Here is a 57,671-nt window from a genome sequence, read left to right as displayed (position 1 = left end):
GGATGCGCGCACTTATGCGGACGCCATTCTGAAGCAGGTCACCATTTCCAAGGCGCTGGTATCGAAGCGCGGCGCCAGCCTCGTTGCGAACGCCTCCGATGCTGCCGACAAGCTCGATGCGGTCCTGAAGGGCTCCGGCACGCCCGACCAGAAGGTCGAGGCCATGGGCCCGATCCTGCAGAGCTTCGTGAAGATCGAGGGCGAGATGACCCTCCAATCGGCGAAGAACAGCGACACCGCCGCCGATCGTTTCGTCAGTCTCGACAAGATCATCGACGGCCAGAAGGAGCTTCTGGATCATGTCGACCAGGCGCTCGGCCTCGTCGACCGTCTGACGTTACATGCCTCGCGCATGGAAAATGTCCGCGATGCCGCTTCACGCGATCCGGTGCTTGCGGATCTGAAAGACCTGCAGACGGTTGCAGCCAGAATTTCGGAGCTCGGCCAGACGAACGCCACCATGCGTGACTTTGCGGCTCACATGAAGCCATTGATCGACGGATTGACGAATGGATCGGCCGATCTGCTGCAGACCTCAGCCGACTGGAAGACGACACGTGTTCAGTCCAACGGTATGCTGGCCGACGCGATGACGTCACTTCGCAGCTTCGTCGCTCAGGCGCAGGAGATCGGCAAGGAAGACAGCGAGCGTTCAGCCAATGTCTCGGTCATCGCCATGATCCTCGGCACGCTGCTCGCCATCATCGGTGGCCTGATGCTGGTGGAGACCCTCCGTGGCCCGCTGAAGCGCGTCAGCGAGATCATGACGCGCCTTGCAAGCGGTGATCTGGAAGTGGCGATAGACGGGCGCAATCGCGGTGACGAGATCGGCGACATGGTGCGCTCCGTCAGCGTCTTCCGCGATGCCGCGCTTGAGAACGTCCGCCTGGAGCGGGAGGCGGAAAGCGCCCGTGCGCTCTCTGCGGAGGAGGCGGACCGCCGTGCCGCCGAGCGCGCCCGCATTGAGGCTGAACAGAAGCAGGCGCTCAACGCCCTGGCCGAGGTTCTCGCCAAGCTTGCCGACGGCAATCTGGAAGAGAGCATGCGCGAAGATCTCTCCGCGGACTTCGTGGAAATGGCCTTCACCTACAATCATGCAATCGAAGCGCTGCGCGAGACGCTGACTGACGTTCGCTACACCGCTGAAGAGATCAAGGGCGGCACCGGTAATCTTGCCATGTCGGCGGACGATCTGGCGCGGCGTACAGAGCAACAGGCGGCCGCTCTCGAGGAAAGCTCGCGGGCGCTGCACCGTCTGAGCGACGTCGTGCGTTCGACCGCCGATCGCGCCCGGCAGACCGCGAGCTCCGTCAATGAAACGCAGGCCTATGCGACGCAATCGGGCGAAGTGGTGGCCAAGGCAGTCGGCGCCATGAGCGAAATCAACCGCTCGTCGGAGAAGATCGCCACGATCATCGGCGTCATCGACGAGATTGCCTTCCAGACCAATCTTCTCGCGCTGAATGCCGGCGTCGAGGCAGCCCGCGCCGGCGAGGCGGGCCGCGGCTTTGCCGTGGTGGCACAGGAAGTCCGCGAGCTGGCGCAGCGCTGCGCCAATGCGGCGAAGGAAATCAAGGGTCTGATCTCGGCAAGCTCGACGCAGGTGCAGAATGGCGTTCGCCTGGTCGAGCAGACCGGCGCGGCGCTGACGGAGATCATCAGCCACGTTACCGGGGTCCAGAGGCTCGTGGCCGATATTTCGTCCGCTACAACCGAGCAGTCGACCGGCATCGAGGAAGTGACCCGCGCTGTTTCCGAAGTCGAGTTGATCACCCAGCGCAACGCGGCCATGGTCGAGGAGAACAATGCCGAAATCCACGGCCTGCGCCAGCGCGTCGATATGCTGTCCGAAAAGATCGATCGTTTCCGGACCGGCGATGGCGAGACGGATTACCCAAATTATGATGATGCGGAAGCGCGCTACCGCGCTGCGTAAGGCTGCATCGGTCGAAAGAGCACCAGGAATCAAAAAAAAGCGCCGGGCCAATGGTCCGGCGCTTTTCGATTGACGTTTGTTAGGGCGATCGTTGAATTGCTGGCGAATTATCGACCGAGATGCAGTGTTTCGCCATCGGCGGGGATCAGCAGCCGCGAGGGGGCGATATCGCCAGCGTCTGCCGCTTGGCGAAGGTCATGCCGCGTCACAGTGGCGTGGTCGAGCGCTTCCATGTGGGTTGCGACGATGATCGCCTGAGGTGCCAGGCGGCTGACTTCGAGCGTCTGGTCGGCATCCATCACGATCAAATCCCCGTCCCAGCGTGCGCCGCAGGAATGCGTGATGATGATATCGGGCGAGACCTGCTGGATTGTTTCAGCGACCGGCGGATAGAGCACCGTATCGCCTGCCCAGTAGACAGTGGGTTCGCCGGCAGCCTCGAGCGTGAAGCCGATGACATGGCCCATTTTTTCCACCACCGGCCCGAGGCCATGGCTGCCTTGCCGCGGCGTGATCGTCAGTCCTTGCCATAGGGTGGATTGGGTGAGGGGTGTGACGCTGGTAAAGCCGGACTCCCGGATCTTCTCTTCGTCGCCGGGTTGGCAGAGGATCGGCAGCGATTTCGCGACGCGCTCCTTTGCCACGCCATCGAAATGATCGGTATGCAGGTGCGACACGATCACCAGCTCGACGCCATCAAGGATGTCGTCGATCGAACATGGCAGTTCGGTCATCGGGTTTGGAGAGCGACCCGTGAAGGATGGGAGACTGTGGCGCGGCGCGAAATAGGGATCGATCAGCAGGACATGGCGGCCATAGGTGATCTTCAGCGTCGCATTGCGAATGAGCTCAAGCTGCATGTTGATGTTCTCGATAGGGGTTAGCCGCCGGTAACGCTCATGTGGCGCGCGACTGCCGGTCGATTGTGCGTGCGGTCGATGATGAAATCGTGACCTTTAGGTTTGCGGGTAATCGCTTCGTCGATCGCGGCATGGAGCAGGGCGTCGTCTTCACTGGCGCGGAGCGCCGTGCGCAGGTCGGCCGCGTCATTCTGCCCAAGGCACATATAGAGCGTGCCCGTGCAGGTGAGCCGCACGCGATTACAGCTTTCGCAGAAATTATGGGTCATCGGCGTGATGAAGCCGAGGCGACCGCCTGTTTCGGCGACTTCGACGTAGCGGGCAGGGCCGCCCGTCTTGTAGGGAATCTCGGTCAGCGTGAACTGACGCTCGAGATCGGCGCGTAGCTCGGAGAGCGGCAGATACTGGTCTGTACGATCCTCGTCGATCTCGCCCATGGGCATGGTCTCGATGACGGTCAGGTCCATGCCGCGACCATGCGCGAACCGAAGCAGCCCGGGAATTTCGGTGTCGTTGAAGCCCTTGAGCGCGACGGCGTTCAGCTTGATCTTCAGGCCGGCGTTCTGCGCCGCGTCGATGCCTTCCATGACCTTGGAGAAGTCTCCCCAGCGGGTGATGGCCTGGAATTTGTCGGGATCGAGCGTATCGAGCGAAACGTTGATGCGTCTGACGCCGCTATCGTAAAGCTCGTCGGCATGGCGGGCGAGCTGCGAGCCGTTCGTCGTCAGGGTCAATTCGTCGAGCGTGCCATTCTGCACGCTTTCGCCCAGCTTGCGGACAAGGAACATGATGTTCTTGCGTACCAATGGCTCGCCGCCGGTGAGCCTGATCTTGCGGACGCCCTTGGCGATGAAGGCGGAACAGAGCCGGTCGAGCTCTTCGAGCGTCAAGAGATCTTTCTTGGGCAGGAAGGTCATGTGCTCCGCCATGCAGTAGGTGCAGCGGAAGTCGCAACGGTCTGTGACGGAAACGCGCAAATAGGTGACGGCACGCCCAAAGGGGTCAATCATCGGGCCTGTATCCGCCGCCAGCGGCGATGCGTCGCCTATCATACCAACAATGCTATTCACTCGAACCTCCGTCAGGCTACTAATGTGTGCATAGGCGATTGTTGCGTCAAGGAAAATGCTTTTCAATTAGACTTGCGTATATAGGAGCCGCGGCATAATTCTCGACAAAGCCACTGAAACAGTTGGAATATCGATGAGCGACACCTGGCCGACTGAATTACGAGTTTCGAAGGATCGTCACCGCCTGCTGGTGACATTCGATGACGGCGCGAGTTTCGATTTGCCGGCGGAGATGCTGCGGGTCCTGTCTCCCTCCGCCGAAGTGCAGGGGCACGGGCCGGGACAGAAGGTCACCGTGCCCGGCAAGCGCGATGTCGGCATCATGTCGATGATCCCCACAGGCAACTACGCCGTGCGCATCGGGTTCGACGACATGCACGACACGGGCATTTTCACATGGTCCTATCTGCGCGAACTGGGCGAGAAGGGCCATGAGCTTTTTTCGGCCTACGAGGCCGAATTGAAGGAAAAGGGTCTTAGCCGCGATCCGATCAGAAGGCCGCACTAGAGCCGGATGATTTTAGGTCGAATCGACGTAAAATATGAATCCGCTCTAGAATCAAAGAAGTAGAGCGTGATGTCATCCGAAAACCGCCTACACTTTTCGGCATCACGCTCTAGCACAATCTTCAGCAACGGACGGAGGGGCGCAGGCATGATCCTGGGGGGTAGGGAAAACTGGCTTCGCGCCAAGGGCGGCAAGAACGAGAGCAAGGTCTCCTTCGTCGAGCTGTTTTTCGATCTGGTCTTCGTCTTCTCGATTTCGCAGCTGGCGCATACCCTGGCCGAGCATTTCACGGTGCTGGGCGTGCTGGAAGCCATCATGCTGATTTTCGCGGTGTGGTGGGTATGGGTCTGCACGGCATGGGTCACGAACTGGCTCGATCCGGATCGCATGCCGGTGCGCATCATGCTGTTCACGCTGATGTTCGCGGGCCTCATCCTTTCGGCCGCGATCCCGGAGGCTTTTGGCGAGAAGGCGATTTTCTTTGCCGGCGCCTATGTCTTCATGCAGGTCGGGCGATCGCTCTTTACGGTCTATGCCCTCAGGCACGCCAGCCGCTCCAACTACCGCAATTTCCTTCGCATCAGCAGCTGGTTCATATTCTCGGGCATTTTCTGGATCGCCGGTGCGCTGGTGGAGGGCGAGACGCGGCTCATACTCTGGCTGCTGGCGCTCATCATCGAATATTCGGCTCCAGCGCTGGGGTTTCGGGTGCCCGGCCTCGGTCAGTCGACGACCGCCGACTGGGATGTCTCTGGCGCCCATCTGGCCGAACGTTGTGCCCTTTTCATTATCATCTGCCTCGGCGAGGCGGTTCTCCAGGCGGGCAAGGTCTTTGCCGAACAACCGGTCACGCCTTTGATCGTTGCAGTGTTCATTACCGCCTTCGTCGGCACTGTCGCCCTCTGGTGGATCTACTTTCAGTTCGGTCATGAAAGGGCCGCTCACCGCATCGAACACGACGAGACACCCGGGAGCATGGCGCGGCTGGCGTTCACCTATGCGCATATTGCCATTCTCGCCGGCATCATGCTGAGCGTCGTCGGCGACGAATTCCTGTTCGCCCATCCTCGTGATCCCGCCGATATGCATGCAGCCGCGGCCATCCTTGGCGGCCCGGTCGTGTTCCTGCTCGGAAACCTGTGGTTCAAAGGAGTAACCACCGGCCGGCCGCCATTGTCGCATACGGTGGGTCTCGCCGGCCTGGTGCTTTTGCTCCTTACCTTGCCGATGGTCATGGTCTACCAGCTCGGCATTCTCGCCACGGCCGTGCTGATCGTCGTTGCGATCTGGGAGTTCGCCTCGCTGAGCCGCGTCGTCCCCTCGGCGCGCTCGACCAGCGATCACTGATCGTCAACCAGCTCCAAGGGTTCGCGCTCGTCCTGCATCAGCAGGCCGATGATGCGCTCCATGTGGGCCGTCATGCGTTCGCATTCGTCGATCGGCGCATCCGACATTGTGCGATCGATGAGTGCCGTCTGGATGGTCATCGCTTCTTCCGTCACGCGCCGGCCTTCCTCGGTCAGATACAGGCGCAGCACACGCTTGTCATAGGGGTCGCCGCGCCGCGCGATCAATCCGCGCTTTTCCATCTGCGGCAGCAACATGCTCATGTTGGAGCGGCCGACCAGCAGCTTGCGGGCGAGTTCCTGCTGGGAAATGCCTTCGAAGCGAAAGAGATTGACCAGAATGTCGAGATGCGGCGGCTTGATATCGAGATATGCCAATGCCCGCGCCAGCGATTGCTGCATCAACTGGCAGGCGCGCGCGACGGCAATCCAGCTTCTAAAACGCGGATGGTCCCAAAGAAGGGATTGATTTTTGTTCATCGTTGTACTTTATTGTTCATGGTTGAACATTACTGGATTCCCACTATGCCATCCTTTGCGCTCAAGGTCACCCGGTCGGGTCTGTCCAGCCTCGAACGGCTATCTCCGCGGCTCGCCGGCAAGGCAGCTTTCCGGCTTTTCTGTCTGACGCCGCCGCGTCGGCCGCGCGGCTCAAAAGCCAGGGCAGCGCATGTGGAGGGCAGGGAGCGCCTTCTTGCGGCGGAGCGGATCATGCTGCCGTTTACAGGCGGTCGCGCCATGGCCTATCGTTTCAATGGCGGGGCGAAGGGGTCGCGCAAGCGGTATCTCGTCGTGCATGGCTGGGGCTCCAGCAGCGAATACATGTCCGAATTGACGGCGTTCCTTGCCAGCAGCGGCGCGGAAGTGATTTCGCTCGATCTTCCCGGGCATGGCCGCTCGGATGGACGGTTCCTGAACGTGCGCCTGGCCGTTTCCGCCATCGCAGCCGCCTCGGCGCGCTTTGGCGCCTTCGATGCCGCGATCGGACATTCCTTCGGCGGGGCATCTCTGACGCTGGCGTCTGCGGGCTTTCTGCCTGATGTCGATCCGTTTCGGCCAGGCAGGCTGGTGCTGATTGGCGCGCCGAGTGCCATGGGCTGGCTGTTCAAGGATTTCGGCCGCCTGATGAGGCTCGGCCCAGCGACGCAGGCGGCCCTGGAAGACGAGGTCCGCCGGGTGACGGGCAGGACGCTTGCTTCCTATGACCAGAAGCGCGGCAGGCTCGATCCGAGCCGACCTGTGCTCGTCATTCATGCCGAGGACGACAAGGAGGTGAGTGCCGATCACGCGCGCGCCTATGCCGCCGAGGGATCGCATGTTCGCCTTTTCTGGGCCAACGGCTTCGGCCACCGGCGCATCGTCGGCGCCGCACCGGTGTTTGGCGCGATCGAGGGCTTTCTTGCCGAGGATATCGAGGTGGAAAATCCGCTCGAAAATCATGACGAGACGGTGCTATCGTTTTACCGAACCCCGCTGCGTCGCTCATCATAGCAACCCTTGCGTCGCGCGGGCTTTTGGGCAGACCGCCACAAGGAGGCGCAAGGCAGCATGCATATCGTTGCATCAGTCGAGGAGCTGAAGGGGCTCTATGGGGATGCTGGCGAAGCGTCGATCACCAAGGTGACGAAGGTGTTGACGCCCCTCTATCGCCGGATGATCGAAGCTTCTCCGTTCATGGCGCTGGCGACGGTCGGGCCGGAAGGGCTGGATTGCTCACCGCGCGGTGACCTTGGCGGCGTCGTGCGCGTCGCGGATGAAAAGACGCTGCATCTGCCTGACTGGCGCGGCAATAATCGCATCGATTCTCTCGCCAATATCGTGCGCGATCCGCGTATAGCCTTGATGTTTCTGGTTCCGGGATCGAACACGACGATGCGGCTCAACGGTCAGGCTGTTGTCTGCATCGAGCCCGCCTTGCTGGACAGTTTCGAAATGGATGGCAAGCATCCGCGCTGCGTCGTCGTCATCACGATCGACGAGGTTTATTTCCAGTGCGCGCGAGCGGTGATGCGGGCCGAGCTTTGGAATGTGGAAAGGTTCGTCGATCCGGCAAGCCTGCCGTCGCCGGGCATGATGCTCAAGGCGGCGAAGGGCGATTTCAATCAGGAGGCCTATGATCGCGAGTGGCCGGCGCGGGCGGCCAAGACACTCTGGTAGGCAAGCCGCCGGCATGCCTGGGAAAGCAGCGCCGGCGGTTGGTTGGCTTTGCTTCTAATTCTTGTAGATGAGCCAACTTTTGGTGAAGTCCTTCTGCATGCTTTCCTGATAGATGTTGCTGCAGTTGCGGCCTGAATTCTTGGCGCAGTAAAGCGCGAGATCGGCCTTGTTATACAGTTCGCCTGAATCGGCGGCTTCCGAAGCCATGCAGATGCCGAGCGACAGGGTGATCGGACCGTAGTCGACCCTGGTGCGGGAATTCTTGAATGGCGTCATCTCCAGCGTGCGGCGGATTCGTTCGCACACCGTCGTGACCTCCTCGGCGCTGGTCGCTTCCACAATCAGGGCGAATTCCTCGCCGCCGATACGGGAGACGAAGACATCGCGGCGCACGTTGGCGCGGATGATGGAGGCGACGGTCGCAAGGATCTTGTCGCCGACCGGATGGCCGAAACTGTCGTTGATTCTCTTGAAATGATCGATATCGGCAAGCACGAGCGCCGTCGTCGGCCGGGTCAGCTGATTGTCGAAGATGGAGATCAGCCGGTCTTCGAAGGCGCGGCGGTTGGAAAGCCGGGTCAGGGCATCGGTGTTGGCGATGCGCTTGTATTCGTCCAGCTCCTTGCGGACCAATTCCATTTCCTGGCTGCGCTGCACGACATTCTCGACGGTCTTTTCACCATGAGCCATCGTATCGCCGGTTGCTGCGGCGAGCATATCGATGGCGCTGCGCAGCAGTTCGGCGCTGTTGTGGTTTCTGGAGTTTATGCTTTCGCATGTCTCGCCGAGCAGGCGATTGTAGCTTTGAAGCGTCGTCTGCTCCTGACGCAAGGCGCGCAGGACGGCGTCCAGTTCCGTGGTCAGGCGGGCGTGCGCGTCATCGAGGACACGGCCTGCGTGATGCGGAAAATACTTGGCTCCGATGTCATCCAGCTCCTCCTGGGTGGCACTCTTGCCGAGTGCCGCCAGGTCACGCGTGAGCGCGGGATTGGAGCCGATATAGGCCTCGTAGAAAAGCTCGTAATTGCGCGGAATAGGTGCGACCCCCATGGATCGCATGGCGTAGGTAATCTGCCCTGCCACGTCGGGATTTTGCGCCTTGGGCGCAATCGCCGTACTCATCGGTGAGCTCCGTAACATGTATTGGTTAAATCCCTTTTTTATCTATACAAAGATTCTTTGAGAAAAGATTAAGAGCACGATTATGAGAAATCCTCTGTCATTACATTTTTACTCGAAAGTAATTATAATTGAAGCATAGTTTTACAGAAGGGGCGCCGTTGGCACCCCTTTTTGATATGGCCGGTCGCGCGTGGCGATGCTTACCCTAGATTGAGTTCTTGGAAGAAGTCGTTGCCCTTGTCGTCGATGACGATGAAGGCGGGGAAATCTTCAACCTCGATCTTCCAGACGGCCTCCATGCCAAGTTCAGGGTATTCCAGCACCTCGACCTTCTTGATGCAATCCAGAGCAAGACGGGCTGCCGGCCCGCCGATCGAACCGAGATAGAAGCCGCCATATGTCTTGCAGGCTTCGCGCACGGCACGCGAACGGTTGCCCTTGGCAAGCATGACCATCGAGCCGCCGAACGACTGGAACTGGTCGACATAGCTGTCCATGCGGCCGGCGGTCGTCGGGCCGAAGGAGCCGGAGGCGTAGCCAGCGGGCGTCTTGGCCGGGCCGGCGTAGTAGACCGGATGGTTCTTCAGGTATTCCGGCATGCCTTCGCCCTTTTCGAGACGTTCGCGGATCTTGGCGTGCGCGAGATCGCGCGCGACGATGATCGTGCCGGTCAGCGACAGTCTGGTCTTGACCGGATGCGCGGACAGCTCGGCCAGGATGTCGGCCATCGGCCGGTTGAGGTCGATGCGAACCATGGATTCGGAGAGCTTGGCCTCGTCGATCTCGGGCATGTACTTGGACGGATCGGTCTCGAGCTGTTCGATGAAGATGCCGTCGCGGGTGATCTTGCCCTTGGCCTGACGGTCGGCGGAACAGGAAACACCGAGGCCGATCGGCAGCGAGGCGCCGTGGCGGGGCAGGCGGATGACGCGGACGTCATGGCAGAAATACTTGCCGCCGAACTGCGCGCCGACGCCGAGGCTCTGCGTCAGCTTGTGGATTTCCTTTTCCATTTCGATATCCCGGAAGGCATGGCCGCTTTCGGAGCCTTCCGTGGGAAGACAGTCGAGATACCGCGTCGAGGCGAGCTTGACCGTCTTCAGGGTCATCTCGGCCGAGGTGCCGCCGATGACGATCGCCAGATGATAGGGAGGACAGGCTGCCGTGCCGAGCGTCAGGATCTTCTCTTTCAGGAAGTCCAGCATACGGTCGTGCGTCAGCAGCGATGGCGTGCCCTGATAAAGGAAGGTCTTGTTGGCCGAGCCGCCGCCCTTGGCGACGAAGAGGAATTCGTAGGCGTCGGTGCCTTCCTCATAGATGTCGATCTGCGCTGGCAGATTGTTCTTGGTGTTCTTTTCCTCGAACATCCTGATCGGCGCGAGCTGCGAATAGCGCAGGTTCTTTTTCTCGTAGGCGTCGAGCACGCCCCTGGCCAAGGCGCCGCTGTCGCCGCCTTCGGTCCAGACGCGACGGCCTTTCTTGGCCATGATAATGGCGGTGCCGGTGTCCTGGCACATTGGAAGCACGCCGCCGGCGGCGATATTGGCATTCTTCAGCAGATCATAGGCGACGAAGCGGTCGTTATCGGTTGCCTCCGGGTCTTCGAGGATCGAGGCGAGCTGCTTCAGGTGGCCGGGGCGCAGCAGATGATTGATATCGGCAAAGGCTGTCTCGGCGAGCAGGCGGATGCCTTCCGGATCGACGGTCAGGATTTCCTGGTCCTTGAAGGTGTCGACGGAAACATAATCGCCGGAAATCTTGCGATAGGGGGTCGTGTCGTCGCCGAGGGGAAATAGATCGTCAGCCATGTGGGAAACCTTTCAAGCCGGATGGGCGGGGAAGATGTTTGGAAACGATCTAAATCCGGCTTGAGCCAAAAGCAATCGGGATAGGGTGCTTGCAGATTTCAAGAGGTCCGTTGTCAACGCCGCATAGACAGTCGGTGCTGAAAGTCACGGCTTCCAACAACAGTCCGGAAGGCACATATCTTTTGGAAAGGGCCGGACGAGGTCGTCTCGGCTGTTTTGGGATAGAGATTATGGATATCTCCCACAATCACCACCATCATATATCGCCGGTCGCCGTCGTTGCGGTTCTGGCCGCCGCCGGCCTGTTCGGTCTCGTGCATGGCGGCTACCTGAAAGGCGCCTTCCACAAGGAAATCCTGGCAAAGCTCGATCCTTCGACCATCCTGACGACCACCGACATGGTTCAGCAGGAAAGAAGGGCAATCATGCCCTCGAGCAACGCAGCAAGCCTTCACTGAAGGGCTGGAGCACTTCCGCTTTCTTCGGATCGCGAAAACGCTCCATCCTCTTGTTTTTACGCAATTCCGGACGGAAAACCGCTGCGCACTTTTCCTGGAATTGCTTCAGAGGCAGGCAGATCCGCGGTAGTCGGAAGTGCCTGCCCGGCCTTGAGGTCTTACTTCGGGCCGATCATCGTTTCCGGCCGGACGATGGCATCGTATTCTTCCGAAGTTACCAGCCCGCTCGCCAAAGCTTCTTCCTTCAGCGTCGTACCGTTCTTGTGGGCGGTCTTGGCGATCTTGGCGGCGTTGTCGTAGCCGATCTTCGGCGCCAACGCCGTGACCAGCATCAGCGAGCGTTCCAGACCGGCCTTGATGTTGTCTTCACGCGCCTCGATGCCGACGACGCAATTATCCGTGAAGGAGACGGCGGCATCGCCGAGCAGCTGCACCGACTGCAGGAAGTTGTAGGCCATCATCGGATTGTAGACGTTGAGCTCGAAATGACCCTGGCTGCCGGCAAAGGTGAGGGCCGCATTGTTGCCGAAGATGTGAATGCAGACCTGCGTCAGCGCTTCGCACTGCGTCGGGTTGACCTTGCCGGGCATGATCGACGAGCCGGGCTCGTTTTCCGGCAGCGACAGCTCGCCGAGACCGGAGCGCGGGCCGGAGCCGAGCAGGCGGATGTCGTTGGCGATCTTGAAGAGGGCCGCCGCTGCGGCGTTGATGGCGCCATGGCTGAAGACCATGGAATCATGCGCCGCCAGCGCCTCGAACTTGTTCGGCGCGGTGACGAAGGGCAGGCCGGTGATCTCAGTGATCTCTTGGGCAACCGTCTCGGCAAAGCCGATCGGCGCGTTAAGGCCGGTTCCGACCGCCGTGCCGCCCTGGGCGAGTTCGCAAAGGCCTGGCAAGGTCAGTTCGATGCGCTTGATCGAGGAGGCGACTTGCGCGGCATAGCCGGAAAATTCCTGGCCGAGCGTCAGCGGCGTGGCGTCCTGCGTATGGGTGCGGCCGATCTTGATGATATGGGCGAAGTCGGCGACCTTCTTTTCCAGGGCCGCGTGCAAATGCCGCAGGGCCGGCAGCAGATGATGGACGATCTGCTCGGCGCAGGCGATGTGCATGGCCGTGGGATAGGTGTCGTTCGACGATTGGCTCATGTTGACGTGGTCGTTCGGATGCACCGGCTTCTTCGAGCCCATGATACCGCCGAGCATTTCAATCGCCCGGTTGGAGATCACCTCATTGGCGTTCATGTTCGACTGGGTGCCCGAACCGGTCTGCCAGACGACAAGCGGAAAGTGATCGTTGAGCTTGCCGTCGATGACTTCCTGCGCCGCAGCGATGATCGCCTTGCCAAGTGCCGGATCGAGCTGCCCGAGCTCCATATTGGCGCGGGCGGCCGCCTGTTTGACGATGCCGAGGGCGCGGACGACCGATAGCGGCTGCTTTTCCCAGCCGATCTTGAAATTGCCGAGCGAGCGTTGCGCCTGTGCGCCCCAATAGCGGTCGCTGGCGACTTCGATCGGACCAAAGGTATCGGTTTCGGTGCGGGTGGACGTCATGTTCCTGATCCTGCTTTTTACGAAAATAGATAGCAGCCATATAGGCCTGAACGGCGCCCATGAAAACATCTAAGCGCCATTTGATGACTATGAAAATCATGTTTTCGACCGCGTGCTGCGTGCTCTTTTTAACACGCCCCGTATATATTAATGGGTCCGCATTTTCGGGCGCTTAAAAAGCCCAGGAAATTTCAATAAAAGATTAACCAATAATTTCATAATTCGGTGTGGACTAAGCGCGGAAGACGCCGCTGCTTCGTAACATGAAGTTGAGGCATTGAACGAAAGGCGGGGTCTCGCCGTTTTCACTATATCAGGTGTACGATGTCGAAGGCATCGCGGCCGAGTTGAAAACTGCACCGCCGGGCTCGAAGTTATCGCACGATACAGGGACTGATTAGAGAATGAAACTTGCCATCAAAGCCACAGCATCCGTCCTGGCTCTTTCCTGTTGCCTTTCCTCGATCGGCGCGACCTCTGCCAGCGCCATGACCCTCATGGATTTCATCCGCGGTGGTCAGGGGCGTCAGCAGAGCACGCAGGTATCAGCTCCGGTTCCCGTCAATCCGGCGCAAACGCTGAATTCCGATCAGCCTCCACGGGCCAAGCAGTCGCTGCCGACCGTCGATGCGCCAAAATACTATACCTACAAGACCGACCAGATGCGCCTCGTGTCAACCGCGCATTTTGCCGATCCGGTGGTGACCGGCGCCGTTGCCGATGCTTCCCCGACACCGGTCGCGGTCGATACCGAAATTTCGCAGCGTCGCTATCTGGCGGATGCGCGCGTCATGGCGACCAATGATATCGCCAAGGCGATCGAGGCCTATTATGCCGATCAGACGAAGCCGCTTCTCTGGGTCGCCGATCATGCCGTCAGCGACAAGGCGAAGGCTGCAATGGGCATTCTCGCCGATGCCGGCTCCGTTGGTCTCGATCCCGCCGATTACGCGGTGACGCTGCCCAGCGCCGATGCTGCAAACGCCGACCCGGTGATGCGCGACCGCGCGCTCATGCAGTTCGAGCTTGCGCTATCGAGCAAGGTATTGATGTTCGTTCAGGATACGGTTCGCGGCCGTCTCGACCCGAACAAGATCTCCGGCTATCACGACTTCAAGCGCAAGGACGTCAATCTGGCGGCCATGCTCGATGTCTTGCGCGCCAGCCCCGATGTCAGTGCCTATCTCAACAGCCGCAACCCGTCCAATCCCCAATTCATGGAGCTGAAGGCGGAACTCGCGAAATTGCGTGCGGAATCCGGATCGGACGCCAGCCACATCTCCATTTCCCTGGCAGGCACATTGAAGCCGGGCAGCAGCTCGCCGGAAATGGCCAATATCGTCAAGGCGATCCAGCACCGCGGATCTGATGCTCTGAAGGCGGCCCATGCCGATCTTTTCGACGCGTATCTGGGCACGCCCGACTATACGCCCGAGCTGGTGTCGCTGGTCGAGGACTTCCAGAGGGAGAAGGGACTGACGGCTGACGGCGTCATCGGTCCGTCCTCCGTTCGCGCCATGGTCGGCGAGAACAACGATGTGAAGATCCAGAAGCTGGTCATCGCCATGGAGCAGCTGCGCTGGCTGCCGGACGAACTCGGACCGCGCTACGTCCTCATCAACCAGCCGGCGTTCATGGTCTATTACTACAATAACAACCAGGAACAGCTGTCGATGCGCGTCGTCGTCGGCAGCAAGCAGCATCAGACCTTCTTCTTCGAAAACCAGGTGCAGACCGTCGAGTTCAACCCGTTCTGGGGCGTTCCGCAGTCGATCATCATCAACGAGATGCTGCCGAAGCTGCGCGCCGATCCGAACTATCTCGACCGCATGGGCTACCAGGTCGAAGTCGGCGGTCGCGCGGTCGCTTCGTCCAGCGTCGACTGGTACGGCTCGACGAAGAGCATCTCCGTTCGTCAGCCGCCGAGCAGCGACAATGCACTCGGCGAACTGAAGATCCTCTTCCCGAACTCGCATGCGATCTACATGCACGACACGCCGCAGAAGAGCTTCTTCAAGAAGGATATGCGCGCGCTTAGCCACGGCTGCGTCCGCCTTGCCGATCCGCGCGCGATGGCTGCCGCCGTGCTGAACACCACCGTCGACGACGTCGCCAAGCAGATCGCAACCGGCCAGAACAAGGGCGTTTCCGTGCCGCAGAAGTTCCCGATCTATATCGCCTACTTCACCGCATGGCCGAACAAGGACGGCGTCATCCAGTATTTCAACGACGTCTACGATCGCGATGCCGCCACGCAGAAGGCGCTCGATGCAACCTCGAAGGCGCGCACGGCTCAAATCTGAGTTCGGTTTAGCGGAAAACAGAAAAGGGCGGCCGATGGGCCGCCCTTTGCATTGAGAGAGATCTCTCAGGCCGCGAGCAGCCCCTCGACCAGTTCCGGCGTCAATTCGTCGTAGTGATAGATGATGCGGTTGGGGCCGAGCGTTTCGACGCCGACGTCCGAATAGCCGAAGGGGACTGCGATGGAGGGGACGCCGGCGTTGCGGGCGACGAGGATGTCGTTGATGCTGTCGCCGATCATGATCGTGCGGGCGATATCGCCGCCAGCGCGTTCGACGGTGCCGATCAGGTGCTCGGCATTCGGCTTGCGCACGGTGAAGGTGTCACCGCCGGTAATCGCCTCGAAATAATGGGTCAGCTCCAGCCGCTCGAGCAGCGTGCGCGCCAGCGATTCCATCTTGTTGGTGCAGACCGCCAGCTTGTAGCCCTGGCTCTTCAGTATGGTGAGCGCGGCAACCAGTCCCGGATAGGGCTGCGTGGCGCCGGGCATCGCCTCGGAATAATGGGTTATGAAGCGCTGCAGCAAGGCCGGCAATTCTTCGGCCGTCAGCGTATAGCCATGCAGCTTGCAGGCCCGTTCGATCATGACTTGCGCGCCGCTGCCGACGAGATGCGTCACGTCGTCATAGCTGACCGGCGGAAGCTTGAGCGCGGCAATCGTATAATTCAGGCTGACGATGAGGTCCGCATGCGTGTCGAGCAGCGTGCCATCAAGATCGAATACGACAAGGGGAGATTTCAAGAGGAATCGGCCTTTGCATGGAAAAGAGTGCGTCTTTCGGAGTTAAAAGATCGCGCGGGCAATTGCAACCGAACCACCCTGGAAGCCTTGGCCGAAGGGGGCGGGGATTTCTATATCATGCCGTTATTTTGGCTTTCGTTTGACCGGAGAGCCGTGTAAACAGCAGACCAACGTAACAATGGGAGCAGGTGGCGCATGGACGCCCGCCAGATGAAAATCGAGGCTGCGAGAGCTGCGCTCGCTTATGTCGAGAGCGGCATGCGGCTCGGGATCGGCACGGGCAGCACGGCGGAAGAGTTCGTTCGGCTACTTGCCGAAAAGGTCTCGGCGGGTCTTTCGATCCAGGGTGTTCCCACCTCCGAAAGAACGGCCAAGCTGTGCAATGAGCTCGGCGTGCCGCTGAAGTCGCTCGACGAGCTTCCGGAACTCGATCTAACCATCGATGGCGCCGACGAACTGGACGGCGCGTTGACCTTGATCAAGGGCGGCGGCGGCGCGTTGCTGCGCGAGAAGATCGTTGCAGCCTCGTCCGCCCGCATGATCGTCATCGCGGATCAAAGCAAGATCGTCGAGACCCTCGGAGCCTTTCCGCTGCCTATCGAGGTCAACCTATTCGGCCTTACTTCTACCCGTATCCACATCGAGAAGGCGGCTTCGCGCCTTGGTCTTTCGGGTGCGCTCAACCTGCGCCGCTCCGGTGATGACGCCTTTGTCACCGATGGGGGGCATTTCATTCTTGATGCATCTTTCGGCCGCATTCCTGATGCAGAGGCGCTGTCGAGTGAGCTCAATTCGATTCCCGGCGTTGTCGAACACGGGCTCTTTATCCATATGGCGACATTAGCGATCATTGCCGGCCCTGCCGGTGCGCGCACGTTGCAGGCGAACAATACATAGGAGCACTCATCTCATGATCAAATTTGCGGGTCTTGGCCGTCTTGCCGCTGCAACCATCCTTCTTTCCGGCATTGCCTTCGGTTCCGTCAGCGCTCAGGAAGTCTCCGAGGATCAGATCAAGGCTGCGCGCGCCGCGATCAACGCCCTCGGCATTACCAACCAGTTCGACAATATCCTGCCGAACCTCGCCGAGCAGCTGAAGAGCACGATGATCCAGGCCAACCCGAATTTCGGCGATGCGATCAACTCGACCGTCGATGCGACCGCCCTGGCGCTGGCGCCGCGCCGCGCCGATCTCGAGCGCGAAGCCGCCATCACCTATGCGAAGGCCTTCTCGGCCGACGAACTCAAGGCGATCGCCGATTTCTACAATTCGGCCGCCGGCAAGAAGCTGTTAAAGGATGGCCCGCTCGCCACCCGCGAACTTTACAAGGCTGCCGACATCTGGAGCCAGGGCATTTCGCGCGATCTCGCAAACCAGAGCAACGATGCTCTGCAGAAGGTCGTCAAGCAGCCGGTCGCTGCGCCGGACGCCGGTGCCGCCGCTCAGACCGCGCCGAAGCAGTAAGCGACGGGTCTTCGCCGCGCTTGTTCCAAGAGCGAAGTTTCGTCTTTCGGTGCGAGCGGCAGACGGTTGTAAATTCGAAGCCCGGATCGATTCCGGGCTTTTCTTTTTAGGTCTCGGCTCCCTATATGAGTGCCGACCCCCAATGGCGCTTCGCGCGCATCTTCATGTCTACAGGAGCGATCCATGTCTTCGTTTGATTTCGACCTTTTCGTGATTGGCGGCGGCTCCGGCGGTGTGCGCAGTGCGCGCGTGGCCGCATCGCTCGGCAAGAAGGTCGGCATCGCCGAAGAATATCGCTATGGCGGCACCTGCGTCATTCGCGGCTGCGTGCCGAAGAAGCTGTTCGTCTATGCCTCGCAATACAGCGAGCATTTCGAGGATGCCGCCGGGTTCGGCTGGACGGTCGGCGAGAGCAGCTTCGACTGGAAGAAGCTGATCGCGGCGAAGGACAAGGAAATCGCCCGTCTGGAAGGCCTTTACCGCAAGGGGCTCGACAACGCCAAGGCTGACATATTCGACACGCGGGCGGAGCTGGTCGATGCCCACACGGTCAAGCTGTTGAAGACCGGCCAGACGGTGACCGCTGAGACCATTGTTATCGCGACCGGCGGCAGGCCGAACCTGCATACGGCGCTGCCGGGACATGAGCTTTGCATCTCCTCGAACGAAGCCTTTCATCTGGCGGAATTGCCGAAGTCGATCCTGATCGCTGGCGGCGGCTATATCGCCGTCGAGTTCGCCAATATCTTCCATGGGCTCGGCGTCGAGACGACGCTGATCTACCGCGGCGCCGAGATCCTGTCGCGCTTCGACCAAGACCTGCGCAAGGGCTTGCACGAGGCGATGGAGGAGAAGGGTATTCGGGTCCTTTGCCACGACATCATCCAAAGCGTGGAGAAGGCCGAAGATGGCCTCCATGTCCGAACGAAAAACGACAAGGCGCTGACGGTCGATACCGTCATGCTGGCGCTGGGCCGGACGCCGAATACCGAAAATCTCGGGCTGGAAGCGGCCGGCGTCGCGATCAACGAGCAGGGCGCCGTCATCGTCGATGAATATTCGCGCACCTCGGCGCCGAATATCTATGCGCTTGGCGATGTCACCGATCGGGTACAGCTGACGCCCGTGGCGATCCACGAGGCCACGTGCTTCATCGAGACTGTCTACAAGAACAATCCGACACGGCCGGATCACGAGCTGATCCCGACGGCTGTCTTCTCCCAGCCCGAGATCGGCACGGTCGGCCTGACCGAGGAAGAGGCAGCGAAGCGCTATCCGGAACTCGAAGTCTATCGCGCCCAGTTCCGGCCGATGAAGGCGACGCTTTCGGGTCGCAGCGAAAAGATGATCATGAAGCTGATCGTCAATGCCGCCGACCGCAAGGTGATCGGTGCACATATTCTCGGGCACGACGCCGGCGAGATGGCGCAGCTGCTCGGCATCCCCATCAAGGCGGGCTGCACGAAGGACGATTTCGATCGCACCATGGCCGTCCATCCGACAGCGTCAGAAGAATTGGTGACGATGTATTCGCCGAGCTACCGAATCCGCAATGGCGAGCGCGTGTAACACGTCGCTTTGGTGCAGTTATCGCTTACGCCATAAAAGATCAGCACAGTAGTTCGCCTGCCTTTGCAAGCGGGCGGCAAAGGTTTATAAGCGCGCGTTATTTACGACGACGGGACGCCCGGCAACGATCGGGCGCACAAGCAGGTGAGTGAGATGGCACAGAATTGGACACCCAGCAGTTGGCGGCAGAAACCGATCCAGCAGGTGCCGGATTTTCCGGACAAGGCAGCGCTTGCAGACACGGAGGCACAGCTCGCAAGCTATCCGCCGCTGGTTTTTGCCGGTGAAGCCCGCCGTCTGAAGGCCCATCTTGCCAATGTTGCCGAAGGCAACGGTTTCCTGCTGCAGGGCGGCGATTGCGCCGAGAGCTTCGCCGAGCACGGCGCGGACAACATCCGCGACTTCTTCCGTGCATTCCTGCAGATGGCCGTCGTGCTGACGTTTGGTGCGCAGCTGCCGGTCGTCAAGGTCGGTCGTATCGCCGGCCAGTTCGCCAAGCCGCGGTCTTCGAACACCGAAACGCAGAATGGCGTCTCGCTGCCGAGCTATCGCGGCGACATCATCAACGGCATCGACTTCAACGAAGAGTCGCGCATCCCCAATCCGGAACGTCAGATGATGGCTTATCGCCAGTCTGCCGCGACGCTCAATCTGCTGCGCGCCTTTGCCATGGGTGGCTATGCCAACCTCGAAAACGTGCAGAAGTGGATGCTCGGCTTCGTCAAGGACAGCCCGCAGGGCGAGCGCTACCGCAAGCTTGCCGATCGTATCGGCGAGACCATGGATTTCATGCGCGCGATCGGCATTACCGCCGAGACCAACCCGAACCTGCGTGAGACGGATTTCTTCACCAGCCACGAAGCGCTGCTGCTCGGCTATGAAGAAGCCTTCACCCGTGTCGACTCCACGACCGGCGACTGGTACGCGACTTCGGGTCACATGCTCTGGATCGGCGACCGCACGCGCCAGGCCGATCACGCCCATGTGGAGTATTTCCGCGGCATCAAGAACCCGATCGGGCTGAAGTGCGGTCCTTCGCTGCAGGCGGACGATCTCATCAACCTGATCGATATTCTCAATCCGGAGAATGAAGCCGGTCGTTTGACGCTGATCTGCCGTTTCGGCCACGACAAGGTTGCCGACAACCTGCCGCGTCTCATCCGCGCGGTCGAGAAGGAAGGTCGCAAGGTCGTCTGGTCCTGCGATCCGATGCACGGCAACACGATCACGCTCAACAACTACAAGACGCGTCCGTTCGAGCGCATCCTGTCGGAAGTCGAAAGCTTCTTCCAGATCCATCGCGCCGAGGGCACGCATCCGGGCGGCATCCACATCGAAATGACCGGCAAGGACGTGACCGAATGCACGGGCGGTGCCCGCGCCGTCGGCGCCGAAGACCTGCAGGATCGCTACCACACCCATTGCGACCCGCGCCTCAACGCCGACCAGGCACTTGAGCTCGCCTTCCTGCTCGCCGAGCGCATGAAGGGCGGCCGCGACGAGAAGCGTCTGCGCGCGCACGGCTGAATCAAGCCAGATCTGTGATTTATGGAACGGGCCGGCGAAAAGCCGGCCCGTTTGCCTTTGTGCGTGACGGATCAATCTTGCTGAAAGGCGCTTCATTTCTTTGAGATTGACCCGGATGCCGTTCTCGGGAAAGTTGCCTTGAAAAAGGGGAGCGAACATGAGCGACGAGCATACCGGAGCCTGCCTCTGCGGCAGCGTACGTTTCAGGACACGCGGCAAGCTGCGCGAGGTTGTTGCCTGCCATTGTTCGCAGTGCCGCAAACAGACCGGGCTCTACTACGCCGCCACCAACGTCCCGATCGACAACCTGGTCATCGAGGGAGAGGAGGCGATCACCTGGTATCGCGCCAGCACCTTTGCCCGCCGTGGCTTCTGCAAGACCTGCGGCTCGGCGCTGTTTTGGGCTGCTGATGGTGTCGATGAAATCTCGATCATGGCCGGTGTTTTCGATCAGCCGAGCGGCCTTGAGATCGCCTACCATATCTATTGTGCAGACAAGGGCGACTACTATGAGATCAGCGATGGACTGCCGCAGTATCGGCAGGGGCGACCCGGATTGTTGACGGCGGGGCCTTCGGAATAGCGATTGGCCAAGGGGCGGGGTGGCTTTGCGTTGCTAACCGCGCGATCGATTACTTCCGCACGATCGCCTCAATCGCTGATGCTATAATTTGCGGTACGAATGTCAGCATCGCTATCAGAGACCATTTCCACATGGCCTTGTAGTATTCCTGCCCGGCCATATCCGGCGCGGCCAGTAATTCGCTTCTGAAGCGGAAGCAAAACACCAGAGCGGCAATGGACAGCACCACGAACAGCGCCAGCGATATGAAGGCGGCTTTTCGGCCCAGCGCGGAAAGGCAAGCGATGACGACGACGGTCAGCACGCAGGCGAGAGCCGCACTGGTCGCGAGGGCGGACTCGGCCCATTGCGAGTGAACGAGTTCCGTGCCGCGAAATATCCCCTGCCATGCCGCAACCCAGCTCAGAGCCGTAGGTGTGAACCGAATTAGCGTGGCGAAGATCTTCATTGCGGTGTTTCGATCCACGCGGGCGCGAAGAACGCGCCAACCACGATCTTGTTGCGATCCAGGATTTCATATCTTGCATTTTCGAGCGTCGGATTCTTCGGCATCGCGACCGTAAAGCTGATCTCGTTCTCTTCCGGATTGGCGACTTTCCAGCTCATGTCCTTGGAGGAGGAGGCGGAGTGCAGATAGGCCGCGGCCGGGCTTTCGCTTTCCAGCCTTATCGTCAGATCGAGCGGATTGCCATCGGTCCGGCCTTCGATGCGCGAAACCATGTAAACGATATTCTGCCGATAAGTTTCGGTCCCCTCGATATGTGTCGATGTCTTGCCCTCGACCTTCAGCATCGTATCGTGGGATTTCTCGCGATCGGAAGGGGTGAAAATCTTGAAGATCGTATCGATATATTCGGGTAGTTTTTCGAGAATTTTGTCGCCGATGGTGGTTGGCACCGGCTGGCAGCCTTGGCTGTCCTGCTTTTGCATTTGCTCGCTGTCTGCAGCGTGACCGAGATATGGATCAACCAGCATTTCCGACAGCGGTCCATATTCGAGGCAGGAATGGGCATTGATGGTCTGTCGCGTCACGAAGGTTCTCGAGGACGGCAGCGCTTGACCCGGAAGAACGTAGCTTTTGGGTCCCGGAATTTTCCAGTCTATCCAGAGATCCTTGTCGCCGTTGTTTTTCACGCAGCTTTCATAAACCTCGACATTGGCATCGTGATAGACGCGACTGGAGGTTTCAAACGCGATGCCATTGAGTTGGTGCGACTTTATCATCTTGCTCGGGCAGTCGTCCGCCAGAGCGCCGTATGCGGGAGCAACCAGGACGATCGCAATCGAAATCGCCCAACGGGAAGCAATGCGAAAATTCCTGCGGCAACCTTGCATAAGCGGCCTCGCTCGGTAATCGCGTTCGGGGGTCGGCTCTCCGAAGATAAGGAGAGATTTCACATGCTGTATTGCTGATCGAAATTTAATACTTGCGATGTGCTGCCATCTGACTTGGCTAGCATATTATATTTACGATCGCGCTGGAAGCTTTAGTTATTGGGCACTTCTCTGGCACCCTCGATATTTTTTCTGAGCGCGATAAATTCTTGTCGCAATGTCGCAAGCTCCGTCAGCACCTGCATGTCGATCTTCTGGTGCAGCGACAGGACTTCCAGTTCGGACTTGAGGTTGACTTCATAGTCCTTGGCCGCCTCGAAGCGGTCCCGTTCGGCTTGGCGGTTCTGCGACATCATGATGATCGGCGCCTGAATGGCGGCGAGCATGGAGAGGACAAGGTTCAGGAAGATGAAGGGGTAGGGGTCGAAGGCGCCTGTGGCGAGAACGATGGTGTTGATGATGCACCAGAAGACCAGGAACAGCAGGAAAGCGATGATGAAGGACCATGAGCCGCCGACGCGGGCAATGCCGTCCGCCAGGCGCTGCCCGGTGGACGATTCTGCCGAGATGGCGGCGTTGATGTCGGTGGATATGACTTTCCGCTCATGCGCCTTTTTAAGAACGCGCTTTTCTATATCGCCGAGTTCATCGGCCGTCTTGTCAAAATGCAGATGAACGAAGTTGGGAAGATTATGCATGGGAGCTCCGGGGGTCGTGGTGGCATTGAATGCAACTATTCGACCAACGGGTAAAAATGCAACGAGCGAAGAGTTTTAAACTCGATCATGCATGGAGCTGCCGCGTGTGCTGCTTGCAGTGGTCCTCCCTTCTCCAGCGCATGTGATTGTTGAAAAATTGCCGCGCTATCCCGCTATTGCGACAACTCTAACTGTTCTCCTGGCCGACCAGCTCTGCATGCGACGGGAAGAAACGCTCCAGCCCGTACTGACGCCCGAACATCATGTCGAACTGCAGATAGCGATAGTCGCGGATGATCGGATCGATGTCCTGTTCCTTGCGCGCCCAATCCGGAAAAGCCTGATTGTCGCGGGTCGCAAGCTGATAGCGGTCAATGATGTTGTATTTCTTCTGCACGCGGCCGAGGAAGGCCGTGTAAAATGGATGTTCGTAGCCGGCGGTTTTCAGCAGATGATACGGCAGCTGCGACGGGCTGATGGTGCCGATGTCCTTGCGAACGCCCTTCTTGCTTGACCAGACGACGAGCGGCGTTTCGTGCTCCCGCTTCATGACGTCGAGGGGCGCTTTTCGAGCCGCCACTTGCTGCGGCATGTAACCGGTGTTCGGATAGACATTGCCAAGCGGCGGCAGATGATCGCCCCAGAGGACGATGATGGTTTCGCGGTCACGTTTTTCGGCCCAGTCCATCAGCATCTTCAGGCTGTCATCGGCTTCGCACACGCCCTGCGCGTAGGTGGCGAGCGCGGCGCGGTCGTCATCGTTCAGATTGCCCGCGATATCGACGGTATTCTCAGCATAGCGGTTGGCTTCGTAGGGGCCATGTCCCTGGAGGGTGACTGCGAAGAAGAAGAACGGTCGCTCGGCGGCATCTCCTTCGCGCATGATCTCCCTCATGAGGGAGTCGTCGGCCGCGAACATGCCGCGCTTGTCCATCGCCGGCAGGGTTTCCTGGGTGTGGAATTCCTCGAAACCGAAGGCGCGGTAGACCTCGTTGCGGTTCCAGAACCAGCCGCTGAAGGGATGAAGGGCGCGGGCCATATAGCCTTCGCCGCGAAAGAACGTCGCAAGCGACGGCATCGGGCGGCGCACATATTGCTGATAGGGAATGCTGCCATAGGGCAGGAAGGCATTGGAAAAGCCGGTCAGCGCTTCGAATTCGACATTGGCGGTCATGCCGCCGAACTCGGGCGAGAAGACATTTCCCGATTGCCTGGCACGGATCGTCGGCATCGGATCGGGCGTGAAGGCGACGTTGGCAAGCCGCGTCGGGTCCCAGAGGGATTCGCTCATCAGCATGATGACGTCGGGCTTTTGACGCGGACCGGAGAGATAGCCGTAATTTCTGGCGGGCATGGCATCGATCGCATCCGGTCCGTATCCGGCCGGAGACTTGACGTCGGCCATGGGTAGGTTGAGTGCAAAGGCGACCACGAAGCCGTTATGGCTATAGTTTTCGTTCTGATCCCAGACGATCGGAATGATGCCCAGCTTTTCGCGAAGGAAGGAATATTGTGTCGGGTCCATCTGCGAGGCGAAAAGCGCCGCCAGCGGCAGGCAGACCGAAAGCCGGCCGAGGCGTTCCTTCCGCGAGAGCACGACGGCATGGCTCCGGATATAGCGCCAGAGCAGGATCGCGGCGGCGAGGCCAGCGATGATGCCGATCGCGAGCGCCACGGCCGTCCAGGGGCGATCGCGCACCATGACCGGCATCAATTCCATGATCTGCCGCGCAAACAGGAAATCCGAGGGATAGAGCGGATCGGAGAGATAGTTCTGCTTCTGGCTTGAGATGAAGGCCGGAACGAGCAGCAGCGGTGCGACGATCAAAGCGGATAAATGCGCGCGGCCAATCAGAGCGTCCAGCGTCAGCATGGCCAGCATGACGATGCCGATGGTTGCAAAGCCGGGACGGGACGTCGAGAAGAGATAGGACCAAGCCGGGCCGAATTCGCCGCGCGCAACCCATTCGACGGCAACAACGATCAATAAGGAGAAGAACAAGGTCAGCAGAAGGCTCAGCAGCAGACGCAGGCTCGCGGACTTCTGTCTTGCTGCGCCGATCTTCTGGAAAAGGGCAAGTCTGCCCGCCAAGGCGGACTCGATGACCAATGCGACCAATGATGTCTCCAAATGCTATAAAATAGTCATATAAGTGTCACGCTTCTGTCATGAACGACATATGAACCGCAAGCCAAGCTTGGTATTTTTCCGGGCAAAAATACCGCCTATACGCGTGGCGCGATCTTTGATGCGTATTGGGGGAAGGAAGGCGGTTGCGGAAGAAAGATGCCATCGCTAAATGTATGGCATGACAGAGCAAAGCCAGATTACCCACACTATCCGCATCGCCGTCGCGCAGCTCAACCCGACGGTGGGCGACGTCTCCGGCAATCTTGCCAAGGCGCGTGAGGCGCGCGCCGAAGCGGCGCGCGAAGGTGCGCAGCTCCTGATGCTGACGGAATTGTTCATTTCCGGCTATCCGCCGGAAGATCTGGTGCTGAAACCGGCCTTCATTCGCGCCTGCTGGAAGGCGGTGGAGAGCCTCGCTGCCGATACCGCCGACGGCGGCCCCGGCGTCGTCGTCGGTTTTCCGCGGCAGGATGATACCGGCCGTTATAATTCGGTCGCTGTGCTGGACGGCGGCAAGGTCATCTTCATCAGAGACAAGGTCGACTTGCCGAACTACGGCGAGTTCGACGAGAAGCGGGTTTTCGATGAGGGGACGATCGCCGGCCCTGTCAATTTTCGAGGCGTCCGCATCGGCATACCGATCTGCGAGGAGATCTGGAACGATCTCGGCATCTGCGAGACGCTGGCGGAAAGTGGCGCGGAAATCCTGCTCGTTCCAAATGGCTCGCCTTACTACCGCGGCAAGGTCGATGTCCGCCACCAGGTCGCGTTGCGGCAGGTGATTGAATCGGGCCTGCCGCTCATCTTCGCCGCTCAGGTCGGCGGCCAGGACGAGCTGGTTTTCGACGGCGCGAGCTTCGGCTTCAATGCCGACAAGACGCTGGCCTTCCAGATGAGTCAGTTCGAAACTGCCTTGGCGGTCAGCACCTGGAAGAAGAACGGCGACGGCTGGCACTGCGCCGAAGGCCCTATGGCCCATATTCCGGAGGGCGAGGAGGCGGATTATCGCGCCTGCCTGCTGGGCTTCCGCGACTATGTCAACAAGAACGGCTTCAAGTCCGTGGTGCTCGGCCTGTCCGGCGGCATCGACTCGGCGATCTGTGCTGCGATCGCCGTCGATGCGCTCGGCGAGGAGCGGGTGCGCACCGTGATGCTGCCCTATCGCTATACGTCCCAGGATTCGCTGAAGGATGCGGCCGATTGCGCCAAGGCGCTCGGCTGCCGCTACGATATCGTGCCTATCGAGGACCCCGTCACCGGCTTCACTTCAGCCTTGTCCGACCTGTTCGAAGGCACGGAAACCGGCATCACCGAGGAAAACCTGCAGAGCCGCGCCCGCGGCACCATCCTGATGGCGATCTCCAACAAGTTCGGCTCGATGGTGGTAACCACAGGCAACAAGTCGGAAATGTCCGTCGGATACGCCACGCTCTATGGTGACATGAACGGCGGCTTCAACCCGATCAAGGATCTCTACAAGATGCAGGTCTATGCGCTGTCGCGGTGGCGCAACCTGCATGTGCCGCCGGGTGCGCTCGGCCCTTCGGGCGAGGTGATCCCCCACAACATCATCGACAAGGCACCTTCCGCGGAGCTGCGACCGAACCAGACGGACCAGGACTCGCTTCCGCCCTATCCGGCGCTCGACGACATCCTCGAATGCCTGGTGGAAAAGGAAATGTCGGTCGAGGAGATCGTGGCCCGCGGCCATGATGTCGCGACTGTGCATCGTATAGAACATCTGCTCTATCTTGCGGAATACAAGCGTCGCCAATCGGCGCCGGGCGTGAAGATCACCAAGAAGAATTTCGGTCGCGACCGTCGCTATCCGATCACCAACCGGTTCCGCGATCGCTGATCGCGGCATCCTTCGGCAAGGGAGAGGAAGAATGCGGAGCTCGGTCGAGATCTATAATATTCGCACGGGCGCAAACCGGGTTGTCTGGCAAACGGACGAACTCGTGGAGGCGCCGAACTATTCGCCTGACGGGCGCTATCTGCTGCTGAACGGCGACGGGCTGCTCTACCGGCTGCCGCTCGACGGCAACGGTGGGATCATTCAGGTCGATACCAGCTTTGCGACGCGGTGCAACAACGATCACGGAATTTCGCCGGACGGATCGCTGATTGCGATTTCCGACAAGACGCAGCACGACAAATCCTGCATCTATGTTCTTCCGGCCGAAGGCGGCACGCCGCGGCAGGTCACGACCAATCTGCCGTCCTACTGGCACGGCTGGTCGCCGGACGGGCAGCGCTTCTCCTATTGCGGTATCCGCGACAACGTCTTCGATATCTATACGATCTCGATCGATGGCGGCGAGGAAACGCGGCTGACGCATGGCGAAGGCCGCAATGACGGGCCGGATTTCTCAGCCGACGGGCAATGGATCTATTTCAACTCGAGCCGCACCGGGCTGATGCAGATCTGGCGCATCCATCCTGACGGCACCGGCCTGCAGCAATTGACCGACGACAATTACGGCAACTGGTTTGCCCATCCGTCGCCAAAGAACGACAAGGTCGTTTTGATCTCCTACGATCCAGATGTCTTCGATCATCCGCGTGATCTCAACGTCCAGATGCGGCTGATGGATATGGATGGCGGCAACCTCACGACGCTGTTCGAGCTCTTCGGCGGCCAGGGGTCGATCAACGTGCCGAACTGGTCGCCGGATGGTGATGCGTTCGCCTATGTCCGTTATGAGCCGGCGTGAGCACTGGACAGATCGCAACCGGCGCTATAGATCTGGATGCGTTCTCAGGGCGCATCCGATCCGCGGGAAGGGCTAGGCCCACCTGAAACATAGAATATGAGACTGCCACACCTCTTTTCAGTCTGTGGGCGCGGATACCGGACGTAAATGGAAGGAGGTCTATCGTGACCACGCGCTCTTTGGCTGTTGACGCCACACTCGATTCCCTGAAAAAGCAGGCCAAGTCTTTCCTCAAGGCCGTTCAAGCCGGCGATGCTTCGGCACAAAGCCGTGTCGCTCCGTATTTCTCCGATCTGGCTGGCGTCGGGCTCCAAGACATACAACTTGTTCTTGCCCGTGAATTCGGCTTCTCCAGCTGGACGAAGCTCAAGGCACATCTGGAAAGCGGCGATCGCAAGCATATCCCGCGGGATCAGCTCGCCAACCGTTTCCTGTCGCTGGCGACGGTTTCTTATTTCGGCAGTATTGCCGCCGATCCCGAGCGGTTCGATGAGGCGCTGCAGCTGCTCGAAGACAATCCGGATATTGCCGGAGAGAGCATCCACGTCGCCGCCGTGCTTGGAGATGCCGATGGCATAGGTCGGTGGCTGGATCGCCAGCCGCAGCTGCTCGATCGCAAGGGTGGCCCCTACGATTGGTCTCCGCTAATGTATGCCGCCTATGCCCGCCTGCCGGGCCGATCCAGCCTGTCGGCCGCGCGCGAGCTTCTCAGGCGCGGAGCCGACGTCAACGCCTTCTTCCTCGATGGTGGCCAGTATCGCTTTACCGCTTTGACCGGCGTCTTCGGAGAGGGCGAGGCGGGAAAGCTCCGCCAGCCCCAGCATCCGGATTGTGAGGTATTCGCGCGGCTGCTGCTGAATGCCGGCGCGGAGGTCAATGACAGCCAGGCACTCTACAACCGCATGTTCGAACCTGATGATACATGCCTGAAATTGCTGATCGAATATGGCTTGTCCGCTGGGGAGAAGAACAATTGGCTCGTGCGCGAGGACGGCAAGTTTGTTGAGAACTCGCAGACCGTCTTCGACTATCAACTGGCCTGGGCGCTGGAGCACCGTATGAGTGAGCGCGTCCGCCTGCTGGTGGAAAACGGTGCCGACGTCAACAAGACGGTCAATGGCAGGACGCCCTATGAATGGGCCCGGCTGGGTAATGACAATGACCTAGTGTTATATCTTGTTCAGAAAGGAGCAGTGGCCGTTCGCCTGAAGCCGGAGGATCGAGTATATATCCAGCTCACAACTGGCGACGTATCTGAAGATCAAGTGATATCAGTCGAACACATAAAACTACTTGCGAACGACCTTGATATTCCAAAGGCGATGCGACGGACCCATCCGGCCATGCTTCACGACGCGGCCGGTGCTAATGCTCTTGGGCGTGTCCGCCGAATGCTGAGCGTCGGTCTCGACGTCAATGCTGTGACCAGCCGCACCCCGCTGCATGAGGCGGCGCTTCACGGTCATATCGAGATGGCGAGGCTGCTGATCGAGCACGGGGCCGATACGACCATTCGCGACCCGCATTTTCACGCACCGGCAATCGGTTGGGCCGAATATAACGGCAAACAGGAAATGGTCGATTTCCTCAAGGCCTATCCGCTGGATATCTTTGCCGCCGCTGCCTTCGGTCAAGTGGAACAATTGGCTGATCTCCTCGACAGCCACCCAACGCAGCTCAATATTCGTTTCGGCGACTTTCGCCCGCACGGACAGCCCAGCTCCGATCGCGATTGGATGACGCCGCTCGGCTTCGCCATTGTCAATCGGCGGATCGAGGCGGTGCGCTTCCTGCTGGAGCATGGTGCGGATCGCTCGGTGAGAGATGCAGCCGGAAGATCGTATCGCGATCTCGCGCAGGAAGCGGGTGAAGAGGCCATCCTCTCGCTGCTGCGCCAGTCGGCAACGGCCTGAAAACAACAGATGGGGCGGTCAGGCGGACGTCGGGAACGTCTGGCCGCCCTATTGCGTCGGCTGCGGACCGGTCTCTTTCGGATGCTTGAGGTCGATGCTGCCTTGGTCGGTCGCGAGGAATTGCGGCCCGACCTGGCGCACCTTATGGGCCGAGGGATCGTAAGGACGATCTGGCGGAAACTGCGGGGGCTGGGCTTGCGTCACCTTTGGCGTTGCTGCCGGCGCAGCCTGCCTTTGTTGCAGGCTGGAATCCTTCTGAAGCCTCGGCGTTTCGATGACGGTAATGGAGCTTTCCGGCTGAGCCAGAGATTGCTCCTGCGGCGCATAGGCATCCAGCTTCGTGCGGGTGTCGATCACGACATCCGGTGTTGCCGAAGCCGGCAGGCTGCAGCCGTTGCGCTGCATGGTATCCAGCAGTTGCCTGCGCTGCATCGAAACGGCATCGACGCGACCGACACTTTGTTCGCGTTGATCCATCAACAGGGAAAGATCGTGCCGCATCTGATCGATCGATTGCCGCATGTCGTCACAGACGCCCTGATTATCCTGCCCGAAGATCACCATGCTGCTGTCTTCGACGCAGCCCTGGTTGCGCAGATCGCTCATCGTCCGGCGGATCATCAGGTTCTGCTGCACGATGGCGCGTGAGAGCTGGCGCGTTTCCTCGCTGGCGCCGATCACTTCGTTGATATCAACGTAGCGGCCGCGCAGCTCGTCGCATAGGTCTGTCTGTGCCAGGGCCGGTGTGGCTGTCAGCAGAGACAGCAAGGCAATGGAAGCGTGTTTGGTGCCGCGGTTCACGGTTCTGCTCTCGAAAGCGGTTCGATCTAGCTGAAGCCTATACCGTCTGGCTTAACAACGTATCCATCAAAATGCATGGATTTCGAGAGGATTTTTACGAAATTGAGGCTCGCAGCCGCCAGACGACGGCTGCGAGGCAGAGGATTAAGCGATTTCCGACGCCTCGACGACGGCAAGAGCCGCCATGTTGACCACGCCGCGGGAGGTGACCGAAGGCGAGAGAATGTGGGCCGGAAGCGCCGTGCCGAGCAGGATCGGGCCGACATGCAGGCTGTCGGTCATCGTCTTGACCACGCCGAGCGTGATGTTGGCGGCGTCGAGGTTCGGGAAGACGAGCAGATTCGCTTCACCTGATAGCGTACTATCCGGCATGACGTGCCGCCGCAGGCTTTCGGAGATGGCGCTGTCGCCGTGCATTTCGCCATCGACTTCCAGTTCCGGTGCTGCCTTGCGGACGAGAGCCAGCGCGTCGCGCATCTTCGTGGCGCTTTCCGACTCCCGTGAGCCGAAGTTGGAATGCGAGACGAGGGCGGCACGCGGCTCGATGCCGAAGCGCTTGATTTCCTCGGCAGCCAGCCAGGTCGATTCCGCGACTTCCTCGGCGGTCGGATTAAACGTCACGTAGGTATCGGCGTAGAAGGTCGCGCCACGCTGCGAGATGAGCAGGCTCAGTGCCGAGAAATCACGAACGTCGGGCCGCTTGCCGATGATCTGGCGAACGATACGCAAATGGCGCTCGTAACGTCCTTCCAAACCGCAGATGAGTGCATCGGCTTCGCCGCGTTTCAGAGCCAGCGCGCCGATGACGGTCGTGTTGGTACGGACGATCGTGCGGGCAGCCTCCGGGATGACGCCGGCGCGGCCGACGAGCGAGAAATAGAGCTCGACATATTCGCGGAAGCGCGGATCGTCTTCCGGATTGATGACGGCGAAATCGGTATGCGGGCGGATCTTCAGGCCGTAGCGCTTCAGGCGCGTCTCGATGACGGAGGGGCGGCCGATCAGGATCGGGACGGCGGTGCCTTCCTCAAGGAGGACCTGGGCGGCGCGCAGCACGCGCTCATCTTCGCCTTCGGAGAAGACGACACGCTTGCGTTCCGCGATCTTTGCGGCTGCAAAGATCGGCTTCATGATGAAGCCGGAGCGGAAGACGAAGCGGTTGAGCTCGTCCATGTAGCCGTCGAAATCCTTGATCGGACGCAGCGCCACGCCGCTGTCGGCGGCAGCCTTCGCCACGGCCGGCGCAATCCGCAGGATGAGGCGCGGATCGAACGGCGAAGGGATCAGGTAGTTCGGCCCGAAGATGGGCGTTTCGCCCGAATAGGCGCGGGCGGCGACATCGGAAGGCTCTTCGCGGGCGAGCGAGGCGATGGCGCGCACGGCTGCCATCTTCATCTCTTCATTGATCGTCTTTGCGCCGCAATCGAGCGCGCCGCGGAAGATATAGGGGAAGCAGAGGACGTTGTTCACCTGGTTCGGGAAATCCGAGCGGCCGGTGCAGATCATCGCGTCAGGGCGCGCGGCGCGGGCGAGATCCGGCATGATTTCCGGCGTCGGATTGGCAAGCGCCATGATCAGCGGCTTTTCCGCCATCTGCTCGAGAAGTTCGGGCTTCAGCACGCCGGCGGCAGAGAGGCCGAGGAAGACATCCGCGCCCGGAATGGATTCGGCCAGCACACGCTTGTCGCTGTCCTGGGCGTAGACGGACTTCCATTCGTCCATCAGGACGTTGCGGTCCTTGTAGACCAGGCCTTCGATGTCGTGGACCCAGATGTTTTCGCGCCTGGCGCCGAGCGTGACGAGCAGGTTGAGGCAGGCAAGCGCTGCCGCGCCGGCGCCGGAAGCGACGATCTTGACGGCTTCGATCTTCTTGCCGGCCAGTTCCAGGCCGTTGAGGATGGCTGCTGCAACGATGATGGCGGTGCCGTGCTGGTCGTCGTGGAAAACAGGGATTTCCATCTGCTCGCGCAGGCGGCGTTCGACGTCGAAGCATTCCGGCGCCTTGATGTCTTCGAGATTGATGCCGCCGAAGGTCGGCTCGAGCGCAGAAATCGTATTGACCATCTCATCGACGGTGGGTGCCGCGATTTCGATGTCGAAAACGTCGATGCCGGCAAATTTCTTGAAGAGAACGGCCTTGCCTTCCATGACCGGCTTGGAGGCGAGCGGGCCGATATTGCCGAGGCCGAGTACGGCGGAACCGTTGGAAATCACCGCAACGAGATTGGCGCGGGACGTGTAGTCGGCAGCCATCTCAGGATTGTCGCGGATGGCGATGCAAGGAGCCGCGACGCCGGGGGAATAAGCGAGCGCCAGATCGCGCTGGTTGCCTAGGGGTTTTGTCGCCTGAATTTCCAGCTTGCCGGGGCGGGGGTAGCGATGGAAATAAAGCGCCTGTTCGTCGAGATCTCCGCTCGCCATGTTCTTGGCTGCCTTCGAAGTGTCGTTCGTATCCAACTCGCGTCTCCATTCCTGCCTGCGCTTTGAGTCTTCTGCATACATCAATCGCTTCACGTTCACAGTATGCAATTGACGTCGGGCCGCGTTTTGTCGTGGCAAAACTGAATTGCCTTTTTTGCAAGGGTCGCTCGATGGCCCTCCCTCGGCCCGGAGTGGTCGCGGCCGCGTCATCAGGCATTCATCGCGCCGACCTATGAAGAGCGCGTGCGGAGATTTCCCGGATGACTCTGATTGCTTCCCATCGCGGTGGTGCTCATTTGTGGCCTGAGAACACCAGGCTCGCCTTTTCGCAGACCGCCAAGCTCGATGTCGATCTCGTCGAATTCGACATCCATCAGACACGGGACGGCAAGCTCGTCGTGCATCATGACGCTCTGATCGACCGGATGACTGACGGCAAGGGCGCTATCGCCGATTTCAGCTACGGCGAGCTGATGCGCCATGTCGTGATCGGAAGCGGCGGTGAAACGATTCCGACGCTCATGGAGACCATCGATATCTTTGGCCCCTCTGCCGTCGACCTCCGGCTGGAGATCAAGACAAGGGCGGATGGGACGCCATATGAGGGCATGGAGCGGCGCATCGTCGACGAGCTGGCGGCGACCGGCATGCTGACGCGCACGATGGTGACGAGCTTTTCCTTGCCGCGTCTCGCAGCATTCGCGGCAGCGCTCGGTGAACACGGCCTGAATGTCGGCGACCTGCTCGGCTTTATCTTCCTCTGCTCGCCTCAGGCGGCCGGGCAACTCGGCTGGAGTGGGATCATCACAGCGCTGCGCAGCTCAGGCGTGCGCGAGATTGCAATACGCGCCGATGCGCTCGATGACGAGCTCATGGAGCTCTTTCGCAAGAATGGAGTGACGGTGCATGGGTGGGCGGCGCATACGGGCGAGGCGGCGCGGGCCATGTTTCGCCTTGGTGTCGCCAGTTTTACTAGCGACCGTCCGGATCTGGCGATCGCCGCCAAGCGCGGGTGATCGTGCTGGATAAGCCGGCAGACACAGGGTTTGTCATCTTCCTGAAACACGAGTCTGGTTTTGGAATAGCCAAGGTAGATAGGGCACGGACGTTAAGGTTCGTGAATGAAAACATGGACACCCGCCGATTCCGAACGCTGTTCATTTCTGATGTACACTTGGGCTCGAAAGCCGCCAAGGCGGACTTTCTGCTCGACTTTCTCCGTCACCATGACGCCGATACGATCTTCCTGGTCGGCGATATTGTCGATGGCTGGCGTCTCAAGCGGAACTGGTACTGGCCGCAGGATTGTAATGATGTCGTCCAGAAGTTGCTGCGCAAGGCGCGCAAGGGCACACGCATCGTCTATATTCCCGGCAATCACGACGAATTCCTGCGCGATTTCCCGGGCATGCACTTCGGCGGCATCGAGGTGGCGCAGCGCGCCATTCACGAAACGGCCGACGGCAAGAAGTATCTGATCCTGCATGGCGACGAATTCGATGTCGTCGTCCGCAACGCCCGCCTGCTCGCCTATCTCGGCGATTGGGCCTATGACATGGCCATACTGATCAATATCGGTCTTGCCGCCGTGCGCCGCCGCCTGAACATGCCCTATTGGTCCTTCTCGGCCTGGGCAAAGCTGCAGGTCAAGCACGCCGTCAACTTCATCGGCGAATTCCAGCGTGTCGTCGCCGAGGAAGCCAGGCGCAACGATGCAGACGGCGTCATCTGCGGCCACATCCACCATGCGGTGATCGAGGATCTCGACGGCGTCCGCTACATCAATACCGGCGACTGGGTGGAGAGCTGCACGGCCATCGCCGAGCATGAGGACGGCACGTTCGAGCTGATCACCTGGCGGACTATTCTCGATGTGCAGCCCGTCGATTCTCCGGTCGGGGAATTGCCGCGGCCGTTCGGGGTTCAGGCGGCGTGATCCGGCGCCTCCTCACGGACTTGATAATCGGCTGTCATAATTATTGATCGCTGCGGAGCGGCTGTATCTTCGGATTTTTCCGAAACGTTACGGTTTTGGCCATTTCTCGCCATAGTCGTATTCTCGATAGCATGATAGGGACAAATAAGTTCCCCTTCAGGTCTGTCATGATTCCCGCGATCAAGTCCTTCCAGGGCGAGGGTGCGCCTCCCTATTTCCGTTTGCGCGCCGCCTTGTCCTATTGCGCCCCGTTGTTCGTCAACGGCATTGCCGTACCGTTCTTTCCCGTCTGGTTGGCGGGGCTGAATTTCAACGATCACGAGATCGGCCTCGTGATCGCCATTCCCATGGTCGTGCGCGTCCTCGTGACCCCCATCATCGCGGTGCTGGCCGATCACATGACGGAGCGTGCCGATGTATTGCTATGGTCGGGTGCTACGTCGCTTCTGACGGCGATCGCACTCTACTGGACCAGCGACTTCTGGCCCGTGCTTCTGGTCTACGGCATCCAGGGCGCCACCTATGCGCCCTACGTGCCGGTGGTTGAATCGATCGCCATGTCGGGCGTACGCCGCTGGGGCTTCGACTACGGTTCCATGCGGGTCTGGGGATCGATCACATTCATCCTCTCGACCCTTCTCGGCGGCCAACTGATCGGCATGTGGGGCGGAACCACCGTACTGCCTGTGATGGTAGGGGGGTTCATCCTTACGACGCTGATGGGCTTGTTTGCTCCCCGCATCGGGCCGACGCGCCGCCGCAACCAGCCGATCAACCTGCAACCGCCGACCGGAAATTTGCGCTCCCCGCAATTGCTCATCACCATGATCGGGGTGTCGATACAGCAATCGAGCCATGCGATGCTCTATACCTTCGCGTCCATCTACTGGCACAAGCTGGGTTTTTCCGGCGCCGAGATCGCCGTCCTCTGGAGCATCGGCGTTGCGGCCGAGGTGATGGTCTTCTTCCTGTCGAAAAAACTGAGCAGGCGGTTCAGCGCATGGACGCTGATCTTTTTCGGTTCGACCATGTGCATTCTGCGCTGGGTCCTGTTTCCGATCAATTTCGGTTTTTTCGGCTATCTCGTGCTGCAGTGTTTTCATTCCTGCACCTATGCCTGCGTCCATACCGGCGTTCAGCGGCGCATCGTTGCATCTGTCCATGAAGCGCAGGAATCATCGGCCCAGGGCGCCTATTATTTCTACAACGGCATGTTCTTGGGGCTGATGACGCTGGCGTCCGGCTATCTCTATGCCTGGCTTGACCTTGCGAGTTACTATGTCATGGCCGGCATCGCTGCTTTCGGGCTTGCCATGGTTGTTTTCGCTTTTGGGCTGCAGGCCAGAAAGCCGGCCATCGGTGGGGGCGCTCACGGCATATCCTAACGCGGTGCAACAAATTCATTTGGATATCAAAAAGCCGTGACATATGTTGGCGCCGGCGCGAGATGGAGATTCCATGCATAGTCGGTGTATGAAGCATCGGCCATGCGGGCTCACCGAGTCGGCGTATGTTGTGCCAGATTTGAAAGACGCATGAGTTTGAAAGCAGCCGAACAAAGGTCCGATGCACCGAAGATCGATGATGCGCCCGAGGGCGCAGGCCATCGCTATCGGCTGGAGGGTAATTGGCGCAGCGCCAATGTGCACGGCGTGCTGCGGCAGATCGAGCAGCTGTCCAAGCGCAGCTCCGGCGGCGAGGTCGTGATCGATCTTTCCGGCCTTTCGGACGTCGACACGGCGGGCGCGCTGCTGATCCGCCGGCTGAAGGAAAGTCAGGAGGCGCACAGGGCCCACGTCACGATCGAAGGCTCCAATCCACATATCGATGAATTGCTGACGGCATTCGACGCGCATCCGGACGACGAGGCGGGAGCGGCAAAACCGAGGAAATCATTGGCCGAGCGCGTATTCGCGCCCATCGGCGAAAGCGTCTACGAGATCTGGGGCAATCTCGTCGCCGCCATGTATATTCTGGGCTCGGCCGTGCGCGGCGCGCAGCTCAAGTTCGGACGCGGCAGCGGTGTTTCCCCGGCCTCGATCATCAATCAGATCGACCACATGGCGGTGCGCGCGGTTCCGATCATCCTGCTGATGTCATCGCTGATCGGCGCGATCATCGCCCAGCAGGGTGCTTTCCAGCTGCGCTATTTCGGCGCGGAAATCTTCGTGGTCGATCTCGTCGGCATCCTGCAATTGCGCGAAATCGGCGTGCTTCTGACCGCGATCATGATCGCAGGCCGTTCCGGCAGCGCGATTACGGCCGAGATCGGCTCCATGAAGATGCGCGAGGAAGTGGACGCGCTGAAGGTCATGGGTCTGAATCCCATCGGCGTCCTCATTTTCCCTCGGCTGGTGGCGCTCACGGTTGCTTTGCCCTTGCTGACGGTCATTGCCAATTTCGCGGCGCTTTTCGGCGCTGCCTTGGTGTCCTGGGGATATTCCGGCATCACGTTTGCCACCTTCATCTCGCGCCTGCATGAGGCCGTTAGCCTTTCGACGATCATTTCAGGCATGATCAAGGCGCCGTTCATGGCACTGGTCATCGGCATCGTGGCGGCCGTCGAGGGATTGAAGGTCGGAGGGAGCGCCGAGTCTCTCGGTCAGCACGTGACTTCATCGGTGGTGAAGTCGATCTTCGTCGTCATTCTGATGGACGGGCTGTTTGCCATGTTCTACGCAGCAATCGATTTCTGAGGGACGGCAAGGATGAGCGCGCTTCACTCGGAAATCCCGTTGGAAAAAGATGAGCACGGCCGGGATATCGTTCTGTCGGCACGGGATGTCACGGTCGGTTTCGGATCGAAAATCGTTCTCGATAAACTGAACCTCAATATCTATCGCGGCGAAATCCTCGGCTTCGTCGGGGCTTCCGGCGCCGGCAAATCCGTCCTGCTGCGCACGGTGCTGCGGCTTCTGCCGCGCCGTTCGGGCAAGATCGAGATTCTCGGCGAAGATTACGACAAGCTCGACGAGCAGGATCGCAACCGGCTCGACATGCGCCTTGGCGTGCTCTTCCAGCAGGGCGCGCTGTTTTCCTCGCTGACGGTCAAGGAAAACATCCAGGTGCCGATGCGGGAATATCTCGACCTGCCCAAGGAAATGATGGACGAGCTGGCGCTGATGAAGATCCGCATGGTGGGGCTCGCGGCCGATGCCGCCGACAAATATCCTTCCGAGCTTTCCGGCGGCATGATCAAGCGCGCGGCACTCGCGAGGGCGCTTGCGCTCGATCCGGACCTTGTTTTCCTCGACGAGCCGACTTCGGGCCTTGATCCGATCGGCGCCTCGGAGTTCGACGAGCTGATCGCCAAGCTGCGCGACACGCTTGGCCTGACCGTTTATATGGTGACTCACGACCTCGACAGCCTGTTTTCCGTCTGCGACCGTATTGCTGTCCTCGGACAGAAGCGGGTATTGGTGGAAGGGACAGTTGAGGACATGCTCGCCTGTGATGATCCCTGGGTGCAATCCTACTTCAGGGGCAAGCGCGCACGCTCGATCGTGCCGCGCGAGGACATCAGAGGGCACAACGACGACAAAGGCGCAAGCGCCCACAGCCGCGAGAAGTGACTGGAGACAATGGAAACCAAAGCCAATTATACGATCGTCGGGTTCTTCACGCTGCTTGTTATCGCGGCCGCCTTCGGTTTCGTCTACTGGATGGCGGAATATGGCCGCGGCGGTCCGATGGTCGAGCTCGTCGTGCGCATTCCCGGCTCGGCGAACGGCTTGAGCGTCGGCTCGCCGGTTCGCTTCAACGGCATTCAGGTCGGCTCGGTGCAAGGGCTCTCGATCGATGCCGACGACCCGAACTATTCGCTGGCTTTCACGCAGGTACGTGCCGATGCGCCGGTTTATACGTCTACCAAGGCCATTCTTGAGATCCAGGGCCTGACGGGCGCGGCCTATATCGAACTTTCCGGCGGCCGCAACGCCGACGAAAACATCCTGAAGCGCTCGATCGACACCGGCAAGCGAGCGGTGCTGCTCGCCGACCAGTCGAGCGTGACGAACCTGCTGACGACCGCTGACAAGATTTTGAACCGCGCCAACGATACGATCGGCGACATTCAGGGGTTCATTTCGGATTCCCGCGGACCTTTGACTGACACCGTGCGCAACGCGCAGAAATTCTCCAAGGCGCTCGCCGACAATTCCGACAATATCGACAGGTTCCTGGCAAGCGTCGGGCAGCTTTCCGATACGTTCAAGACCGTCTCGGCCCGTGTCGATTCGACGCTGGATGCAATTGAGAAACTGGTGCGCGCCGTCGATGCCCAGAAGGTCAACGACGTCATCGCCAATGCCGACAAGATCACGGCGAATGTGGCGGATGCCACGACCGATCTGAAGGCGACGATCGCCAGCTTTAAGCAGACGGCCGATACCTACACCACCTTCGGTCAGAACGCGCAAAAGACCCTGGATCGTGTCGACGCGATCGTCGCGCAGATCGATCCGGCCAAGATCAAGGGGTCGGTTGACGATATTGCCGACGTGACGAAGCAGGCGCGAACGGCGGTCGCATCGATCCGTGACGTCGCCAGTTCCGTTGCGGCGCATCAGCAGGATATCGATCAGACGATCGCCAATGCGCGCGATATTTCCACCAAGCTCAACTCGGCATCCGGCAAGGTCGACGGCATCCTGACCAAGGTCGATTCCCTGCTCGGCGACGACAGCACGAAATCGCTGTTTGCCGAAGCCAGGGACACGCTCGAATCCTTCAAGAAGATGGCTGACAATCTCAATTCCCGCATCGGCCCGATCGCCGACAATCTGCAGCGGTTTTCAAGCACCGGCCTGCGCGATGCCCAGTCCCTCATCAACGACATGCGGGGCACGGTTGACAATCTGAATAGTACAATCACTAATTTCGACCGAGATCCGCAGCGATTGATCTTCGGCGGTGATACGGTCAAAAGTTATGATGGCCGCGCGCGGCATTGATGAATAGCGATATCTGGTCTCCAGGGGATAAGCGAAATATGGTCGGTTGCGTGTCGAGTGAGCGTCGTCAGGTGTGGAAAGCTGTGATCGCGTTGCCGTTGCTCGCGGCCTTGCTGGGAGGTTGCGGGAGCACGAACAATGACACCTACGATCTTTCCGCCTCGGTGAAGGCGAACGGACCTTCGGTCAAGAACCGCCAGATCCTGATCCCCTCGCCGACGGCGCTGCAGGCGCTTGATAGCAACCAGATCGTCATCCGCGTTTCGTCCTCGGAAATCCAGTATCTCGGAAAGTCGCAATGGAGCGACAAGCTGAGCAAGATGGTGCAGTCGAAACTGGTCGAGGCCTTCGAGAACACCGGCAAGCTCGGTGGCGTCGGCGTGCCGGGGCAGGGCCTTGCGATCGACTATCAGATCGTCACCGACATCCGCTCGTTCGAGATCAATGCCTCTGGCGGTCACAAGACGGCAGTCGTCGAAATTTCGGAAAAGATCCTGAACGATCGCTCGGGCACCGTGAAGGCGCAAAATGTCTTCCGTAAGGTCGTGCCCGTCAGCGGCGGCAGCAACCCCGATTTCGTCCGGGCGCTCGACACGGCATTCGCAGGTGTCACCAGCGAACTCGTCGATTGGACGCTGCGCTCGCTCTAAAAAACCTGCAGCGGTTCAGCCTTTCAGCAAAGGCTTAGCCGCCTTGTCTCTTCGTTTTCGCGATTCCGAGCGGAAACTGCGTAGCGGTTTCCTGAAGTCGCTCTATTGCTCCAAGAGCTCTTTCAGTGTCTTCAGATCCCGCATGACATGCGCGGCGTCGGCTGCGAATTGCCGATCGTCCATGCCGGGCAGCTGGAGCACGGTGAACATGACCTCGCATCCATCGCCGTTCGGTACGACGCGCAAGGCATTGTAGACCTGCAGACCTGATTTCAACGTTACCCAATGGTCGATGACGCCGAAGTCGTTGGGAGGTGCGAAGCGCACGCGGGCACTGCCGAGCGTACCTTCGGCAACCCATTCATCGCCATCCCGGGTCAGTCCCGAAGCCAGGCCGGAGGCCCACAATGGCATGTTTTCCGGGCGACCGGCGTAATCGTAGACGTCCTTCCAGCTGCGATCGATGGTGATGTGCATGATCTTCGCGCTCATGGTCGACATGGTGGCTTCCTCCTCTATATCAACCCTCATGGGGCTGTGATCGGCTGAGCAGACGCGGGTTCGGAAATGGATGAATCACGAATCCCGCAGCATTCTTGCACAGTCCTGCAAAGCGAACGTTTCACGGCTCGCGAAGGCTTGCCGTTTTCCGTCCGGAGTGCAACAACAACCCCCAACGCAGGGCTGTCGCCGATCGCGCCGCGTGTCGGCGGCATTGCGTCACATCGGATGTTGATGCGTCTTCCGGGTCTTCAGGGTGGGGCCGGGCGCAATCAACTGCTCATTGGAGGATTGTCGTGGAAAAGGCAGAAATCGGGCTGATCGGTCTCGCTGTGATGGGGTCGAATCTGGCGCTCAACATCGCCGAAAAAGGCAACAAGATCGCGGTGTTCAACCGTACGCCGCAGGTAACGGATGAATTCTACGCCAATGCGGGCGCGCTCAAGGACAAGATCATTCCTTGCAAGACGATCGAGGAGTTCGTCGATGCCATCCGCCCGCCGCGGCCGATCATCATCATGATCAAGGCCGGCGAGCCGGTCGACCAGCAGATGGCGGCATTGCAGCCGCATCTCGACAAGGGCGACATCATGATCGATGCCGGCAACGCCAATTTCCGCGATACGATCGCCCGTTTCGACCGTCTGAAGGACACCGGGCTGACCTTTATCGGCATGGGCGTGTCCGGCGGTGAGGAAGGCGCGCGTCACGGCCCGTCCATCATGGTTGGCGGCACGGAAGACTCCTACAAGCGCGTCGAGAAGGTTCTGACCTCGATTGCCGCCAAATACAACGACGACCCCTGCGTTGCCTGGCTCGGCAACGACGGTGCCGGGCATTTCGTCAAGACCATCCATAACGGCATCGAATATGCCGATATGCAGATGATCGCCGAAATCTACGGCATCCTGCGCGACGGTCTCGGCAAGAGCGCCGCCGAGATCAGCTCGATCTTCGGCGATTGGAACAAGGGCCGTCTCAACTCGTACCTCATCGAAATTACCGAGAAGGTTCTGGCGGCCAAGGACCCGGCGACCGGCAGCGCCATGCCCGACGTCATCCTCGACAAGGCTGGCCAGAAGGGCACCGGCAAATGGTCGGCCATCGAAGCGCAGAACATGGGCATTCCGGCCACCGCCATCGAGGCCGCCGTTGCCGCGCGCAGCCTGTCGGCGATCAAGAGCCAACGTGAAGCCGCCGAAAAGATCTTCGGTACGCCGGATTACAAGTTCCCGATTGGCTTCGGTCCCGACCTGTTGAAGGATCTTGAACTCGCATTGTTCGCCGCCAAGATCGGCGCCTATGCGCAGGGCTTTGCTGTGATGGCGGAAGCATCGAAGGAGTTCAGCTGGTCGCTTCCGATGCCCGTCATCGCCAAGATCTGGCGTGCCGGCTGCATCATCCGTTCGCAGTTCCTCGACGAGATCACCAGCGCCTTCACGAAGAACCCGGATGCGGCGAACCTGATCGTCACGCCGGCTTTTGCAGAAATGGTCAAGGAATCGATCCCGTCGCTGCGCCGCATCGTTTCGGCGGCAACGGCATCCGGCCTGCCGGTTCCGGCACTGGCGTCGGCATTGACCTATTTCGACGCCTACCGTCAGGCTCGCGGCACCGCAAACCTGATCCAGGCCCAGCGCGACTTTTTTGGCGCACACGGCTTCGACCGTGTCGACGGCAAGGATATCCATCACGGCCCATGGGGCAGCGGTGCGCAGGGCTGAGGAAACGGTCTGATGCGATTATGAGAATGAGCCCGTCGGAAAAATCCGGCGGGCTTTTGCTATCAGCTCTTCGGCCAGACAGGCGGACTGATGCTTTGCAGCAGCTCCGGCTCCACGCCATCGATCCGGGCGATGACCGCCTTGGCGAGCTCGCGACCGGCGTGACGGAAGTCTTCCGATACCGTGATGATTTCGGGTCTGATCCAGCTCAAGACGTCAGTCGATTGCTTGGCGACCATGTCGATGTCGCGGCCCAGGCGGAAGCCGGCTGCCTCGATACCGGCATTGACGGCAATGGCGCCACCGCTGCTGGAGCAGACGATCCCGTCGGGCGCATGCGGAGAGCGCATCAGCGCCTCGACGGTATCCTTGATATCGGCCAGCGGGTTATCGGTGGTTATTCTGAGCGGGATCTCCTCGGCGCCATATTGATGCAGGCCCGTCTGGAAGCCGATGCGGGTATGAGCGTAGTAGCTGAGCTTGCTGGAGGGCTGCAGCAAGGCGAGGCGGCGGCGCCCTCTGGCGACCAGCGCGCCCACGGCTTCGTGCGCGAAGGCTTCGTTGTCGAAATCATGGAAGGGGTGAACGATGCCCATATCCGTCCGCCCATGCGTGGAAAAGGGCATGCCGCGATCATGCATCAGCTCGACGCGTGGATCATCCGGCTCCGTGCGCGAGATGATGACGCCATCCGCGGAGCCGGTATCGAGGATGTAGCGCACCGGAACCAAAGGGTCCTTGCTGTGCGAATGCGGTGTAATGACCAGATGATACTGGGTGCCGGCGAGAACCTCGGAAATGCCGAAGACGATATGGCTCGTGAAGCCCATGATCTCTTCGTCGATGCTGAGCACCAGCGCGATGACGTTTGTCTTGCCGGTTCTCAGGCGCACGCCAGCGCGGTTCGGCTGGTAGCCCAACTGCCGGGCGACCATGCGCACCCGCTCCTTGGTTTCGGCGCCAATATCCGGCGCATCCTTCAAGGCGCGCGAAACGGTGGTAATCCCAAGCCCGGTCATGAAGGCGATGGTCTTCAGCGTCGGCCGCTCAGGCCCGGGCTGGGTACCACCTCCTGAAATTTTCTTATTATCCATTTCGATCAAGCTCGCCTCCTGGCCGCCTCCCGCGACCGATCCGCTTATATTGCCGATACCCGCTCCGCAAGCATAGGCGCAATGCGGTTCTTCCTCCACCTGTGTCAGAAACTGTAACGATACAGTATGAATGTCGAGCGATATTTTGGCGCGGTTCTGCGATAATATTCTTCTGGTTGTGTTTGGTGATGAAATTCATCATTAGGTCGACGCCAAAGCGATGTGGAGTCGTCCGATAAGCGGATATCTTATAAAATAAAGTAATATCAATATATTAACATTCGCCCACTTTCAGTCGCTTCACCTGTGATGCGTCAAATCTATATATCTTCCACAGGCTAAATATAATCAGGGATTGCATAATTTCACGTCTCTAAAAATTTTCCGGATAGGCGGTTGCGTGCCGAAAATGATTCGACTAGGTTTTTCCGGCAACGTTTCAGTGAGGGAGGAGAACTCATGAATATTCGTTTGGTGGCCGCCGCTTTGCTCGCATCTGTCGCGATTCCGGCCTTCTCAGCAAACGCGACTGATCTCGAAGTGACGCATTGGTGGACATCGGGCGGTGAAGCTGCTGCCGTGAAGGTTCTGGCGGATCAGTACAATGCTCTCGGCAACAATCACTGGGTCGACGGTGCGATCGCCGGGTCCGGTTCCACCGCGACGCCGCTGATCGTCAGCCGCATTCTCGGCGGCAACCCCATGGGCGCCACGCAGCTCAACACGGGCCGTGACGCCGAAGAGCTCGTCAAGGCCGGCCTGATGACCGATCTGACCGATCTTGCCGAGAAGGAACATTGGAAGGACATCATTCGTCCGGCCAGCCTGCTGAACTCCTGCACCTATGAGGGCCGCGTCTATTGCGTGCCGCTCAATATCCATTCCTGGCAGTGGATGTGGGTCAACCGGCATGTGTTCGAAGACAATGGCATGAAGGTTCCGGCCAATTGGGATGAGTTCGTGGCCGACGCGCCGAAGCTGCGCGAGAAGGGTATCATCCCGCTTGCGACCGGTGCTCCGTGGCAGGTCGACGGCATGCGCAGCGTCATGCAGATCGGCATCGGCGGCAAGGAAACCTATCTGGCGATCTACCAGAAGAAGGACGCAGACGCTGTGAAGAGCGCCGAAAACCGCAAGGTTTGGGACGCCTTCGCACAGGCTCGTGATCTGGTTGACGAGAGCTATTCCGGCCGCGACTGGAACGTCGCCACCAACATGGTCATCACCGGCAAGGCTGCCGCACAGATCATGGGTGACTGGGCACAGGGCGAGTTCGGCGTTGCCAAGCAGGTTGCCGGCAAGGATTACGACTGCCTGCCGGGTCTCGGCTTCAATGGCCTGCTCGATACCGGTGGCGACAGCTTCTATTTCCCGAAGAACAGCAATGCTGACATCACCAAGGCGCAGCTCGAGCTTGCAAGCATGCTGGTTTCCAAGGAAACCCAGGTCAAGTTCAACTTGGCAAAGGGCTCCCTGCCGGTTCGCGGCGATATCGATCTGAGCGCGGCCAGCAGCTGCATGAAGAAGGGTCTGGAAATCCTGAAGAATCCGGACAACGTCGTGCCGGGTGTTACCCAGCTAATCGACCCGGATACGCGCGGCCAGATGACCGATCTCGGACTGCAGTTCTTCTCGTCGAAGATGACCGTGGATGAGGCAATCGAAAAGCAGGCCGCGATCTTCAAGCAGGCGCAGTAAGCACACGACCATCCTATCAATCGCGATGGCCGGCATCGGGACAGGCGAGAGTTTTCGCCTGTCCCGGTCACGCCACCAACGGAGGTATCGATGGCTAACGCTGTCCGGCCATTTGGTCTGTTCCGCAACCTCAATGCGAAGATCGCCGCCATACCCATGGTGTTGACGGTAATCGTCGTCTTCGTCGGCTGCACGCTCTGGACCGTCATCTACTCATTCACCGACTCGAGACTGCTGCCGAGCTCCAATTTCGTCGGCCTGGCGCAGTATCAGCGTCTGTGGGGCACCGATCGCTGGAACATTTCGATCGGCAATCTTGCGACCTACGGCGTTCTCAGCCTCGTTTTCTCGTTCGTCGTCGGCTTCATTCTGGCCGTGCTGATGGATCAGAAGATCCGGTTCGAGAATACCTTTCGCACCATTTTCCTCTATCCCTTCGCCCTGTCCTTCATCGTCACCGGCCTCGTCTGGCAATGGATACTCGATCCAGCGCTGGGATTGCCGAAGCTGGCCCAGGACATGGGGTTTACATGGTTCAATTTCGCGCTGCTCGGCAATCAGAAGACGGTGCTCTACGCGCTCGTCATCGCCGGGCTCTGGCAGGGCACCGGTCTCGTGATGGTGTTGATGCTGGCGGGTCTTCGCGGCATTGACGGCGAGATCTGGAAGGCCTCGCGGGTTGACGGTATCCCCGCCTGGAGAACCTATATTTTCGTCGTCATTCCGATGATGCGTGGCGTCTTCGTCACCACGCTGGTCATCGTCGCTTCGGGCATCGTGCGCGTCTACGATCTGGTCGTCGCCATGACCGCCGGGGGGCCGGGCTTCGCGTCCGAGATGCCGGCCAAATATGTCTACGACTTCATGTTCCAGCGTTCGAATCTTGGGCAAGCGCTTGCCGCCTCCACGGTCATGCTGGTCACCGTGTTCATCTTCGTCGTGCCGTGGGCTCTCTACGAGTTCCGCCAAAAGCGCAGATAAGGGAGGCACCAAATGGCACTTGCCACCACAATCGAGCCTTCGGGCGCCAAACCCAAGCGCCGCTTCGCGCCGCGCACCATCATGCTTTACGGCATTCTCGGACTTGCCGCGCTTTACTACGCGCTGCCGCTCTACGTGATGATCGTCACCTCGCTGAAGGGCATGCCTGAGATACGCCTGGGCAATATCTTCGCGCCGCCCTTGGAAATCACCTTTGAACCCTGGGTGAAAGCCTGGTCGCAGGCCTGCACGGGCCTCTATTGCCACGGTATTCAGGTCGGCTTCTGGAACTCGGTGAAGATCCTGGTTCCGAGCGTCATCGTTTCGACCGCCGTCGCATCGATCAACGGCTATGCGCTGGCCAACTGGCGCTTCAAGGGATCGGAAGTCTTCTTCACGATCCTCCTGTTCGGCGCTTTCATCCCTTATCAGGTCATGCTCTATCCGCTCGTCATGGTGCTGCGGGAACTCGGCCTGTTCGCAACGCTCGGCGGCATCGTGCTCGTGCATACGATCTTTGGCATGCCGATCAACACGCTGCTCTTCCGCAACTATTTCGCCTCGCTTCCGCCCGAGCTCTTCAAGGCGGCGCGCGTCGATGGCGCGGGATTCTGGCAGATCTTCCTGCGCATCATGGTGCCCATGTCGCTCCCGATTTTCGCCGTCGCCACAATCATCCAGATCACCGGCATCTGGAACGACTTCCTGTTCGGCGTCATTTTCGCCGGCACGCAGAACTATCCAATGACCGTGCAGCTCAACAACGTCGTCAACGCCGTGCAGGGCGTGAAGGAATACAACGTCAACATGGCCGCAACGCTTCTCACGGGCGCGGTGCCGCTTATCGTCTATTTCGTGTCCGGGCGGCTCTTCGTCCGGGGCATCGCCGCCGGCGCAGTGAAGGGTTGATCCATGAACAGCAGCGTTTCCATCAAAGACCTTTCGCTGAATTTCGGTGCGGTCAACGTTCTGAAAAATCTCAATCTCGAGATCAATGACGGCGAGTTTCTCGTGCTCCTCGGCTCGTCCGGCTGCGGCAAGTCGACCTTGCTCAACTGCATCGCCGGCCTGCTCGACATCAGCGAGGGCCAGATCTTCATCAAGGGCAAGAACGTCACCTGGGAAGAGCCCAAGGACCGCGGCATCGGCATGGTGTTCCAGTCCTATGCGCTCTATCCGCAGATGTCGGTCGAAAAGAACCTGTCTTTCGGCCTGCGTGTCGCCAAGGTGCCGGGGGACGAGATCAAGAAGCGCATCGCGCGCGCGGCCGAGATCCTGCAGATCGAGCCGCTCTTGAAGCGCAAGCCGGCCGAGCTTTCGGGCGGCCAGCGCCAGCGCGTGGCGATTGGCCGTGCGCTGGTGCGCGATGTCGATGTCTTCCTCTTCGACGAGCCGCTGTCGAACCTCGATGCCAAGCTGCGCTCGGAGCTGCGCGTGGAGATCAAACGGCTGCATCAGTCGCTGCAGAACACGATGATCTACGTCACCCACGACCAGATCGAGGCGCTGACGCTTGCCGACCGCATCGCCATCATGAAGAACGGCGTCATCATGCAGCTCGACGATCCCACGACGATCTACAACGCGCCGCGCAATCTCTTCGTCGCCGGCTTCATCGGATCGCCTTCGATGAACTTCCTGAAGGGCGAGTTGGTGAACCGCGAAGGCAAGGTCGTGTTCGCGACCAATGACGTGCTGTTCTCGCTCGATGGCTACAAGGCCGGCGAGGGGCTGCAGGCCGGCCGCAAAGTCGTGCTGGGCGTCCGCCCCGAGCACATCAAGGTCAATGAAGCGGCCGCATCCGGCGCCGAGGTCCATGATGCCACCGTCGATATCGAGGAGCCGATGGGCGCCGATAATTTGCTCTGGCTGAAGCATGCCGGCCATACCATGTCGGTTCGCGTGAACGGCGCCAGGCGTTTTGGCCCCGGTACGGGTGTGAAGCTCGGCTTTGACATGTCTCTCGCATCGCTCTTTGATGCGCAGACGGAACTCAGAATATGATCCCATGCAAGGGGGCGGTCTTGCCGCCTCCACCTTACAGCGGTCCGGGGAGGTCCGATGTCGTCTTCGATCAATGAAAATTCCGCCGTCGATCTCGCCGGTTCCTGGAGGCTGACGTCTCCCGACAGCGGTCATTTGCTATCCATATCACTGCCCGGTGATGTTCATTCCGCGCTGCATGCGGAGGGGCTTATTCCCGATCCCTATTTCGCACGCAACGAAGAGGTCGTGCAGTGGGTCGCCAAGCAGGATTGGGAGCTGACGCGCAGTTTTACGCTCGATGACGTCGGCGGTGACTGGTATCTCGATATCGACTATCTCGATACTGTCGCCAGCGTTTATGTCAACGATGCGCTCGTGCTGGAGGCCAACAACTGCTTCCAGCGTTATCGCCCTGATGTATCGAAGGCGCTGAAGACGGGCGCGAATACCATTCGCATCGTTCTGCATTCGAGCATTTCAGCCGGCGCCGCCCTGCAGGCGAAACAGCCGTTCTACATTCCCTACAGCACCGGCAATTCGCCGATCCCGAACGGCAACATGCTGCGCAAGCCGCAATGCCATTTCGGCTGGGACTGGAATATCGCGATCGCGCCGCTTGGCCTCTATGGGACGATCGCGCTGAAGAAGCTCGAAATCGCCCGCATCGAGAATGTCGTTACCCAGCAGATTCACAACGAAGACGGCTCGGTCGATCTTAAGGTGACGGTCGCGCTGTTTGCCAAGGCAACGGGGATTACGCAGCTTTATTTCTCGCTCGATGACGAGCGGGTGCGCCTTGATGTCGGCGTCAACGCCGGCGAAACGTCGATTACCCATTTCTTCCATGTCGACAAACCCAAGCTCTGGTGGCCGGCGGGCAATGGCGAGCAGGCGCTCTATGCTCTGTCCGTGGAAACCAATTTCGAAACCGTCACGCGGCAGATTGGCCTGCGTACGGTCGAGCTGATCACCACCGAGGATGAAGCCGGCAGCCGCTTCGCGCTGAAGGTGAATGGTCGTGAGATCTTCGCCCGCGGTGCCAACTGGATTCCGGCCGACGCGCTGTTTTCGCGCTCCAACCCGGCCGCGACCGAGGATCTGCTGCAGTCCGCGGCCGCAGCCAACATGAACGCTATTCGCGTCTGGGGCGGCGGCTTCTACGAGCATGAGTGGTTCTACGACACCTGCGACCGCCTGGGGCTGATGGTGTGGCAGGACTTCATGTTCGCCTGCAATCTCTATCCGTCCACGGGCGATTTCCTCGATAATGTCGAGGAAGAGGTGGATTATCAGGTCCGCCGGCTCGCGACGCACCCCTCGATCGTTCTCTGGTGCGGCGACAATGAACTGGTGGGCGCGCTGACGTGGTTTGAAGAGTCCCGTAAAGATCGCGATCGTTATCTCGTCTCCTACGACCGCCTGAACAGGACGATCGAGACGGCGATGAAGAAGGCGTTGCCGGATGCGATCTGGTGGCCGTCGAGCCCAGCCTCGGGCTATCTCAATTTCGGCGACGCCTGGCATGCCGACGGTTCCGGCGACATGCATTACTGGTCGGTCTGGCACGAGAACAAGTCCTTCGACAATTACCGGTCCGTTCGTCCGCGCTTCTGCTCGGAATTCGGCTTCCAGTCCTACACCTCGCTGCCGATCATCGAGACCTATGCCGAGGCGAAGGATATGAACATCGCTTCTCCGGTCATGGAACTGCACCAGAAGAACGCCGGCGGCAATGAGCGCATCGCCGGCACGATGTTCCGCTATTTCCGCTTCCCGAAGGATTTTCCGAATTTCGTCTATTTGAGCCAGGTCCAGCAGGGCCTTGCCATCAAGACGGCGGTGGAATATTGGCGGTCGCTGAAGCCGCATTGCATGGGCACGATCTACTGGCAGCTCAACGACACCTGGCCTGTGGCTTCATGGTCGAGCCTGGATTATGGCGGCCGCTGGAAGGTGATGCACTATCTGGTGCGGCGCTTCTTCCAGCCGGTATCCGTCGCGGCAATTCCCTCCGAAGACAACAAGACGATCCGTTTTTCCCTGGTCAACGACACCAATGCTGATGTCACGGCTGATATTTCCGTCTCGCTGTTGAAACTCAACGGCGAGCGCGTGCCATTGACCACGGCGCATGCCGTCTGCACGCCGGATGCGGCCGTTACGGCCTTGTCGATCGACGCGGATCAGGTTCCCGCCGATTGCCTGCTGGCATGGCGTTTCACCGCATCCAACGGCATGGGCGGTGAGGGCCACTATGTCCACGGCACCTACAAGGCGCTTGAGCTGCAGCCAGCAGGCCTGACGGTGCTAAGGGAAGAGAAAGAGGAAAACGGGACGGTGGAACTCACTATCACCGCAAAGGGACTTGCGCTCTTCGTGATGATCGAGAGCGAGGTGGAGGGGCGCTATTCCGACAACGCCTTCGATCTTGCCGCAGGCGAAAGCCGCCGCGTCATCTTTACGCCGGCCAAGCGCCTGGCAGGCGGTGTGCCTGAATTCCGCATCTACGATCTGCAATCCAGCCAGTCGGTGGATTGAGCTATCACGCCGTCACGGCGGCGTTTTCGGGGCCACAAGCCCAAGACAGACGGCCGGGAGGCCATTGGAGGACTATCGATGACGAAACTTGGATTTCAGCTTTATAGCGCCCGCAATTTCCAGCCCTATTCGGAGATCTTAGTAAAGCTCGGCAAGGCCGGCTATGCCGAGGTCGAAGGTTTCGGCGGCATCTATGCCGATCTGGACGAGACGGGCCTCAAGAACCTGCGCGCCGAACTGGACAAGAATGGCCTGACGATGGCAAGCGGCCATTTCAGCCCGGACTTCCTCGACGGCGAAGTGCAGAAGTCGCTCGCCATTGCCAAGACGCTCGGCATGGATTCGATTTATGCGCCGCATATCGGTGCCGACCAACGCCCGAACGATGCTGCCGGCTGGCGCGCTTTCGGCAAGCGCCTGCAGGAAATGAGCAAGCCCTACAAGGACGCGGGCTTCGAATTCGGCTGGCACAATCACGACTTCGAATTCGTCAAGCAGGCTGACGGTTCGCTGCCGATCGAGCAGATCTTCGAAGCCGCTCCGGATATTTCCTGGGAAGCCGATATCGCCTGGGTGATCCGCGGTGGCGGCGATCCTTTCGCCTGGATCGAAGAGCTCGGTCCGCGCATCACGGCCGTTCACGTCAAGGACATCGCGCCGGCTGGTGAGAACACCAATGAAGACGGCTGGGCCGATGTCGGTCACGGCACCGTTCCGTGGGCAAAGCTGCTCAAGGCTTTGGCCGGCACCAAGGCGAAGCACTTCGTCGTCGAACATGACAACCCGAGTGATGTCGATCGCCTGATCACACGCTCCATCGCATCCTTCAAGAGCTTTTGAGGCACTTTCACATGGCTAAGGAACTTGGCGTCGGCATCATCGGATGCGGCAATATCTCCACCACCTACTTCTCGCTCTCACCGCTCTTCAAGGGTCTGAAGGTGCTGGCGTGCGCGGATATCAACATGGATGCGGCGCGTCTGCGCGCCGAGGAATACAAGGTCAAGGCCCAGACCATCGACGAATTGCTCGCCAATGACGAGCTCGACGTCATCGTCAACCTGACCATCCCGGATGCGCATTTCCCGGTTTCCAAGCGCATCCTCGAAGCCGGAAAGCACGTCTACTCCGAAAAGCCGCTCGTGCTGACATTGGAACAGGGCGAGGAGCTGCGCCGCATCGCCAAGGAAAAGGGGCTAGCCGTCGGCTGCGCTCCCGATACCTTCCTCGGCGGCGCGCATCAGCTTGCCCGTAAATTCATCGATGAGGGCGGCATCGGCCGCATCACCTCGGGGTCATGCCATGTCATGAGCCCCGGTATGGAAATGTGGCATCCGAACCCGGACTTCTTCTTCCTGCCCGGCGGCGGCCCGATCCTCGACCTCGGCCCGTACTATGTCGCGAACCTCATCAACCTGATCGGCCCGGTGAAGCGCGTGGGTGCGATGACCTCCATGGCATCGCCGACCCGTACCATCACCAGCCAGCCGCGCAACGGCGAGACGATCCCGGTGAAGACGCCGACGACGATCCAGGCTCTGCTTGAATTCGTCAGCGGCGCCCGGATCACGCTGACGGCGAGCTGGGATGTCTGGTCGCATCGCCATGCCAATATGGAGCTCTACGGCACCGAGGGTTCGCTCTACGTGCCCGACCCGAACTTCTTCGGCGGCACCGTCGAGGCGAGCGGCCGCGACAAGGACATCAAGCCGCTGGAAAACTGGGCGCATCCTTTCGGCATTGCCAATCAGGAAAGCCCGAGCGGCGCGCGCGCCAACTATCGCACGGCCGGCCTTGCCGACATGGCGGCATCGCTGATCGACGGGCGCGATGCGCGTTGCTCGCTCGACCGCACGCTGCATGGCGTCGATGTCATGACCTCGATCCTGAAGTCCGGCGAGGAAGGTCGTTTCATCGACCTCACAACGACCTGCACGCAGCCGGCAGCGCTCGGCATCGAAGAGGCGCAAGCCCTCTTGAAGTGAGCCTTAGAAAAGCTAGTTTGCGCGCGGGTGAACAACCCGCGCGCTTTTTCATCTCGAAGGAATTTCACCATGGCCTGGCAACCGGCATCCGATCGCTATTCGAAAATGAAATACAACAGGACCGGCCGTTCCGGTCTGAAGCTGCCGGCCGTATCGCTGGGGCTCTGGCACAATTTCGGTGGCGACACGCCGCATGACCGCAAGATCGACATGTGCCGCACGGCCTTCGATCTCGGCATCACCCATTTCGACCTCGCCAACAATTACGGACCGCCCCCCGGCAGCGCCGAGACCGCGTTCGGCGAGATCATGCGCACCGAATTCGCCGGCCTGCGCGACGAGCTCATCATCTCCTCCAAGGCGGGCTACGACATGTGGCCGGGTCCCTATGGCGAATGGGGCAGCCGCAAGTATCTGATCGCCTCCTGCGACCAGAGCCTGAAGCGCATGGGCCTCGACTATGTTGACATCTTCTATTCCCACCGCTTCGATCCGGATACGCCGCTCGAGGAAACCTGCGGCGCGCTCGACCATATCGTCCGTTCGGGCAGGGCGCAGTATGTCGGTATTTCCTCCTACAACTCGCAGCGCACGCGCGAGGCTGCCGCCATCCTGAAGGACCTCGGTACGCCATGCCTGATCCATCAGCCGAGCTATTCGATGCTCAACCGCTGGGTCGAGGACGACGGTCTGGTGGATGCGCTCGAAGATCTCGGCATCGGCTCCATCGTCTTCTCGCCGCTTGCCCAGGGCATGCTGACGACGAAGTATCTGGGTGGCATTCCGGACGATAGCCGCGCGGCGCAGAACCATTTCCTGAAGCGCGACTACATCCGTCCGTCGATCATCGACAATATAAGAAAGCTCAACGAGATTGCCGAGAAGCGTGGCCAGACGCTGGCGCAGATGGCGATTGCCTGGGTTCTGCGTGGTGGCCGCATCACCTCGGCGCTGATCGGTGCCAGCCGTTCGTCGCAGATCGTCGATTGTGTCAAGGCGCTCGACAATCTCGAATTTACGGCAGAGGAGCTGAAGCAGATTGACGTCTATGCCAAGGAGGCCGACGTCAATCTCTGGGCCAAATCGGCCGAGCGAGACTGATAATCTTGAAACGCCCGGAAGCTGCTTCCGGGCGTTTTACTTGATGCTGGTGCTCGTCGCGGTCTCTGGAAGAGAGAGTGTCATGATCGGCAAGCCAATCCCGCCGGGCTCTATCGTCTCCATTACGGAATTGTAATTCGACTGTCAGATTCGTTTCATGTCTGTCACGATAAGTTCGCGCGCAGATTCTGAAATGAGGAAACAACCAATGAGAAAAATCTTCACCGTCCTTCTTGCTGCGTCCATCCTGGCGACGCCGCTTGCCGCGACGGCTCAAGTCAAGCCGGCACCAGCGGCCAAGCAGGCTGTCGTCCAGAAGGAGGTGGTGAAGAAGAAGGTCGTTATCCGCAAGGGCGGCTGGGTCAAGGGCCGTCGCCTGTCGGCTTCCGATCGGCGCCGTGCCGTCGAGATCGACTACGGTGCGTATAAGCTGACAGCACCGCCGCGCGGTTATCACTGGGTTCGCATCAAGAACAACTTCCTGCTTGTCGGTATTACCAGCGGCTTGATCTCGAAGGTACATGAGGCTCGGTAATTCGGCCGGGGGCATCGCCAAATAAAGCAAGGGCGGCAAGGCCGCCCTTTTTCATGCCGTCAAAGGTAGGGAACGCCTTGACTCAAAAACCCCCGGCAGAAATGCCGGGGGTTTTTGATTTGTTGTCTGTCTCAGCTCAGGCGGCCAGCGGCGTGGGCCAGCATCGTGTAGACCTTGCCGGTATCCGAGGTGAGATAGGATTGCGTGACGGTTTTGTCGCGATCGGTGCGAGCGACGTCCGTGAGCAGCTTTTCGAAGTCGGCGATGTAGCGATCGACTGCGGTGCGGAATTCCGGCTCGCGGTCGTACTTGCGCTTGATTTCGTCGAAGGTCTGCTGACCCTTGAGCGTGTAGAGGCGGCGGGTGAACACGTCGCGCTCGCCGCGCTGATAACGGCGCCACAGATCGACCGAGGCGTCATGATCGATGGCGCGGGCGATATCGACCGAGAGCGAGTTTAGCGACTCCACCACATGGCGCGGATTGCGCGCAGCGGGAGCAGGTGCCTGTTCCGCCGGTGCCTTCGGCGCCGTCTGGCGGGCCGGCTGCAGGCCGGCGTTTTCATCACGCGAAGCGCCGCGCAGCAGATCGCTGATCCAGCCGCCGCCGGCTGCTTCCTGGCGAGCGGGCGCTGCCGTCTCGACCGGACGCTGCGGCTGAGCCGCCGGACGCTCTGCCGGGATAGATCCACGCAAGCCGAGGGACTCGATCGAGGGCTGCTGCGGCTGCGGTTGCGGAGCGGGCCGCTGGGCAACAGGTTGCTGTGGAGCGGGCTGTTGCGGAGCGGGCTGGTGTGGCCGCGACGCGACGGCTGCCGGGGCAGGCGCAGGTGCTGCGGGTTGCGGGCGCGGGGCGGGCTGCGCATCGACCAGAGCGCGGGCTGTAGGCTCGGAAATCTCCAGCTGCTGTGTCGAGCGGCCAACGATCTGGGAGATATCCTGCAGGGCCTTGATCTGTTCGGCGACGGCGCGGCGCATGGCTGCGGCGCTTTCCTTTGCTTCTTCCGGAAGGTCAAAGGCACCGCGCTTCAGCTCGCTGCGGGTCAGGTCGAGTTCGCGGCGGATATCGCCGGCCGAGCGGCGAATTTCGTCCGTCGCACCGGCGAAGCGGCCGATGGCGTCATCGACTGCGACGCGCAAGGTTTCGCGCAGCTGCTCGGCGGCCGTGTCGGAGGTCTTCCCGGCATCGGCGAGCATCTGCTCGACTTCGGAGAGCGAAGCCGTCAGGCCACCACGCAGGCGATTGGTGAGATCGCCGGAACGGCGCTCGGCATTGGCGAATGTGCTTTCGACAGCCTGGCTCGCTTCCTCGCCGGCCCTGTTCAATGCCCCACGCATGTTTTCCGCCGCATCCTCGGCGCGCTTCTCGGCGTCGGAGAGAACCCGGCCGATATCGGCGAAGGAAGACTGCACGCTCTGGCGCAGATTGCCGGTGACCTGGTTCGAGCGCTGCTCCGCGCGGTCGAAGGCTGTTTCCACCATCGAGCCAAGGGCACGCATGGTGTTCTCGATCTCTTCCGAGCGCTGAACGAGGCCGACTGCCAGGTTTTGCAGTGCCGTTTCGCGTTCTTCCAGCGTCGATACGAGGTTCGACTGGGCAGCGCCCAGAAGCTGGGAGGCCTGCGACAGCACCTTGGAATGATCGTCGAAGCGACCGACGATGCTGCCGACCTGCGACAGGGTCTGGCCGGTGATTTCCGACAGCTTGTCGACCTTGCCTTCGAGGAGGCGGCTGGACGCCGAAACCATCTCGCCGGCCTTGGCCGCGGACTCGGCAAAGCGTGTCGAGGTTGCTGTCAGGCGATCGTCGACGTTTGCGAATTCGGTCGCCGCGTTGGACAGCAGACCGGCGATCGCCGAGTTGTTGTCCGCCAGGCGGGCGATGATGCCGTTGACGCTCGCAAGCAGGTTGTTTTCGAGCGCGCTGACCGTGCTGACCGCATGCTCGGTGCGCGACGAGATCGCGTTGATGAGGGCGGTGTTTTCGGCGCGCAGGCGCTCCGTGCTTTCCTGAGCCGCCGCCGAGATGAGGGCTGCCGCTTCCTGACCCGTTGCCGCATAGCGGTCGACGATCGGGCGGGCCTTTTCGTCGATGAGGCGCGACAGCTCGGTCGAACGTCCGGCGAGCATCGAGTTCAGCTCGCGGGTGCGCTCGTCGAGCGAGGTGCGGATTGAGGAGCCGCGTGCTTCCAGCGCCTTGTCGACGTCGGTAAGCGTGGCGTCGATTTCCCGGGCACGCTCTTCCAGCGATGTGCGGATCGCCGTGCTGCGCTCGTCGAGTGCGCGCTCGACCTGAGCCATGGTGGAGGCGATCTGTTCGCTGCCACCGGTCAGCGTGTTGCGAATGGCGGCACCGCGCGCTTCCAGCGACTGTTCCGCCGAAGACAGGGCCTGCGAGATCGTATTGACCTGATTGCTGACGAGGCCCTCGGCTTCGGCGACCTTGTTGACGATCGCATTGCCTGCTTCGGAGAAGGTCTGGGCGACGGCCGCAGCCTGGCTTGCCAACCGGTTCTGCGTTTCCGAGACGCGGTTGACGAGATCATTGGAGCGCTCGGTCATGGCGCGAGCGAAGGCATCGCTGTGGCCGCCGAGGTTTTCGGCGAACTGCTGGCCGGTATTGGCAAGCAGATCGGCCGTGCGCGTCGCTTCGGTGTCCATGCCCTGAGCGGCATCGGCCACTGCTGTGCGCAGCGTTGTGGCGAGATTGGCGGCCTTGCCTTCGATCGTGCGGTTGACGGCTTCCAGGCCGACATTGAGGGCGCGATCCATGGTCGAAAGGCGCTCTTCGATGCGGGCCGAGGCGTGGCTACCGCTGTCGTCGATCCTTGCCGCACCGGTCGCCAGCGTATCGGAGAGGCGATTGCCGGCGGCATCGACCTGGGCGGCAACGCCGGTCACGCCTTCGTGGATACGGTTTTCAAGAGCAGACAGGCTGGCTTCCACCCGCGAGCCGGTCTCGGCAAAGTGGTT

General features: G+C 60.1%; 48 protein-coding genes (2 of these 48 cut by a window edge). 32 read left to right on the top strand and 16 right to left on the bottom strand.

The genetic code is table 11. The annotated features are described in order from the left end of the window. A protein-coding gene (locus ACIQWP_RS11480) for a methyl-accepting chemotaxis protein (RefSeq protein WP_402786568.1) crosses the window boundary here: on the top strand, positions 1 to 1,936 show its 3' portion. 614 nt of this gene lie to the left of the window's left edge; 1,936 of the gene's 2,550 nt are visible here — the last part of the coding sequence; its start codon lies beyond the left edge, outside the window; the stop codon is at positions 1,934 to 1,936. A 107-nt stretch (positions 1,937 to 2,043) separates the two neighbouring features. Here the strand turns inward: ACIQWP_RS11480 and ACIQWP_RS11475 are convergent, their stop codons facing one another. Beyond that, positions 2,044 to 2,796, bottom strand: coding sequence for an MBL fold metallo-hydrolase (locus ACIQWP_RS11475; protein WP_402786566.1), 753 nt, complete (start codon positions 2,794 to 2,796; stop codon positions 2,044 to 2,046). Between the two features lie 20 nt (positions 2,797 to 2,816). Then, positions 2,817 to 3,848 carry a GTP 3',8-cyclase MoaA gene (gene moaA / locus ACIQWP_RS11470; RefSeq protein ID WP_402787574.1) on the bottom strand — a complete coding sequence of 344 codons (1,032 nt, stop codon included), beginning with the start codon at positions 3,846 to 3,848 and terminating at the stop codon, positions 2,817 to 2,819. Between the two features lie 151 nt (positions 3,849 to 3,999). Here moaA and ACIQWP_RS11465 point away from each other — a divergent pair, with 151 nt between their 5' ends. Further along, complete coding sequence (locus tag ACIQWP_RS11465) at positions 4,000 to 4,374, top strand: gamma-butyrobetaine hydroxylase-like domain-containing protein (protein ID WP_402786565.1); 375 nt, start codon at positions 4,000 to 4,002, stop codon at positions 4,372 to 4,374. Positions 4,375 to 4,521: 147 nt separating this feature from the next. Beyond that, positions 4,522 to 5,721 (top strand): low temperature requirement protein A, encoded by a 1,200-nt coding sequence (locus ACIQWP_RS11460; RefSeq protein WP_402786563.1) that lies wholly within the window; start codon positions 4,522 to 4,524, stop codon positions 5,719 to 5,721. Here the strand turns inward: ACIQWP_RS11460 and ACIQWP_RS11455 are convergent. Next, complete coding sequence (locus ACIQWP_RS11455; protein WP_402786560.1) at positions 5,715 to 6,200, bottom strand: MarR family winged helix-turn-helix transcriptional regulator; 486 nt, start codon at positions 6,198 to 6,200, stop codon at positions 5,715 to 5,717. The genes ACIQWP_RS11460 and ACIQWP_RS11455 overlap by 7 nt on opposite strands. A gap of 45 nt (positions 6,201 to 6,245) precedes the next feature. On the opposite strand from ACIQWP_RS11455, the gene ACIQWP_RS11450 reads away from it, so the two are divergent. Together ACIQWP_RS11450 and ACIQWP_RS11445 are read left to right on the top strand one after the other, a co-directional pair. Then, on the top strand, positions 6,246 to 7,211 hold the full coding sequence (locus ACIQWP_RS11450; protein WP_402786557.1) for an alpha/beta hydrolase: 966 nt from the start codon (positions 6,246 to 6,248) through the stop codon (positions 7,209 to 7,211). A 57-nt stretch (positions 7,212 to 7,268) separates the two neighbouring features. Then, entirely contained in the window at positions 7,269 to 7,877 is a 609-nt protein-coding gene (locus ACIQWP_RS11445; protein ID WP_402786554.1) for a pyridoxamine 5'-phosphate oxidase family protein, read from the top strand. 54 nt (positions 7,878 to 7,931) lie between these two features. Here the strand turns inward: ACIQWP_RS11445 and ACIQWP_RS11440 are convergent, their stop codons facing one another. Both ACIQWP_RS11440 and ACIQWP_RS11435 read right to left on the bottom strand, forming a co-directional pair. Then, entirely contained in the window at positions 7,932 to 8,999 is a 1,068-nt protein-coding gene (locus ACIQWP_RS11440) for a GGDEF domain-containing protein (RefSeq protein WP_402786551.1), read from the bottom strand. 200 nt (positions 9,000 to 9,199) lie between these two features. Next, positions 9,200 to 10,807 carry a fumarate hydratase gene (locus ACIQWP_RS11435; RefSeq protein ID WP_402786548.1) on the bottom strand — a complete coding sequence of 536 codons (1,608 nt, stop codon included), beginning with the start codon at positions 10,805 to 10,807 and terminating at the stop codon, positions 9,200 to 9,202. Positions 10,808 to 11,037: 230 nt separating this feature from the next. On the opposite strand from ACIQWP_RS11435, the gene ACIQWP_RS11430 reads away from it, so the two are divergent. Next, the gene (locus ACIQWP_RS11430; RefSeq protein ID WP_402786545.1) at positions 11,038 to 11,265 is read left to right on the top strand and encodes a hypothetical protein; all 228 of its coding nucleotides are present in this window, start codon (positions 11,038 to 11,040) and stop codon (positions 11,263 to 11,265) included. A 158-nt stretch (positions 11,266 to 11,423) separates the two neighbouring features. On the opposite strand, the gene fumC is transcribed toward ACIQWP_RS11430, so the two are convergent. Next, positions 11,424 to 12,815 carry a class II fumarate hydratase gene (fumC, locus tag ACIQWP_RS11425; RefSeq protein ID WP_402786542.1) on the bottom strand — a complete coding sequence of 464 codons (1,392 nt, stop codon included), beginning with the start codon at positions 12,813 to 12,815 and terminating at the stop codon, positions 11,424 to 11,426. A gap of 404 nt (positions 12,816 to 13,219) precedes the next feature. On the opposite strand from fumC, the gene ACIQWP_RS11420 reads away from it, so the two are divergent. Continuing rightward, a complete protein-coding gene (locus ACIQWP_RS11420; protein WP_402786539.1) occupies positions 13,220 to 15,118 on the top strand; it encodes a murein L,D-transpeptidase in 1,899 nt (632 codons plus the stop codon). Positions 15,119 to 15,183: 65 nt separating this feature from the next. Here ACIQWP_RS11420 and ACIQWP_RS11415 read toward each other — a convergent pair whose 3' ends face one another. Further along, the gene (locus tag ACIQWP_RS11415; RefSeq protein WP_402786536.1) at positions 15,184 to 15,858 is read right to left on the bottom strand and encodes an HAD family hydrolase; all 675 of its coding nucleotides are present in this window, start codon (positions 15,856 to 15,858) and stop codon (positions 15,184 to 15,186) included. Between the two features lie 195 nt (positions 15,859 to 16,053). Between ACIQWP_RS11415 and rpiA the strand changes: the two genes are divergently transcribed. From rpiA to ACIQWP_RS11390, 5 genes are all read left to right on the top strand, one after another. After that, positions 16,054 to 16,755 carry a ribose-5-phosphate isomerase RpiA gene (gene rpiA, locus ACIQWP_RS11410; protein ID WP_402786533.1) on the top strand — a complete coding sequence of 234 codons (702 nt, stop codon included), beginning with the start codon at positions 16,054 to 16,056 and terminating at the stop codon, positions 16,753 to 16,755. Positions 16,756 to 16,768: 13 nt separating this feature from the next. After that, positions 16,769 to 17,323, top strand: a complete 555-nt coding sequence (locus ACIQWP_RS11405) for a DUF2059 domain-containing protein (RefSeq protein ID WP_402786530.1) — start codon at positions 16,769 to 16,771, stop codon at positions 17,321 to 17,323. A 183-nt stretch (positions 17,324 to 17,506) separates the two neighbouring features. Continuing rightward, positions 17,507 to 18,892 (top strand): glutathione-disulfide reductase, encoded by a 1,386-nt coding sequence (gene gor, locus ACIQWP_RS11400; RefSeq protein WP_402786527.1) that lies wholly within the window; start codon positions 17,507 to 17,509, stop codon positions 18,890 to 18,892. Between the two features lie 153 nt (positions 18,893 to 19,045). Then, the gene (locus ACIQWP_RS11395; protein ID WP_402786524.1) at positions 19,046 to 20,419 is read left to right on the top strand and encodes a class II 3-deoxy-7-phosphoheptulonate synthase; all 1,374 of its coding nucleotides are present in this window, start codon (positions 19,046 to 19,048) and stop codon (positions 20,417 to 20,419) included. A gap of 157 nt (positions 20,420 to 20,576) precedes the next feature. Next, positions 20,577 to 21,002, top strand: coding sequence for a GFA family protein (locus ACIQWP_RS11390; protein WP_402786521.1), 426 nt, complete (start codon positions 20,577 to 20,579; stop codon positions 21,000 to 21,002). A gap of 49 nt (positions 21,003 to 21,051) precedes the next feature. Here ACIQWP_RS11390 and ACIQWP_RS11385 read toward each other — a convergent pair whose 3' ends face one another. The 4 genes from ACIQWP_RS11385 to ACIQWP_RS11370 form a co-directional block, all read right to left on the bottom strand. Continuing rightward, positions 21,052 to 21,450, bottom strand: coding sequence for a hypothetical protein (locus tag ACIQWP_RS11385; RefSeq protein WP_402786518.1), 399 nt, complete (start codon positions 21,448 to 21,450; stop codon positions 21,052 to 21,054). Next, a complete protein-coding gene (locus tag ACIQWP_RS11380) occupies positions 21,447 to 22,226 on the bottom strand; it encodes a hypothetical protein (RefSeq protein WP_402786515.1) in 780 nt (259 codons plus the stop codon). Before ACIQWP_RS11380 ends, ACIQWP_RS11385 begins: the two co-directional genes overlap by 4 nt. Before the next feature lie 263 nt (positions 22,227 to 22,489). Continuing rightward, complete coding sequence (locus ACIQWP_RS11375; RefSeq protein WP_402786512.1) at positions 22,490 to 23,035, bottom strand: DUF1003 domain-containing protein; 546 nt, start codon at positions 23,033 to 23,035, stop codon at positions 22,490 to 22,492. A 187-nt stretch (positions 23,036 to 23,222) separates the two neighbouring features. Continuing rightward, a complete protein-coding gene (locus ACIQWP_RS11370; RefSeq protein ID WP_402786509.1) occupies positions 23,223 to 25,154 on the bottom strand; it encodes an LTA synthase family protein in 1,932 nt (643 codons plus the stop codon). A 190-nt stretch (positions 25,155 to 25,344) separates the two neighbouring features. Between ACIQWP_RS11370 and ACIQWP_RS11365 the strand changes: the two genes are divergently transcribed. The 3 genes from ACIQWP_RS11365 (at position 25,345) to ACIQWP_RS11355 (ending at position 29,796) form a co-directional block, all read left to right on the top strand. Further along, on the top strand, positions 25,345 to 27,024 hold the full coding sequence (locus ACIQWP_RS11365; RefSeq protein WP_402786506.1) for an NAD+ synthase: 1,680 nt from the start codon (positions 25,345 to 25,347) through the stop codon (positions 27,022 to 27,024). A 31-nt stretch (positions 27,025 to 27,055) separates the two neighbouring features. Beyond that, complete coding sequence (locus ACIQWP_RS11360; RefSeq protein ID WP_402786503.1) at positions 27,056 to 27,883, top strand: hypothetical protein; 828 nt, start codon at positions 27,056 to 27,058, stop codon at positions 27,881 to 27,883. Positions 27,884 to 28,047: 164 nt separating this feature from the next. Continuing rightward, positions 28,048 to 29,796: an ankyrin repeat domain-containing protein gene (locus ACIQWP_RS11355; protein ID WP_402786500.1), complete on the top strand. Its 1,749-nt coding sequence runs from the start codon at positions 28,048 to 28,050 to the stop codon at positions 29,794 to 29,796. A gap of 48 nt (positions 29,797 to 29,844) precedes the next feature. On the opposite strand, the gene ACIQWP_RS11350 is transcribed toward ACIQWP_RS11355, so the two are convergent. Both ACIQWP_RS11350 and ACIQWP_RS11345 read right to left on the bottom strand, forming a co-directional pair. Then, the gene (locus ACIQWP_RS11350) at positions 29,845 to 30,597 is read right to left on the bottom strand and encodes a hypothetical protein (RefSeq protein WP_402786497.1); all 753 of its coding nucleotides are present in this window, start codon (positions 30,595 to 30,597) and stop codon (positions 29,845 to 29,847) included. 144 nt (positions 30,598 to 30,741) lie between these two features. Beyond that, positions 30,742 to 33,018 carry an NADP-dependent malic enzyme gene (locus ACIQWP_RS11345; RefSeq protein ID WP_402787571.1) on the bottom strand — a complete coding sequence of 759 codons (2,277 nt, stop codon included), beginning with the start codon at positions 33,016 to 33,018 and terminating at the stop codon, positions 30,742 to 30,744. A 260-nt stretch (positions 33,019 to 33,278) separates the two neighbouring features. On the opposite strand from ACIQWP_RS11345, the gene ACIQWP_RS11340 reads away from it, so the two are divergent. The 7 genes from ACIQWP_RS11340 (at position 33,279) to ACIQWP_RS11310 (ending at position 40,556) form a co-directional block, all read left to right on the top strand. Next, positions 33,279 to 34,034, top strand: coding sequence for a glycerophosphodiester phosphodiesterase (locus ACIQWP_RS11340; RefSeq protein ID WP_402786494.1), 756 nt, complete (start codon positions 33,279 to 33,281; stop codon positions 34,032 to 34,034). A gap of 113 nt (positions 34,035 to 34,147) precedes the next feature. Beyond that, positions 34,148 to 34,954: a UDP-2,3-diacylglucosamine diphosphatase gene (locus tag ACIQWP_RS11335; protein ID WP_402786491.1), complete on the top strand. Its 807-nt coding sequence runs from the start codon at positions 34,148 to 34,150 to the stop codon at positions 34,952 to 34,954. 167 nt (positions 34,955 to 35,121) lie between these two features. Continuing rightward, positions 35,122 to 36,339 (top strand): MFS transporter, encoded by a 1,218-nt coding sequence (locus ACIQWP_RS11330; RefSeq protein ID WP_402786488.1) that lies wholly within the window; start codon positions 35,122 to 35,124, stop codon positions 36,337 to 36,339. Between the two features lie 150 nt (positions 36,340 to 36,489). Continuing rightward, a complete protein-coding gene (locus tag ACIQWP_RS11325; RefSeq protein ID WP_402786485.1) occupies positions 36,490 to 37,650 on the top strand; it encodes an ABC transporter permease in 1,161 nt (386 codons plus the stop codon). 12 nt (positions 37,651 to 37,662) lie between these two features. Then, positions 37,663 to 38,526, top strand: a complete 864-nt coding sequence (locus tag ACIQWP_RS11320; RefSeq protein ID WP_075850686.1) for an ABC transporter ATP-binding protein — start codon at positions 37,663 to 37,665, stop codon at positions 38,524 to 38,526. A 9-nt stretch (positions 38,527 to 38,535) separates the two neighbouring features. Next, positions 38,536 to 39,906: an MlaD family protein gene (locus ACIQWP_RS11315; protein WP_402786480.1), complete on the top strand. Its 1,371-nt coding sequence runs from the start codon at positions 38,536 to 38,538 to the stop codon at positions 39,904 to 39,906. Between the two features lie 38 nt (positions 39,907 to 39,944). Continuing rightward, complete coding sequence (locus ACIQWP_RS11310; RefSeq protein WP_402786477.1) at positions 39,945 to 40,556, top strand: ABC-type transport auxiliary lipoprotein family protein; 612 nt, start codon at positions 39,945 to 39,947, stop codon at positions 40,554 to 40,556. Positions 40,557 to 40,658: 102 nt separating this feature from the next. Here the strand turns inward: ACIQWP_RS11310 and ACIQWP_RS11305 are convergent, their stop codons facing one another. Further along, positions 40,659 to 41,057: an SRPBCC family protein gene (locus ACIQWP_RS11305; RefSeq protein WP_402786474.1), complete on the bottom strand. Its 399-nt coding sequence runs from the start codon at positions 41,055 to 41,057 to the stop codon at positions 40,659 to 40,661. 296 nt (positions 41,058 to 41,353) lie between these two features. Here ACIQWP_RS11305 and gndA point away from each other — a divergent pair, with 296 nt between their 5' ends. Continuing rightward, the gene (gene gndA / locus ACIQWP_RS11300) at positions 41,354 to 42,781 is read left to right on the top strand and encodes an NADP-dependent phosphogluconate dehydrogenase (protein ID WP_402786471.1); all 1,428 of its coding nucleotides are present in this window, start codon (positions 41,354 to 41,356) and stop codon (positions 42,779 to 42,781) included. 62 nt (positions 42,782 to 42,843) lie between these two features. Here the strand turns inward: gndA and ACIQWP_RS11295 are convergent, their stop codons facing one another. Next, positions 42,844 to 43,875 carry a LacI family transcriptional regulator gene (locus tag ACIQWP_RS11295; RefSeq protein ID WP_402786468.1) on the bottom strand — a complete coding sequence of 344 codons (1,032 nt, stop codon included), beginning with the start codon at positions 43,873 to 43,875 and terminating at the stop codon, positions 42,844 to 42,846. A 459-nt stretch (positions 43,876 to 44,334) separates the two neighbouring features. On the opposite strand from ACIQWP_RS11295, the gene ACIQWP_RS11290 reads away from it, so the two are divergent. The 9 genes from ACIQWP_RS11290 to ACIQWP_RS11250 all read left to right on the top strand — a co-directional run bounded on the left by ACIQWP_RS11290 (position 44,335) and on the right by ACIQWP_RS11250 (position 54,699). Then, positions 44,335 to 45,573, top strand: coding sequence for an ABC transporter substrate-binding protein (locus tag ACIQWP_RS11290; RefSeq protein WP_402786465.1), 1,239 nt, complete (start codon positions 44,335 to 44,337; stop codon positions 45,571 to 45,573). Positions 45,574 to 45,663: 90 nt separating this feature from the next. After that, on the top strand, positions 45,664 to 46,554 hold the full coding sequence (locus ACIQWP_RS11285; protein ID WP_402786463.1) for a carbohydrate ABC transporter permease: 891 nt from the start codon (positions 45,664 to 45,666) through the stop codon (positions 46,552 to 46,554). A 12-nt stretch (positions 46,555 to 46,566) separates the two neighbouring features. Beyond that, positions 46,567 to 47,463: a carbohydrate ABC transporter permease gene (locus ACIQWP_RS11280; protein ID WP_402786460.1), complete on the top strand. Its 897-nt coding sequence runs from the start codon at positions 46,567 to 46,569 to the stop codon at positions 47,461 to 47,463. Positions 47,464 to 47,466: 3 nt separating this feature from the next. Continuing rightward, complete coding sequence (locus tag ACIQWP_RS11275) at positions 47,467 to 48,558, top strand: ABC transporter ATP-binding protein (RefSeq protein ID WP_402786457.1); 1,092 nt, start codon at positions 47,467 to 47,469, stop codon at positions 48,556 to 48,558. Positions 48,559 to 48,615: 57 nt separating this feature from the next. Further along, positions 48,616 to 51,078: a glycosyl hydrolase 2 galactose-binding domain-containing protein gene (locus ACIQWP_RS11270; RefSeq protein WP_402786454.1), complete on the top strand. Its 2,463-nt coding sequence runs from the start codon at positions 48,616 to 48,618 to the stop codon at positions 51,076 to 51,078. A 78-nt stretch (positions 51,079 to 51,156) separates the two neighbouring features. After that, positions 51,157 to 51,918, top strand: coding sequence for a sugar phosphate isomerase/epimerase family protein (locus tag ACIQWP_RS11265; protein WP_402786451.1), 762 nt, complete (start codon positions 51,157 to 51,159; stop codon positions 51,916 to 51,918). An 11-nt stretch (positions 51,919 to 51,929) separates the two neighbouring features. Continuing rightward, a complete protein-coding gene (locus ACIQWP_RS11260) occupies positions 51,930 to 53,063 on the top strand; it encodes a Gfo/Idh/MocA family protein (RefSeq protein WP_402786448.1) in 1,134 nt (377 codons plus the stop codon). A gap of 69 nt (positions 53,064 to 53,132) precedes the next feature. Continuing rightward, complete coding sequence (gene mgrA / locus ACIQWP_RS11255; protein WP_402786445.1) at positions 53,133 to 54,164, top strand: L-glyceraldehyde 3-phosphate reductase; 1,032 nt, start codon at positions 53,133 to 53,135, stop codon at positions 54,162 to 54,164. Positions 54,165 to 54,372: 208 nt separating this feature from the next. Continuing rightward, positions 54,373 to 54,699: an RcnB family protein gene (locus ACIQWP_RS11250; RefSeq protein ID WP_402786442.1), complete on the top strand. Its 327-nt coding sequence runs from the start codon at positions 54,373 to 54,375 to the stop codon at positions 54,697 to 54,699. Between the two features lie 131 nt (positions 54,700 to 54,830). On the opposite strand, the gene ACIQWP_RS11245 is transcribed toward ACIQWP_RS11250, so the two are convergent. Beyond that, a protein-coding gene (locus ACIQWP_RS11245) for a hypothetical protein (RefSeq protein ID WP_402786439.1) crosses the window boundary here: on the bottom strand, positions 54,831 to 57,671 show its final stretch. It continues 4,053 nt past the right edge of the window; 2,841 of the gene's 6,894 nt are visible here — the last part of the coding sequence; its start codon lies off the right edge, out of view; the stop codon is at positions 54,831 to 54,833.

Source organism: Rhizobium sp. NPDC090279 (genome assembly GCF_044769665.1).
In the GTDB taxonomy this organism is placed as follows: domain Bacteria; phylum Pseudomonadota; class Alphaproteobacteria; order Rhizobiales; family Rhizobiaceae; genus Rhizobium.
Note: the sequence above shows the minus strand (reverse complement) of the source record. Positions and strands in the feature narration are given on the sequence as shown.

Excerpts from the sequence above, each read along its gene's own strand:
- ACIQWP_RS11475 (WP_402786566.1), bottom strand. The coding sequence starts at position 2,796 with ATGCAGCTTGAGCTCATTCGCAATGCGACGCTGAAGATCACCTATGGC.
- moaA (WP_402787574.1), bottom strand. The coding sequence starts at position 3,848 with ATGATAGGCGACGCATCGCCGCTGGCGGCGGATACAGGCCCGATGATT.
- ACIQWP_RS11465 (WP_402786565.1), top strand. The coding sequence starts at position 4,000 with ATGAGCGACACCTGGCCGACTGAATTACGAGTTTCGAAGGATCGTCAC.
- ACIQWP_RS11460 (WP_402786563.1), top strand. The coding sequence starts at position 4,522 with ATGATCCTGGGGGGTAGGGAAAACTGGCTTCGCGCCAAGGGCGGCAAG.
- ACIQWP_RS11455 (WP_402786560.1), bottom strand. The coding sequence starts at position 6,200 with ATGAACAAAAATCAATCCCTTCTTTGGGACCATCCGCGTTTTAGAAGC.
- ACIQWP_RS11450 (WP_402786557.1), top strand. The coding sequence starts at position 6,246 with ATGCCATCCTTTGCGCTCAAGGTCACCCGGTCGGGTCTGTCCAGCCTC.
- ACIQWP_RS11445 (WP_402786554.1), top strand. The coding sequence starts at position 7,269 with ATGCATATCGTTGCATCAGTCGAGGAGCTGAAGGGGCTCTATGGGGAT.
- ACIQWP_RS11440 (WP_402786551.1), bottom strand. The coding sequence starts at position 8,999 with ATGAGTACGGCGATTGCGCCCAAGGCGCAAAATCCCGACGTGGCAGGG.
- ACIQWP_RS11435 (WP_402786548.1), bottom strand. The coding sequence starts at position 10,807 with ATGGCTGACGATCTATTTCCCCTCGGCGACGACACGACCCCCTATCGC.
- ACIQWP_RS11430 (WP_402786545.1), top strand. The coding sequence starts at position 11,038 with ATGGATATCTCCCACAATCACCACCATCATATATCGCCGGTCGCCGTC.
- fumC (WP_402786542.1), bottom strand. The coding sequence starts at position 12,815 with ATGACGTCCACCCGCACCGAAACCGATACCTTTGGTCCGATCGAAGTC.
- ACIQWP_RS11420 (WP_402786539.1), top strand. The coding sequence starts at position 13,220 with ATGAAACTTGCCATCAAAGCCACAGCATCCGTCCTGGCTCTTTCCTGT.
- rpiA (WP_402786533.1), top strand. The coding sequence starts at position 16,054 with ATGGACGCCCGCCAGATGAAAATCGAGGCTGCGAGAGCTGCGCTCGCT.
- ACIQWP_RS11405 (WP_402786530.1), top strand. The coding sequence starts at position 16,769 with ATGATCAAATTTGCGGGTCTTGGCCGTCTTGCCGCTGCAACCATCCTT.
- gor (WP_402786527.1), top strand. The coding sequence starts at position 17,507 with ATGTCTTCGTTTGATTTCGACCTTTTCGTGATTGGCGGCGGCTCCGGC.
- ACIQWP_RS11395 (WP_402786524.1), top strand. The coding sequence starts at position 19,046 with ATGGCACAGAATTGGACACCCAGCAGTTGGCGGCAGAAACCGATCCAG.
- ACIQWP_RS11390 (WP_402786521.1), top strand. The coding sequence starts at position 20,577 with ATGAGCGACGAGCATACCGGAGCCTGCCTCTGCGGCAGCGTACGTTTC.
- ACIQWP_RS11385 (WP_402786518.1), bottom strand. The coding sequence starts at position 21,450 with ATGAAGATCTTCGCCACGCTAATTCGGTTCACACCTACGGCTCTGAGC.
- ACIQWP_RS11380 (WP_402786515.1), bottom strand. The coding sequence starts at position 22,226 with ATGATAAAGTCGCACCAACTCAATGGCATCGCGTTTGAAACCTCCAGT.
- ACIQWP_RS11375 (WP_402786512.1), bottom strand. The coding sequence starts at position 23,035 with ATGCATAATCTTCCCAACTTCGTTCATCTGCATTTTGACAAGACGGCC.
- ACIQWP_RS11365 (WP_402786506.1), top strand. The coding sequence starts at position 25,345 with ATGACAGAGCAAAGCCAGATTACCCACACTATCCGCATCGCCGTCGCG.
- ACIQWP_RS11360 (WP_402786503.1), top strand. The coding sequence starts at position 27,056 with ATGCGGAGCTCGGTCGAGATCTATAATATTCGCACGGGCGCAAACCGG.
- ACIQWP_RS11345 (WP_402787571.1), bottom strand. The coding sequence starts at position 33,018 with ATGGCGAGCGGAGATCTCGACGAACAGGCGCTTTATTTCCATCGCTAC.
- ACIQWP_RS11340 (WP_402786494.1), top strand. The coding sequence starts at position 33,279 with ATGACTCTGATTGCTTCCCATCGCGGTGGTGCTCATTTGTGGCCTGAG.
- ACIQWP_RS11335 (WP_402786491.1), top strand. The coding sequence starts at position 34,148 with ATGGACACCCGCCGATTCCGAACGCTGTTCATTTCTGATGTACACTTG.
- ACIQWP_RS11330 (WP_402786488.1), top strand. The coding sequence starts at position 35,122 with ATGATTCCCGCGATCAAGTCCTTCCAGGGCGAGGGTGCGCCTCCCTAT.
- ACIQWP_RS11325 (WP_402786485.1), top strand. The coding sequence starts at position 36,490 with ATGAGTTTGAAAGCAGCCGAACAAAGGTCCGATGCACCGAAGATCGAT.
- ACIQWP_RS11320 (WP_075850686.1), top strand. The coding sequence starts at position 37,663 with ATGAGCGCGCTTCACTCGGAAATCCCGTTGGAAAAAGATGAGCACGGC.
- ACIQWP_RS11315 (WP_402786480.1), top strand. The coding sequence starts at position 38,536 with ATGGAAACCAAAGCCAATTATACGATCGTCGGGTTCTTCACGCTGCTT.
- ACIQWP_RS11310 (WP_402786477.1), top strand. The coding sequence starts at position 39,945 with ATGGTCGGTTGCGTGTCGAGTGAGCGTCGTCAGGTGTGGAAAGCTGTG.
- ACIQWP_RS11305 (WP_402786474.1), bottom strand. The coding sequence starts at position 41,057 with ATGTCGACCATGAGCGCGAAGATCATGCACATCACCATCGATCGCAGC.
- ACIQWP_RS11295 (WP_402786468.1), bottom strand. The coding sequence starts at position 43,875 with ATGGATAATAAGAAAATTTCAGGAGGTGGTACCCAGCCCGGGCCTGAG.
- ACIQWP_RS11290 (WP_402786465.1), top strand. The coding sequence starts at position 44,335 with ATGAATATTCGTTTGGTGGCCGCCGCTTTGCTCGCATCTGTCGCGATT.
- ACIQWP_RS11285 (WP_402786463.1), top strand. The coding sequence starts at position 45,664 with ATGGCTAACGCTGTCCGGCCATTTGGTCTGTTCCGCAACCTCAATGCG.
- ACIQWP_RS11280 (WP_402786460.1), top strand. The coding sequence starts at position 46,567 with ATGGCACTTGCCACCACAATCGAGCCTTCGGGCGCCAAACCCAAGCGC.
- ACIQWP_RS11275 (WP_402786457.1), top strand. The coding sequence starts at position 47,467 with ATGAACAGCAGCGTTTCCATCAAAGACCTTTCGCTGAATTTCGGTGCG.
- ACIQWP_RS11270 (WP_402786454.1), top strand. The coding sequence starts at position 48,616 with ATGTCGTCTTCGATCAATGAAAATTCCGCCGTCGATCTCGCCGGTTCC.
- ACIQWP_RS11265 (WP_402786451.1), top strand. The coding sequence starts at position 51,157 with ATGACGAAACTTGGATTTCAGCTTTATAGCGCCCGCAATTTCCAGCCC.
- ACIQWP_RS11260 (WP_402786448.1), top strand. The coding sequence starts at position 51,930 with ATGGCTAAGGAACTTGGCGTCGGCATCATCGGATGCGGCAATATCTCC.
- mgrA (WP_402786445.1), top strand. The coding sequence starts at position 53,133 with ATGGCCTGGCAACCGGCATCCGATCGCTATTCGAAAATGAAATACAAC.
- ACIQWP_RS11250 (WP_402786442.1), top strand. The coding sequence starts at position 54,373 with ATGAGAAAAATCTTCACCGTCCTTCTTGCTGCGTCCATCCTGGCGACG.